Annotated in this window: 39 protein-coding genes, 2 tRNA genes and 2 pseudogenes (2 of these 43 only partly in view); 30 read left to right on the top strand and 13 right to left on the bottom strand. The window is 63.6% G+C overall.

The window, feature by feature from the left end; genetic code table 11:
* Nucleotides 1-66, top strand: the end of a protein-coding gene (locus HDG39_RS02545; protein ID WP_184002957.1) for an ABC transporter substrate-binding protein. 729 nt of this gene lie to the left of the window's left edge; the window shows 66 of its 795 coding nt (coding positions 730-795); its start codon lies beyond the left edge, outside the window; it ends in the stop codon at nt 64-66.
* Between the two features lie 141 nt (nt 67-207).
* A complete protein-coding gene (locus HDG39_RS02540; RefSeq protein ID WP_184002955.1) occupies nt 208-1,074 on the top strand; it encodes an AraC family transcriptional regulator in 867 nt (288 codons plus the stop codon).
* Between the two features lie 46 nt (nt 1,075-1,120).
* On the opposite strand, the gene HDG39_RS02535 is transcribed toward HDG39_RS02540, so the two are convergent.
* Nucleotides 1,121-1,708, bottom strand: coding sequence for a LysE family translocator (locus tag HDG39_RS02535; protein ID WP_184002953.1), 588 nt, complete (start codon nt 1,706-1,708; stop codon nt 1,121-1,123).
* A gap of 719 nt (nt 1,709-2,427) precedes the next feature.
* Between HDG39_RS02535 and HDG39_RS02530 the strand changes: the two genes are divergently transcribed.
* Nucleotides 2,428-3,885, top strand: a complete 1,458-nt coding sequence (locus HDG39_RS02530) for a sensor domain-containing diguanylate cyclase (protein ID WP_260327488.1) — start codon at nt 2,428-2,430, stop codon at nt 3,883-3,885.
* Nucleotides 3,886-4,000: 115 nt separating this feature from the next.
* Here HDG39_RS02530 and HDG39_RS02525 read toward each other — a convergent pair whose 3' ends face one another.
* Nucleotides 4,001-4,747, bottom strand: a complete 747-nt coding sequence (locus HDG39_RS02525; protein WP_311665055.1) for a complement resistance protein TraT — start codon at nt 4,745-4,747, stop codon at nt 4,001-4,003.
* Between HDG39_RS02525 and HDG39_RS02520 the strand changes: the two are divergent.
* From HDG39_RS02520 to HDG39_RS34855, 6 genes and pseudogenes are all read left to right on the top strand, one after another.
* Nucleotides 4,687-4,980, top strand: a pseudogene (locus HDG39_RS02520) (site-specific integrase); the annotation flags it as partial. The gene HDG39_RS02525 and the pseudogene HDG39_RS02520 sit on opposite strands and share 61 nt — an antisense overlap.
* A gap of 628 nt (nt 4,981-5,608) precedes the next feature.
* On the top strand, nt 5,609-7,798 hold the full coding sequence (locus HDG39_RS02510) for a two-partner secretion domain-containing protein (RefSeq protein ID WP_184002945.1): 2,190 nt from the start codon (nt 5,609-5,611) through the stop codon (nt 7,796-7,798).
* A gap of 32 nt (nt 7,799-7,830) precedes the next feature.
* Complete coding sequence (locus HDG39_RS02505; RefSeq protein ID WP_260327486.1) at nt 7,831-9,648, top strand: ShlB/FhaC/HecB family hemolysin secretion/activation protein; 1,818 nt, start codon at nt 7,831-7,833, stop codon at nt 9,646-9,648.
* Nucleotides 9,649-9,658: 10 nt separating this feature from the next.
* The gene (locus HDG39_RS02500) at nt 9,659-10,567 is read left to right on the top strand and encodes a peptidylprolyl isomerase (protein ID WP_184002941.1); all 909 of its coding nucleotides are present in this window, start codon (nt 9,659-9,661) and stop codon (nt 10,565-10,567) included.
* 130 nt (nt 10,568-10,697) lie between these two features.
* The gene (locus tag HDG39_RS02495) at nt 10,698-21,899 is read left to right on the top strand and encodes a two-partner secretion domain-containing protein (protein WP_260327485.1); all 11,202 of its coding nucleotides are present in this window, start codon (nt 10,698-10,700) and stop codon (nt 21,897-21,899) included.
* Nucleotides 21,900-22,209: 310 nt separating this feature from the next.
* On the top strand, nt 22,210-22,893 hold the full coding sequence (locus HDG39_RS34855; RefSeq protein ID WP_409259148.1) for a VENN motif pre-toxin domain-containing protein: 684 nt from the start codon (nt 22,210-22,212) through the stop codon (nt 22,891-22,893).
* A gap of 174 nt (nt 22,894-23,067) precedes the next feature.
* On the opposite strand, the pseudogene HDG39_RS34850 reads toward HDG39_RS34855, so the two are convergent.
* A pseudogene (locus tag HDG39_RS34850) lies at nt 23,068-23,271 on the bottom strand (hypothetical protein); the annotation flags it as partial.
* A 254-nt stretch (nt 23,272-23,525) separates the two neighbouring features.
* Nucleotides 23,526-23,601, bottom strand: a tRNA-Lys gene (locus HDG39_RS02485).
* Between the two features lie 202 nt (nt 23,602-23,803).
* Here HDG39_RS02485 and HDG39_RS02480 point away from each other — a divergent pair.
* Both HDG39_RS02480 and HDG39_RS02475 read left to right on the top strand, forming a co-directional pair.
* Complete coding sequence (locus HDG39_RS02480; RefSeq protein ID WP_184002939.1) at nt 23,804-24,208, top strand: PaaI family thioesterase; 405 nt, start codon at nt 23,804-23,806, stop codon at nt 24,206-24,208.
* Nucleotides 24,209-24,263: 55 nt separating this feature from the next.
* Entirely contained in the window at nt 24,264-25,142 is an 879-nt protein-coding gene (locus HDG39_RS02475; RefSeq protein WP_184002937.1) for a patatin-like phospholipase family protein, read from the top strand.
* A 51-nt stretch (nt 25,143-25,193) separates the two neighbouring features.
* Here HDG39_RS02475 and HDG39_RS02470 read toward each other — a convergent pair whose 3' ends face one another.
* Nucleotides 25,194-26,207: a D-2-hydroxyacid dehydrogenase family protein gene (locus HDG39_RS02470; RefSeq protein WP_018418956.1), complete on the bottom strand. Its 1,014-nt coding sequence runs from the start codon at nt 26,205-26,207 to the stop codon at nt 25,194-25,196.
* Nucleotides 26,208-26,594: 387 nt separating this feature from the next.
* On the opposite strand from HDG39_RS02470, the gene HDG39_RS02465 reads away from it, so the two are divergent.
* Together HDG39_RS02465 and HDG39_RS02460 are read left to right on the top strand one after the other, a co-directional pair.
* The gene (locus HDG39_RS02465) at nt 26,595-28,451 is read left to right on the top strand and encodes a phosphoenolpyruvate carboxykinase (GTP) (protein WP_184002935.1); all 1,857 of its coding nucleotides are present in this window, start codon (nt 26,595-26,597) and stop codon (nt 28,449-28,451) included.
* A 341-nt stretch (nt 28,452-28,792) separates the two neighbouring features.
* Nucleotides 28,793-29,899 carry a LysR family transcriptional regulator gene (locus HDG39_RS02460; RefSeq protein WP_184002933.1) on the top strand — a complete coding sequence of 369 codons (1,107 nt, stop codon included), beginning with the start codon at nt 28,793-28,795 and terminating at the stop codon, nt 29,897-29,899.
* Between the two features lie 188 nt (nt 29,900-30,087).
* Here HDG39_RS02460 and HDG39_RS02455 read toward each other — a convergent pair whose 3' ends face one another.
* From HDG39_RS02455 to dprA, 3 genes are all read right to left on the bottom strand, one after another.
* Nucleotides 30,088-32,754 (bottom strand): DNA topoisomerase III, encoded by a 2,667-nt coding sequence (locus HDG39_RS02455; RefSeq protein WP_184002931.1) that lies wholly within the window; start codon nt 32,752-32,754, stop codon nt 30,088-30,090.
* A 309-nt stretch (nt 32,755-33,063) separates the two neighbouring features.
* Complete coding sequence (locus tag HDG39_RS02450; protein WP_018418960.1) at nt 33,064-33,441, bottom strand: thioredoxin family protein; 378 nt, start codon at nt 33,439-33,441, stop codon at nt 33,064-33,066.
* Between the two features lie 101 nt (nt 33,442-33,542).
* Complete coding sequence (gene dprA / locus HDG39_RS02445) at nt 33,543-34,772, bottom strand: DNA-processing protein DprA (protein WP_184002929.1); 1,230 nt, start codon at nt 34,770-34,772, stop codon at nt 33,543-33,545.
* A gap of 276 nt (nt 34,773-35,048) precedes the next feature.
* Here dprA and def point away from each other — a divergent pair, with 276 nt between their 5' ends.
* The 14 genes from def to HDG39_RS02375 all read left to right on the top strand — a co-directional run bounded on the left by def (nt 35,049) and on the right by HDG39_RS02375 (nt 47,785).
* Nucleotides 35,049-35,552, top strand: a complete 504-nt coding sequence (gene def, locus HDG39_RS02440; protein ID WP_026225536.1) for a peptide deformylase — start codon at nt 35,049-35,051, stop codon at nt 35,550-35,552.
* 30 nt (nt 35,553-35,582) lie between these two features.
* Nucleotides 35,583-36,578 (top strand): methionyl-tRNA formyltransferase, encoded by a 996-nt coding sequence (gene fmt / locus HDG39_RS02435; protein WP_184002927.1) that lies wholly within the window; start codon nt 35,583-35,585, stop codon nt 36,576-36,578.
* Between the two features lie 115 nt (nt 36,579-36,693).
* Nucleotides 36,694-37,335, top strand: a complete 642-nt coding sequence (locus tag HDG39_RS02430; RefSeq protein WP_184002925.1) for a LysE family translocator — start codon at nt 36,694-36,696, stop codon at nt 37,333-37,335.
* Nucleotides 37,336-37,440: 105 nt separating this feature from the next.
* Nucleotides 37,441-38,298 (top strand): zinc metalloprotease HtpX, encoded by an 858-nt coding sequence (gene htpX, locus HDG39_RS02425; protein ID WP_018418965.1) that lies wholly within the window; start codon nt 37,441-37,443, stop codon nt 38,296-38,298.
* Nucleotides 38,299-38,497: 199 nt separating this feature from the next.
* Nucleotides 38,498-39,937 carry a 16S rRNA (cytosine(967)-C(5))-methyltransferase RsmB gene (gene rsmB, locus HDG39_RS02420; protein WP_184002923.1) on the top strand — a complete coding sequence of 480 codons (1,440 nt, stop codon included), beginning with the start codon at nt 38,498-38,500 and terminating at the stop codon, nt 39,935-39,937.
* Nucleotides 39,934-40,533, top strand: coding sequence for a DUF4390 domain-containing protein (locus tag HDG39_RS02415; RefSeq protein ID WP_013088051.1), 600 nt, complete (start codon nt 39,934-39,936; stop codon nt 40,531-40,533). The genes rsmB and HDG39_RS02415 overlap by 4 nt, the downstream gene beginning before the upstream one ends.
* Entirely contained in the window at nt 40,523-42,949 is a 2,427-nt protein-coding gene (locus tag HDG39_RS02410) for a sensor histidine kinase (RefSeq protein WP_184002921.1), read from the top strand. Before HDG39_RS02415 ends, HDG39_RS02410 begins: the two co-directional genes overlap by 11 nt.
* Nucleotides 42,950-43,639, top strand: a complete 690-nt coding sequence (esaR, locus tag HDG39_RS02405; RefSeq protein WP_184002919.1) for a response regulator transcription factor EsaR — start codon at nt 42,950-42,952, stop codon at nt 43,637-43,639.
* Between the two features lie 93 nt (nt 43,640-43,732).
* Nucleotides 43,733-43,808, top strand: a tRNA-Phe gene (locus tag HDG39_RS02400).
* A gap of 387 nt (nt 43,809-44,195) precedes the next feature.
* Complete coding sequence (queC, locus tag HDG39_RS02395; protein WP_184002917.1) at nt 44,196-44,927, top strand: 7-cyano-7-deazaguanine synthase QueC; 732 nt, start codon at nt 44,196-44,198, stop codon at nt 44,925-44,927.
* Nucleotides 44,928-44,982: 55 nt separating this feature from the next.
* Nucleotides 44,983-45,615: a 7-carboxy-7-deazaguanine synthase gene (gene queE / locus HDG39_RS02390; protein ID WP_184002915.1), complete on the top strand. Its 633-nt coding sequence runs from the start codon at nt 44,983-44,985 to the stop codon at nt 45,613-45,615.
* Between the two features lie 9 nt (nt 45,616-45,624).
* A complete protein-coding gene (gene queD / locus HDG39_RS02385) occupies nt 45,625-46,080 on the top strand; it encodes a 6-carboxytetrahydropterin synthase QueD (RefSeq protein ID WP_026225556.1) in 456 nt (151 codons plus the stop codon).
* Between the two features lie 191 nt (nt 46,081-46,271).
* Nucleotides 46,272-47,054, top strand: coding sequence for an HpcH/HpaI aldolase family protein (locus HDG39_RS02380; RefSeq protein WP_184002913.1), 783 nt, complete (start codon nt 46,272-46,274; stop codon nt 47,052-47,054).
* Nucleotides 47,051-47,785 (top strand): tetratricopeptide repeat protein, encoded by a 735-nt coding sequence (locus tag HDG39_RS02375; RefSeq protein ID WP_184002911.1) that lies wholly within the window; start codon nt 47,051-47,053, stop codon nt 47,783-47,785. The genes HDG39_RS02380 and HDG39_RS02375 overlap by 4 nt, the downstream gene beginning before the upstream one ends.
* Before the next feature lie 81 nt (nt 47,786-47,866).
* On the opposite strand, the gene rodA is transcribed toward HDG39_RS02375, so the two are convergent.
* From rodA to HDG39_RS02350, 5 genes are all read right to left on the bottom strand, one after another.
* A complete protein-coding gene (rodA, locus tag HDG39_RS02370) occupies nt 47,867-49,015 on the bottom strand; it encodes a rod shape-determining protein RodA (RefSeq protein ID WP_184002909.1) in 1,149 nt (382 codons plus the stop codon).
* A 10-nt stretch (nt 49,016-49,025) separates the two neighbouring features.
* Nucleotides 49,026-51,401, bottom strand: a complete 2,376-nt coding sequence (mrdA, locus tag HDG39_RS02365) for a penicillin-binding protein 2 (RefSeq protein ID WP_184002907.1) — start codon at nt 51,399-51,401, stop codon at nt 49,026-49,028.
* Nucleotides 51,402-51,480: 79 nt separating this feature from the next.
* Entirely contained in the window at nt 51,481-51,993 is a 513-nt protein-coding gene (gene mreD / locus HDG39_RS02360) for a rod shape-determining protein MreD (RefSeq protein WP_018419085.1), read from the bottom strand.
* A complete protein-coding gene (gene mreC / locus HDG39_RS02355; RefSeq protein WP_184002906.1) occupies nt 51,990-53,126 on the bottom strand; it encodes a rod shape-determining protein MreC in 1,137 nt (378 codons plus the stop codon). Before mreC ends, mreD begins: the two co-directional genes overlap by 4 nt.
* A gap of 154 nt (nt 53,127-53,280) precedes the next feature.
* Nucleotides 53,281-54,324 carry a rod shape-determining protein gene (locus HDG39_RS02350; protein WP_004189550.1) on the bottom strand — a complete coding sequence of 348 codons (1,044 nt, stop codon included), beginning with the start codon at nt 54,322-54,324 and terminating at the stop codon, nt 53,281-53,283.
* Between the two features lie 373 nt (nt 54,325-54,697).
* Between HDG39_RS02350 and gatC the strand changes: the two genes are divergently transcribed.
* From gatC to gatB, 3 genes are all read left to right on the top strand, one after another.
* Nucleotides 54,698-54,997 carry an Asp-tRNA(Asn)/Glu-tRNA(Gln) amidotransferase subunit GatC gene (gatC, locus tag HDG39_RS02345; RefSeq protein ID WP_018419087.1) on the top strand — a complete coding sequence of 100 codons (300 nt, stop codon included), beginning with the start codon at nt 54,698-54,700 and terminating at the stop codon, nt 54,995-54,997.
* A 158-nt stretch (nt 54,998-55,155) separates the two neighbouring features.
* The gene (gene gatA, locus HDG39_RS02340) at nt 55,156-56,643 is read left to right on the top strand and encodes an Asp-tRNA(Asn)/Glu-tRNA(Gln) amidotransferase subunit GatA (RefSeq protein ID WP_184002904.1); all 1,488 of its coding nucleotides are present in this window, start codon (nt 55,156-55,158) and stop codon (nt 56,641-56,643) included.
* 5 nt (nt 56,644-56,648) lie between these two features.
* Nucleotides 56,649-57,671: the 5' portion of an Asp-tRNA(Asn)/Glu-tRNA(Gln) amidotransferase subunit GatB gene (gene gatB / locus HDG39_RS02335; protein ID WP_184002902.1), read on the top strand. Its footprint extends 453 nt past the window's final position; the window shows 1,023 of its 1,476 coding nt (coding positions 1-1,023); the start codon lies at nt 56,649-56,651; its stop codon lies off the right edge, out of view.

The following is a 57,671-nucleotide window of genomic DNA, read 5'->3' as shown; positions in this document are numbered from 1 at the left end:
GCCGACGGCACGGTGAAGACGCTCGCCGCGAAATATCTCGGCAATATCGACGTCAGCGCGAAGTAATCGCGTAGCGTTCGGGCGGCGGCGCCGTTTGCGAGCGGCGCCGCGCGTTCGCTTGTTGGCCATGCGTTTGACGGCTACGATACGTAGGCTTCGCGAAGTCGGAGACAACGGCGAAGTCGGCGGATCAACCGGAGAGCGCGCATGAGCGAGACGATCGAAGCGGCAAGCGCTGCGAACACCGCACGCGCAAAAGGCGCAGACGCGCCGCGCTTCTGGCGCAGCGCGGCGCTGCCGTTCATCGAGGCGCGTTCCATCGACGATGGCCGCAAGGTCTGCTACGCCAAACATTCGCACGAAACGTTTTCGATCGGCGCGGTGACGGGAGGCCACAGCGTGTATCTGAACCGCCACGCGCGGGAATGGGTCGGCGCGGGCGCCGTCGTGATGATGAACCCCGACGATGTGCACGCGTGCAACCCGGTTGCCGGCGAGCGCTGGTCGTATCGGATGCTGCACGTCGACGTTGCGTGGTTCACGAGACTGCAGCACGAGCTGGGCTTCAACGAGAACCATGCGTTCCGCGCGTTTTCGCAGATCATGACGCTCGACGCCGCGCTGTTCGACGGCCTGAACCGGCTGTGCGCCATTCTCGCCAGTAACGACGACGACAACGACACGCTGCGCAAGGAAAGCGCGGCCATCACCTTCTTCTCCAGCGTGCAGCAAACGCTCAATCCGGCGAGCCTGCCCGAGCGTGCCGTGAGCGGCCAACTCGCGCGTGCCGCGGAGTACATCGCCGAAAACTGCACGCGCGCGCTGAAACTCGACGACGTGTGCGAAGCCGCCGGGCTGTCCGCGTCGCACCTGATACGCGCGTTCAAGCTACGCTACGGCATGACGCCCCACGCGTATCTGATCAACCGACGCATCCAGTACAGTCGCGCGCAACTGCGGCGCGGGGCACTGATCGCCGATGTCGCGCTCGACGCCGGCTTCGCCGATCAGGCGCATTTGCAGCGCACCTTCAAGCGGCTGGTGGCGGCGACGCCGGGCCAATATCGCAGCTGAGCGTGACGCGGCATGAAGCCGCGTCAGGAAGCAGGCGCGGCTCGCGTCATTCCACGAGCAGATACATCGCACTGAGCGCGAGCAGCGCCGCCATCACGCGATTGAACACCCGGACCCGCTTCGCTTCACGCAGATGCCTGCGCAAAAACGTGCCAGCATACGCCCAGCTCGCGATCGATAGATAGCAGATCACGAAGTACAGCGCCGCGAATTGCCAGACGAGCCCGCCGTCGCCGCCTGCCGCATACGCGCCCATGCCGGCCAGCGACGCGAGCCACGCCTTTGGATTGAGCCATTGCATGGCCGCGCCGTGCGCGAACGACGGCCCGCGCGCCGGCTTGTCCGCGCCGAGCTGGCCGTTGTCGATGGTGAGCTTGTAGGCCATGTAGAGCAGAAAGCCCACGCCCGCCCATTTGACGATCTCGATGAGATTGGGAAAGCGCGCGAGCAATTCGTGCAGGCCGAGGCCGATCAACAGAAGCAGCAACGTGAAACCGACCGTCGCGCCAGTGACGTGCCGCAGACTCGCGGTGAGCCCGTGCTGCGCGCCGGCGCTCAGTGCGACGACGTTGACCGGGCCGGGAGAAATGGAACTGGCGAGCGCGAACGCGGCCATCGAGAGTAATGCGGTCATCGGATGCCTCGAAACGTGAGTGTGCGAATGGATTGCGACGCTCAACGGTAACGAGACGGCGAGGGCGTGTATTGAAGGAAATTGCCCAGTCGAAAAGCTGGTAAATCCGCATGCGGCTTCAACGGATCACAAAAACATAATGCGACGACGCGATAACTCGATAACAAACGCGCGTTTGAATTTAAAAATAAACACGCGCAAACGTTACCGAGGAAGAACAATTTTTTGAATATCAGGTAAATTCTGCTTATCGAAAACTTATGATGTGCCCCTATGCAGCGGGCAACTATTCGGCCCGATAAATAGTCCGAAGCCTCGAAAAACCGGCGATACAGGGCTTAACGACTTTCGCGCAAAAAATCGATGGATTCGGCGTGCGGTGAATGCTTTGCATCAGTATCGATAGACCGGTCCGTTTCTGCTGGAAACGCGCAGTCGATGGATGAAAGGGAGTGCATGGGGTCTCCATGTGAGCAGGCAGAAAACTGCGGAAGAAATGAGCGAGCTGTGTATCGCGTTATTCGGCGGTTGGTGCGAGAGCAAATGCGTGATTCCACTTGCATATGGATTCGCTATCTGCTGGGTGCTCTGTCCCATCAAACCGTAAGCGTAGTGAGCACTTCGACAAACTGACTCCCGCCGTTGGAAACGCAGAGCACATGATCCACAAAAGAAAGGGCCGGTTTTGCGTGCTGATCGCACGGACGCACAGATGGCGGATGCCACGCGATGGCGTCATCTACGCGGGATGCGGCGTGGTGCTCGCAATGCTCGCGCTGTGTGGCTACGCGCTGTATCAGAGCCGCGAGGATGCGATTGCGCGCGCACTCGATTCGACGCGCGATGTCGCGACGATCACCGAGCGCGACATCGCGCGCAATTTCGAGCTGTACGCGCTGTCGCTGCAGGCCGTCGCCGATGGCCTCGGGCGTCCGGGCGTGCTCGATTCGCCGCGTCTGCGGCGCGAGATCCTGTTCGATCGCGCGGCGACCGGGCAATACGTCGGCGCGATAGTGGTGATCGACGCAGTGGGCAACGTCGTGATCGATTCGGATAGCGACGTGCCGCGCGGGGGAAACCTCTCGGACCGTCCGTACTTCAGGATTCATCGCGAAGATCCGGATCTCGGGCTCGATGTCAGCGCGCCGTACTACTCGAGACTCAGACCCGGTTCGCGCAGCATCGCGCTGAGCCGGCGACTGTCCCGGCCCGACGGATCGTTTGCGGGAATCGTCGCGCTCGGTATCGATCAGGAGTATTTCACGAGCCTGTTCGCGGATCTGCGGATCGGGCAGCATGGCTCGGTGTCGATCGTCAGAACGGACGGCACGGTCATCGTGCGACGGCCCGACGATCGACACGTGACGGGCAGCGACATCAGCACGACGGCGTTCTTCCAGCACCTGCTCGCGAAAGACGAGGGCAGCTTTATCGCGTCTTCGTCGCTCGATGGCGCCGAGCGGCTTTACTCGTTCAGACGGATTCCGCAATTGCCGCTGATCGTGCTGGTCGCCGAGGCGACCGACGATATCTATGCGAGCTGGTGGGGGCGCGCGCTGACGATCGGTTCGCTGATGCTGATCTTCGGGATCGGCGTGATCGTGTTGGCGGCGTGGCTCGGCGCCGAGTTGCGGCGGCGACAGCGGGTGGAGCACGAGCTCGAACGGCTTGCCGGCACGGACGGACTCACCGGCCTGCCCAATCGCCGCGCGCTGTGCGAAACGCTCGACCGCGAATGGCTGCGCGCGCGCCGCACGGGCAGCGTGTTGTCGCTGCTGTTCGTCGATATCGATCACTTCAAAGCCTATAACGATACGTATGGTCACCAGGCCGGCGACGTCGCGCTGACCGCCGTCGCGCGCTGCATCCGCAGGGTGATCCAGCGGCCGGGCGATTGCGTCGGTCGATACGGCGGCGAGGAGTTCGTCGTGGTGCTGCCGGATACCGACGCCGCCGGTGCCGGGGTGGTCGGCGAGAACATCCGCGTGGCGATCGGCGAGTTGGGCATCGCGCACTTGGGCTGCGAGTTCGGTCGCGTGACGGTCAGCATCGGCGCGACCACGTCGCGGTCGGATCGAGTGACGGATGTCAGCGTCGTCGTTCGGGCTGCCGACGAGGCGTTGTATAAGGCCAAGGCCGGCGGCAGGAATAGGGTCGCGCAAATGGGAGTTGCGTGACCGGTCGCTCCTGTTTTTTCTGCGCCGGAAATGAAGAAGGGTTGCGACGCTTTCGCGTGCAACCCTTTCTGTATTTCAGCGATGTGCTACTTCGCGCTGGTTGTCGATGTTTGGCTTAAAACGAACCAGCGATAACGCGCACCAGCCCACTGCGCAGCGGCGGCGCTGCTTCAGCGAACTCGAGATTCACCTTGTTCGCGACGCTCAAGATGCGGGTCTGATACGTACGATAGTTCGTATCTTCGCTGTAGGTCACGGTTGTGCCGCCACTGTTGCCTTGGTGCAGGTTGTGTGTGGAGTTTTCGTGGCTCGCTACGCCACTGTGCTGGCGCTCCTTGATTTGCACGTCGGTAATGGCGGTGTAGTACACATCTTTAACTGCAGCGTTGGCGACCAGTTCAATCAGGCCGCCAGCGAGGGCCGCGCCAGCGATCGGCGCGGCATGCGTGCTACCAAACGATGCCGCGGCGGCCGCGCCAAGAAAGGCACCGCCAAGAGGGGCGCCATATCCGCCGAATGCTTCCTGGGCCGCCGACGGAGCGACCTTGCCTACCTGCAGGATGTTTGCCTGAAGAATATATTGCGCGTGGTCGGGGTCTCCGACGATGCGGTATCCCTTGCCCGAGACGGCCGCTTTCACGTCAGCCGCGATGTCGAAGTCAGGCTTGTCGGAGGTATTGCGAATCTGAACGAAAACAGTCTTTTTCGAATCGGCGACCGGGTCCAGGAAGATCGTGTCCGACATCTTTGTCTGGACATCGAGGTCGTGCTTGCTGATCGCAACCTGGGTCGCCGCACAGCCGCTGGGTGGACGATGCGCCAGCCTACAAGGGCATTGTTCCAACCGATGCTTACAAGGCACGGGATGTTTGCGGCGTTGTCCCACGCGTCAAGGCCAAGGACGGCGACTCGTTGCAGCGGGAGCAACTGACGGTGTGGTTTCGCGAGGTTCGCCAGATTGCCAACCCGGTTCATAGCGCTTACCTGCAAGGCCTGCTGATCACCGGTGCTCGACGCGAGGAATGGGCGGGGCTGCGCTGGACAGACGTCGATTTCCGCTGGCGGAGTCTCGTGCTGGACGATAAGGTGGAGGGAATCCATGTATCAACCTCAGCCGCGATCCAGCGGTTGCTCACGCCACTGCCCTTGGCGGAGACATTGACCGGTAGGGGAAAACTACTGTCATACGCAGGGTCTGCGGGATTCATGCGGGCATACACCGAACTGCGCGACAACCCTGTGCGCTGCTGGATTTCTACGCAACGCAGCAAAACCGCGAACAGCTGCCATCGCGCCGCCTTCGCGGTTGACGGCGGCTTGTTTCAGCGCCTCCAGATCTTTCGGAGCTTCTGCGCCTGACTGTGCGCCACTGGTCTGCAACTGTGCGAGCTTGCTTTGCGCGTCCGTCACTGTTTTTCCCAAAGTTCGGGACCGTGTTGGTCTGCTCGATGCTCTGATCGAGGCCTTGGTAATAGCTCTGGCAGTCGTTCTGGCTATTGCGCTCGCGCGGACTCCAGTCCAGCAATATGCCTTGCCGAGATGTGCTTTTGCCGACTTTCCGTTTCTGAAGGCAAAACGTAATAAAAATATTTCCAGATGTTTCTAAAGTACCTCTCGGCACGGGCCGTTATTCGTCTTACGAATGCTGCGGCCGCGAGGTCGTGTTTGCGTATTGAACGAATCTACCAAAAGAACCCGCAACGAACAGTTGCGTGAAACAGGAATGTCCAGTAGCGCACGGGGAAGCAGCGCCCGCCATGGGAGCGGACGTCTGCGTCAATTTCATTTCAGGCTTATTATCGCCGCACTCGCTGCCGCGCCATGCACTATATATGCGGTTGGCATAACTGTTGACGGAGGAACATTAACCTCGGTTTCAACAGCTGCAAATGGCCATCAGACGGTCAGTATCGCTCCAGCCTTTGCGGGCGTTTCGAGTAATACCTACAGCAGTTTCAATGTAGACGCAGCCGGCGCTTCGCTTAATAACGTCGGTATCAATGCTCGAACGATTGTCAATCAGGTAACGAATACCAATCCTAGTGTTATTAGCGGTCGAATCGATGTGCTCGGCTCGCGTGCGAACGTGGTATTGGCCAATCCGAACGGCATTACGGTTAATGGCGGTTCATTCGTCAATACGGGCCGTGTCGCACTGACTACCGGACACGTCAGTTTCAAGGACACCATTCCGGTGGCGGGCATTCCGGAACGCGACATCGCGCTCGACACCAGCACCGGGACGATCGTCGTCGGACCGCAGGGATTGGCGAGCGCGCTGATCGGACTCGATCTGATCGCGAAGAATGTGCAGATCAACGGGCCGCTCACCAACGGCTTCACGTCGCAGACCGCCTACGTGCGCGCCGTGGCGGGCAACAGCAATGTCACGCTGAACACGGCGGTTTCGCCGAACGACAACAGCAACGATTGGCTCACGCTGAGTCCATCCACCAGTGCGGCCACGGCCAGCTCATTCGCCATCGATATCACCGCCGCCGGCAGTCTGACCAGCGGCCGCGTGCAACTGATCGTCACCGACAAAGGTCCGGGCGTGCGCAGCGCCGGGCCGATGAACGCGTCGCTCGGCGATTTCACGCTGTCGTCGAACGGGTCGGTGCAGTTCTCCAATACTTCTTTGACGGCGCAAAACAATCTCGACTTGCAGATGCAGGACAGCGTGACGTTGTCGGACACGAAGCTGAAGGCGAATAGTGGTTCGGCGACCTTGACCGCGAGCGGCGCCGTCAGCCTGACGGGCAGCAGCGTGCTCGCCAATGCCGGTGTCGATGTGAGCGGCGCGGGCATCGCGCTGGCGCAGGACGCCACGGCGCAGTCGGTGATCGCTTCGACCACCAGCGGCGTGGTGCTGACCAGCACCGGCGATATCACCAACGTCGGTTCGCTGATACAGGGCCAGCAGAAGAACGCGCTCGATACGGCATCGCTCGCCGCGGTCACGTTGAACGCCACCGGCAACATACTGAATCAGTCGACACCCACGGGCCTGCTCGGCGTCGTGTACGGCGCGGCCGGCGATGTGTCCGTGACGGCCGGCGGCTCCGTGACGAATCAGAACGCACGCATTCTGTCGAACCAGAATCTGACGATCACTGCAGGCGGCGACGTCGACAACATCGTCGATCATTCGAGCGGCGTGAACGGCGGCGCGCCGGTCAGTTATTCAGACCGTAGCTGGCGCCTGATTTTCGTCGAACATCGCGACGACGGTTTCAATGTCGACTACGGTGCGCTCGCCGATCCGGACAAACTCTCCTACATGAGCGCCAACGTCGGCAACGTGACCATTGCCGCGCAGAACGTGCACAACATCGGCGGCACGATTCTCGCGCAAATCGACCCGAAGAATCCGGCAGTCGGCGGTTCGATTTCGATCACCGCGCGCGACCAGTTATTGACGCAGGCCATCTTCACTGGCCAGGCGTCGTTTCATCGAACGTGTTTCTTCTTCTGCAGTTCGAGTTCCTCGAGCAATGTGCAGGGCTACGGCGGCGTGATCCAGGCGAACAATGACATCACGATGAAAGCCGGCACGCAGATCACCAACACGGGTGGCATTGTGTCGGCGGAAGGCACGCTCAAGCTCGACGCGCCCAAAACCCTCGCACAAGCCGTACTTGGCTACAGCGCGATCAATCGCACGCACGATCTGAAGGCATGGTTCGGCAATTCGTGGTCGGCGATTTTCGCGGCCGACACGGGCGGACTGTTCAGCGGCGGCACGGGCCAGGTCGAGCTGACCGGCGAGGCCGATATTGAAGGCGGTTCGTTCAATGCGCCCGGCGGCATCAAAGCCGCGGGCGGTGTGAACACGATTAGCGCGCCGTATCGCGCGCCGGTCACGATCGGCAATCACAACCATCTCGGCCTCGTGTCGTGGTTCGGGCTATGAGGCGGGCTATAAAGCGGACGATGACCCGGACCATGAAGCGTCGCACGCCCCGGCTTGCGCGTTGCACGCTGGCGCTACTCGCCGGCGCGGCGGCGGCGCGTGGCTTCGCGCAAACACCGCCGGGTTTGCCGAACGCGGCGGCATTGGGCGGCGTGCCCTTCGGTGCGCCCGTGCGGGCCGAACAGGACCCGGCACAACGGCTGCTGCAGGAGCAACGCGATCGCCGGCGGCGCGATGAAATCCAGCAGCCGCCTCCACAGATCGAAGTGCCGCAGCCGACACTGGTCAATCTGCCTGAAGGCGCGGATGTCGAAACGCTGCCCGACGTCGAGCCGCTGTTCAAGATCGACCACATTGATTTCATCGGCGACACCGCACTCGGCAAAAGTGAGCTCGACAGGATCGCCGCGCCGTTCATCGGCAAGCAGCTCGGCCGCAACCGTATCAACCTGCTGCTGCGCCGTGTGACCGAGGCGTTCATCGCGCGCGGCTACATCACGACGCGTGCGTATCTCGGCGCGCAGAATCTTGCCTCCGGTACGCTGAAAATCAACATCGTCGACGGCAAAGTGTCGGCCTTCACGCTGAATGGCAAACCGCTGCGTCCGCGCGGTCCGAACGAGCCGTGGTACAGGACACACGGCGGCGGCCTGCTGACCGACGCGGGCACCGCGTGGGCCTTCGGCGACAGCACGGGCGACGTGCTGCGCTTGCCGGATCTCGAACAGGGTGTCGACCAGATCAACCGGCTGCGCCGCAACCAGGCCGAAATCCAGATCATGCCAGGCGAGACGCCGGGCGATTCGGTGGTGGCGATCACCAATCACTACGGCGACCGCGTTTTCTACGACCTCGGCATCGACAACTATGGCAGCTCGCAAACCGGCACGCTGCGCTATCGCGCCGGTGTCGAAGCGGACAACCTGATCGGCTTGCAGGAGTCGCTGTCGTTCAGCTACGTCGGCACGCAGGACAGCAACGCGGTGGTGTTTTCCGCGGCGGCGCCGTACGGCTATCAGACGTTCAGCTACACGACGTCGCTATCCGAATACCAGCAGACCATCAGTGATGTCGCGCTGCTCCAGGGCCGCACATTCAGCCAGATTCTCGGCTGGAACGACGTGCTGACGCGCTCGCGCACCGGACGCACCAGCGTCGACGTCACGCTCACCAAAATGCGTACGGAACGCAGCCTGAACGGAATCGACCTGGCGCCGCAGGACCTCACAGTGTTGCGTGTCGGCTTGAACGGCTTACGTCGCTTCGTCGCGCAAGATCAGGCCGCGGCCGCGACGTGGGACGTCGGCGTGTCGCAAGGCTTGCCGTGGCTCTCCGCGAGTCATGACGCCCCCGATATCGACGAAGTCGATGCGCACAGCCAGTTCACCAAAGTCGACGCCACCGCCACGCTGCAGGTCGCGCTCGGGACGCTGGCTGGCACGCAATGGACCTATCGCGGCACGTTGCGCGGTCAGTACAGCCACGTCGCGATGTTCGGCAACGAGCAGATCTTCCTCGGCGGCATGGATTCCGTGCGCGGCTTTACCGAAGGCGGCATCGCCGGCGACAGCGGCTTCTATCTGCGCAACGAGGTCGCGTGGCAGAACGTGCCGGTCTGGCACGACGCACATCTCGAACCGTACGTCTTTCTCGACGGCGGCAAATCGCATCTGGTCGCGCAGGGCGGCTGGCCGACGCTCATGGGCACCGGCATCGGCGCACGCGCGCAATGGCGCTACAAAACACAAACCGTCACTAGCGAGGTGCTGCTTGGTCAGGCATTGCTCCAACCCGCCGCACTCGGCAAAAAAGCCACCGTGCTGCTTGCCACACTCAACTGGTCACTCTGAAGAGGTTCATATGAAACATCGTCCGATCACAGTCAGGATTCGGAACGCCACGTTGATCGCCACGCTCGGTCTTGCCGCCGGTTTGCTGCCTGCAGCGCATGCGGCTAACAAGCCCAAGGCAAAACCCTCGGCCGACAAGGCAGCGGATGCCATCGGTGGTCCGCTGCCCGCAAACGGCGTGGCACGCGTCAACAACGTCGTGATTACGCAGGACCAACTCGACCAGGCCGTGCGTGCGTTGAACGTGCCGGATACGCCCGCGTTGCGCGCGTCGGTGAAAAATCAGCTGATCGCCCGTGAACTGTTCCGCGAGGCTGCCGAGAAGCAGCACTACGAATCGCGTCCGCAAGTCGTGGCCGCGGTCGAACAGGCGAAGACGGCCGCGATGACCGCCGCGTATCTGCGCGATCAGGTCAAGCCCACACCCGTGACCGACACCGATGTGAAGGCGAAATACGACGCGATCGTCGCGACCCTCGGTGACAACGAATACAAGCCGAGCGCGATCGCCGTGAAAGATGCCGACACCGCTCAAACGGTGCTCACGCAACTTAAGAAGGGCACCGACTTCGCGCAACTCGCGAAGCAGTACAGCCAGGGCCCGGGCGCGGCACAGGGCGGCGCGATGAACTGGGTTTCGTTCAAGACGCCGATTCAGCCGGGTAACACACAGAACTGGCCACAGCCGCTCGCCGAAGCGCTCGTCAAGCTGCCGCAAGGCGGCGTGTCGAGCACGCCGGTGCAAATCGGCGACGCGTACTGGATTCTGCGTGTCGACGAAAAGCGTCCGACGCAGATTCCCCAATACGACCAGATTAAGGATGCGCTGCGCAAACAGCTCGAACAGGTCGCACTGGAGAAAGCCACGGCGCAGGTCGTGGTCGATCTGATGAAGAACGCGCGGATTCAGCAGCAGTAAGAAGCCTCGCTTTTGCAGAGGCGCAGCGGACGGGATGAAACCGCTGCAACGCCGTTTCGGGTTGGTCGCCCGGAACGGCGAAGAAGAAGTGCCGGAAGTACAAGAAGAACCAAAAAAAGACGAGAGCACCATGAACGCGTCCACACGCAACGCTTTGCGACAACTCGAGCAAAACCGTCAGGCACACGACGAGCGGCACGATCGCGGCATGCAGTCCGCGCGGCTGCGCTGGTCGGTGCCGATGCCTGCGCGTGCGTATCGCGTGTGGCAGCGCGCGGTCTCGGCGCTGGTCGCGTTGACGCTGTTCGCCGGACCGCTCTCGATCACGTTCGAGCAAAGCCGTGACGCTGCCGGGGTGCTGGCTGCCGGAAGCCATCGTCTGGACGACGAAGCATGGCAACGCATCATTGACCTGAGCGCGGTGCGTATCCGCTTTGCGATGCAAATGGCGCAGGCCGCGCCGATTGTCGATCCGACCGCGCCGATCACGTTTCAACCGAAGATCACGCAGACCACCGGCGCGGGTGGCGGCGTCCCTGTCGTGAACATCACCGCGCCGAACGCGGCGGGGATTTCGCTCAACAAGTATCAGAGCTTCAACATCGATCCGGTCGGGCTGATTCTGAATAACAGCCAGATGGGCGGCACGTCGCTCACCGGCGGCGATCTGCAGGCGAATCCAAATCTCGTGGGCCGCCCAGCGAGCGTGATTGTCAATCAGGTGACGTCGACGGGCGCCGCGTACGCGAGCCTGCTCAACGGGCCGCTCGAAGTGTTCGGTGCGCCAGCCACCGTCATCATCGTGAATCCCAACGGCATTACGACCAACGGCACGGGGTTCACGAATACGATCGGCGTCACGCTGTCGACCGGTACGCCCCAGTTTCTGAGTGATCTCAAGGGCACGGTTACCGACTTCGATAACGCGCAAGCGGTCGGTTATAGCGTGACCGGTGGCCATATTCAGATCGAAGGCAACGCGGGCGTAAATGGCCCGGGTGCCGGTATTGAAGGCACGGTCGGCACGATCGACCTGATCGGCGAAACCATCGGGATCAATGCACCGCTGTATGCAGGCCAACGGATCAACGCGCTTGCCGGGCGCCAGTTCGTGCTGCCGTCGGCGGTGAGCAGCAACGGCACCACGTATGCGACGTCGGCGAATGGCTCGGACAACTCGGCCAGCGCGATCAATAGCGCCAATGGCCATGCCAACAATGGTCTTGCCATCGACGCCACCGCGTTCGGCGCGATGACCGCCGGCCAGATCCAGATGATCGGCACCGCAGCCGGCATGGGGGTGCGCACCGATGCGCAGATGGCCGCGAATACCGGTGATTTGCTGCTGTCGTCGAACGGTGACCTGACGGTGAACGGTTCGGCCGCGCAACAGCAGGCCACGCTGCAGGCGAGCGGCAATCTGTCGATGACCGGCGCGCACGTCGGCATCAGCGGCTACACGATCAATGCGAACGGCGACGTCACGTCGACCGGCACGATTCAGAGCGGCGGCAAGCTCGCCGTCACGGCGGGCGGCAACGTCAACGTGGCGAATGCGCAATCGAACGGCGACACGGCGGTCACGGGCGGCGCGAACGTCACGCTTGGCGACGTGCAGACCGGCGGCGCGCTCGCGGTGACGGCGCAAGGCAACGACGGCACAGGCGATATCAACCTGAACGGCACTTCCGTGATGAGCGGCGCGACGAGCTTGCAGGCCGCGCGCGACATCAACATGAACGGGCAGACCAACGGCAGTACGTTGCAGGCGACAGCGCAGCGCAACGTCAACGTGAACGGCGCGCTGCAGACCTCGAGCGATCTCGGCTTGACCGCGACGCAAGGCAGCGTGACGAACAACGGAACGATCAAAAGCGGCAATAACCTCGCGCTGACGTCCGGTCAGAACACAAGTGTGGTTGGGCAGGCCACCGCGCAGAAAGCCGTCATGGTGACGGCAGGCCAGGACTTCTCAGTGAGCGGATCGCTCGCGAGTGGCACGACGCTCGCCGCCAACGCCGCGCGCGATATCTCGATAGCGGGTTCGCTGCTCGCTGGAACTGACGCGCAGGTGAGCGCAGGCCGCAACCTCGACGTTCCGGGAGTGGTCATCGTGCAGCAGGATGGCGTGTTCAATGCACAGAACAATCTCACCGGCAGCGGGTCGGTGGCGTTCGGCCAGAACGGTACGTTGACGACAGGACAGGACGTCGCGTTCACCGGCAAGCTGCTCGCCAATGGTCTGCAAGTGACGGCGGGCAACAACGCGAGTCTCGCCGACGTACAGGCGGGCGGCGCTTTCAACGTTGCGGCGAATGGTATCACCAGCAACCCGGCGGGTGGTGGCGACGTGACGTTCAACGGCAACGCAGCTTCGGTTGGCGCGGCAAACGTGCAGGCGGCGCGCGATGTGGTCGTCAATGGCACGCTGGCGGGTGGTTCGCAGGTCACGCTGACGGCGCAGCGCAATGTTGCCGTGGCCGCAGCGGGCACCGTGCAGGCGGTTGGCGATCTGTCGGTCGCGGCGATGAATGGCAGCGTGAATTCGAGCGGCACGTTGAACGGCGCGGCGAACCTCGTCGTCAATGGCGCGCATGATGTTGCGCTGACCGGTGCGACGAGCGTAACCGGCGATACCACGCTGACGGCCGGGCTTGACCTGACCATCGGTGGCACGCTGGCGGGGCAGGGGGCGGCGATGCTCAGCGCGGGCCATGACGTGATCGCGGGCGGCAGCAGCGGTTTCGTCCACGATGCGAACGTCACCGCTGCGAACGACTTGTCGGTGACCGGTGCGTTGCAAGGCGCGGGCGTCTCGCTGATGGCGGGTCATTCGGTGACGTTGACCAACGTGCAGGCGAACTCGGCGCTGCAAGTCGCGGCGAACGGCGGCACGCTGGCGGTCAGCGGCCTGGTGGCATCGTTGTCGACGGCGTCGCTGACTTCTAGCGGCGATACGTCGATCAATGGCGCGTTGCAGAGTGCGAACGCACTGAACGTGACGAGCGGCGGCAACACGTCGATCGCCGGCAGCGTCGCGTCGAATGACAACGTCACGCTGACGAATGCAGCGGGCTCGCTGAGGAGTACCGGCAACATTCAGTCGGGCGACAACCTGTTGATCAATGCGGCGCAATCGGTCGACCTCGGTACGCAAGGCACTTCCGCGCTCGGAGACCTGACTGTCAACGCCGGGCAGAACCTGACGATGAACGGCACGGTTGTCGCGCAAGGCAACGGCACGTTGACGGCCGGCGGCACGATTGCGGGCGCGGCAACCAGCGCGTTCGGCCTTGCGGCGAACGTCAGTTCCGGTGGCGACATGAATCTGACCGGTTCGCTGCGCGGCGGCACGGTGCAGACGAATGCGGGCGGCTCTGCAACGTTGCATGACGTGCAGGCGGCATCGAGCCTTGCACTTGCGGCGACTCAGGATCTGAACATCACCGGTGCGGTGACGGGCGGTGCGGCGGTCACGCTGAACGCCGGGCAGAACATCGGCATCAGCGGGTCGATTCAATCGGCTAACGACACCACGCTGACCGCGCAGAACGGCAGCGTCAGTTCGACGGGCACGATTGCAAGCAACGGCGCGTTCAACGCGCAGGCCGGTTCCGACATCAACCTCGGTGGCACGACCACCGCTGCGCTCGATACGACGCTCAACGCAGCGCGCGACGTCAACGTGACCGGCATGCTTGCCGGACAGGGGCAAGGCATCGTGACGGCGAGTCGCGATATCGTCGGCGCGGGCACGATGACCTTCACGCAGGCGGCTACGCTGAACGCGGGCCGCGATGTGGCGCAAGGCGGGCTGATCCAGGGCCAGGCGGTTCAGGTGACGGCGGCGGGCAACATCGGCGTGAACAACGTCGAATCGGCTAGCACCGTCGCGTTGAGCGCGAATGGTACGAACACGGCCAATGGCCCGGGCAATCTCACGGTCAATGGGTCCGTTGCCGCCGCGGGTGCGGTGACGGCGACGGCCCAGAACGATGTGACTGTGGCGACGACAGGCAAGATCGCCAGCGGCACGACCGTCGGCATTAACGCGCAACACGATATCAACGTCGCAGGCGCGGTCGAGTCGGTCGGCGATGCGGTGCTCAACGCGCAGCAGGGCAGTTTGAACGCGACGGGCGGCATCAACAGCGGCGGCAAGCTGAACATCGCGACGGGTCTGGATCTGTCGCTCGGCGCGAGCACGAGCGCAGTCGGCGACGCAACGTTGAATGCGGGCCGTGATGCGCTGTTGAACGGTTTGCTGATCGGCCAGGCGAACGGTTTTGTGACGGCAGGCCGCGATATCGGCGGTGCCGGTACGCAGGCGTTTACGCAAGCGGCGAACTACACGGCGCAACGTGATATCGCGCTGACCGGTGGCGTGCAGGCGAACACGATCAATGCGCTGGGCGGCGACAGCGCCACGCTGCACGACGTCAATTCGGCGACGACCTTGACTCTCACTGCAAACGGCAACGTCGGCGGTGGCGATGCGGCGATCACGGGTACGGCGACGGCGCCCGGTCTGGTCACGCTAAGCGGCGCGCGCGACGTGCTGGTCAGCGGTTCGTTGACCACCGGCGATTCGTTGACGCTTGCTGCGCAACGAAACGTGACGGTGAACGGCACGGTGCAAACCACGGCAGGCGATCTCACCGCTACGGCAGCGACCGGCAGCATTGCGCTGACCGGCACTACGACCACCTCTGGCGCATTGAACCTGACGTCCGCGCTCAATACGCAACTCGGTGGCACGATCAACGCGGCCAAGGATGTGACCGCGCAGGCGGGCCGCGACATCATGCTGACCGGCGCGCTTGCCGGCCAGCTCGGCGGCACGCTGGCGGCATCGCATGACATCAACGGTGCGGGTACGGCGGCGTTTGCTCAGGCAGCGACGCTGAATGCATCGCACGACCTCGCATTGACCGGCGCGCTGCAAGGCGCGAGCGTCACGGTGACGGGTGGCAACAACGCGGGCCTGGGCAGCGTGCAGGCGGTGACCGGTAACCTTGCCGTGACCGCAAACGGTAACGCGGGCGGCGGTGACGTAACACTCGGCGGCACGGCTACGGCGCTCGGTACGCTGGCGCTGCAGGCGACACGCGATGTTGGCGTGAGTGGTGCGATCAACACAGGCGGTACGACGACGATCGATGCCGCGCGCAGTATCGCGCTCGCCGACGTCAACTCGGCAGGCGATCTGACGCTCACTGCGACCAGCGGCAGCGCGAGTGCAGCGAATGTCACGACGCAAGGCAATCTGAATGCGAACGCTGGCCAGCCACTGACTTTCTCCGGTGCGACGACGGTGGGCGGCAATGCGCAACTCACGTCGGCTGGCGACCTGACGCTGACCGGTGGCATCGGCGCACAGAACGTGGGCACCTTGACGGCAGGCGGTTCGATCAACGCGGGTTCCGTCGCGTTTGGCCAGCAGGCTACGCTGAACGCGGGCGGCAGCATCGGTGTGAGCGGCATCGTCGCGACCAACGGCACCTTGAATGCGACAGCGGGCAACGATCTGTCAATGGGCTCGGCGCAAGCCGGCGGCGCGATTGCGTTGCAGGCGCAAGGACACGATGGCGCGGGCGATGTGAGCGTGGGCGGCACGCTTGCCTCCGGGGCGTCGCTCAGCGTGACGGCCATGCGCGATGCGACGATCCGCGGAAATGCTTCGGCTGTCGGCGCGCTCACGGTGACCGCGGGCCGCAATCTCGCGGCAAGCGGCACGGTCGGCGCGAATTCCGATGTCACGTTGAGCGCGAGCGGCGGCATTTTGAGCGTTGGCGGCGCGGTGACGAGTCAAGGCAATCTGAAGGTAACGTCGGGCGGCGCGCTGGCGCTGAATGGTGGACTCGTCAACGGCGACACGACGATTAATTCAGGCGGCAATGCTACGTTGACCGGCGCATTCCTCGGCCTCGGCCTCGCCACTATCAACGCAGGCGGCTCCGTCAACGGCGGTGGCTCGCTGACGTTCGGCAAGGACATCACGGTCGGTGCGGGCGGCGCCATCACGCTTGGGGAGATTCAGGGCGCGGGCCTGTTCACGGCGACCTCGGTTGGTGATATGTCGCTCGGCGCGACGACGGCCGTGGGCAATATGACGGCAAATTCCACGGGCGGCAGTGTTGGCTTTAGCGGCAACGTGCAGTCCGGCGGCAATGTGGCGATTCAGGCGGCCAATAACGCGACCGTGATCGGCGCAGTGTCGTCGATGGGCACGGTCAATGTCACGGGCACGCACGGCAATGTGAACGTGGCGGGCGTCTCGGCGAACGGCGATGCGACGATGAGCGCCGGGCAGACGCTCACGTTGAGCGGGACTAGCACGGTGGCGGGGCAGTTCACGCTGAACGGCGGCAATGTCACGTTGAGTGGCTCGCAAGGCGGCTCGAAGAATGTGAACGTGAGCGCGCAGGGTACGCTCGATGCGAGCCAGACGTCGATGGTGTCGACTGGCAATATGCAGTTCAGCGGCACGAATGTGACCTTGGGTTCGGCGATTGTCGGCGGGACCTTGACGGCCTCGGCGTCGAATCAGCTCTCATTGGTCGGCGCCGCGATAGATGTGGTCGGCGCGGCGACGCTGACCTCCGGCAATGGCTTTTACAACGCGAGCCAGGTGTTGTCCGGCGATGCGTTGTACGTGTCTGCCCCTAGTCTGACGAATGCGGCGAACGCGTCGCTGGCGTCGACGACCACGACGACGATCAACGCGACGAACTTCACTAACGCGGGCCTCGTGAATGGCTCGACGACGAATATCTCCGTTGCAGGTAGCCTGAATAACTCAGGCGGATCATTGATGGCCGTGAACGGCCTATCGATCAACACGGGCACGTTGAATAACCAGAACGGGCTCATCTTCGCGGGAAATCCGAATGCACCCGGTGGCCCGACGACTGGCGACGTCTCGCTGACGATCAACGGCGGGGACGGTTCGTTCTACAACGCCAGTGGTCAGATTCTCGCGCAGCGCAACATGGGCATCAGCGCCGTGAACATGGCGTTTGATCCGTCGCAGGGAACGATTAGCCAGGGCGGTCAGCTCTCGATTACCGCGGGGTCGATCAATAACACCGGAACGTGGAGTTATGGCGGTCAAAGTGTGACGCTGACGGGGCTGAACGGCGTCAACAACTACGGCACGATGACCGGCACGGCGCCGTTGACGATCACGACCAATGGCACGTTCACGAACTTCGGTCAGGTCGCCGGCAACGACGTAACGTTCAACGGCACCTTGAACAACGCGGTCGGCGCGGTGATGCATGCGGACGACGCGCTGACGCTCAACGGCAACGCCACGAATCGTGGCACCGTGGAAGCGGGCAACCTGCTTTCGATCAACGGGGGTAACTACGACAACCAGGGCGCGACGACCCAGTCCAACGGCAACATGCAGTTTTCGCTGGGCGGCACGCTGCAGAATACGACGGGCACGATCTCGGCCGCGGGGAACATCACCATCAATGCGGGCGCGGTCGTCAACGATGGTGTTCAGGGCGGTTTGACATCGTCTACCCAAGTGGTTTCGGCGGCCGACGACCCGTCACTGTATGGCTCGATAGTGGTCGGCACGCAGACGGTTTATGGGTTCACGGGTGGCAACGGCGGATCGTATTACGACGCGACCTATACCTACAACGCGAACTTGTCCGACCTGGGCCCCGACCTGGCGAATGGCGTGCTCGACGTGGCGCACAACGCCGCCTTGACCGGCATGTATGGCGCACAACTCACGGAGCCGACGCAGGTCGGCAGCAATTTGCAGCAAGCCGGCGTTTCGTATCAGACGATCGCTCTGCCGGGTATCGATCGCACTGTCACGGCTCCAGGCGCCGGCACGCCGGGCACCATCATGGCGGGGGGCAACATCACCCTGACCGCAGGCTCGCTGTCGAACGCCGATGGCATCATTTCTGCCGGCGGCAATGTCAACTTCAACCTTCAATCGCTGAATAACGGTTCGCTTGGAGATGTGACGGCGACGGTCGTGGACACGGTCGACCAGACACAACTCAACGCTTTCATGGCGCAACTGCAGGCGCTGGGGAGCGTCGGCCTTTATAACGCGCCGATCCCCTACGAGCTTGGGGGATACGTGGGCGGCGAAAGTACGGCTACGTTCAATTCGACTGCGTCGGTTCCTGCGAGCATCACGACCACGACCACAACGTTTGGCCAGCAAGGATTGATCGTCGCCGGCCAGGATGTGAACCTCTCGGGCGGCAACCTCGTCAACAGCGGGAATATCTATGCGGGCCGCAATTTCAACGCAAGTGGAGCCCAGTCCTTCAGCAACCAGGGTGAGCGCATCACGTCGACGAGCAGTTCGCCTGGGTGCGCGACGGGCGTGTCGGCCAGCGAGTGCGCCGCCGGAATGGGCTATCGGGGAGACAACCCGACGACAACGAGTTTCAGCTACGCGCAGCAGAGCGCGACGATATACGCCGGCAACGACCTCGTTATCGCCGCCGGCCAGGTCAGCAATACGTATGGCAACCTTCTCGCTGGTCACGACATCGTGATCGGCGGTGTCGGTACGACTGCGAGTTCGACAACCCCTGCGCAAGGACTGACCAACACGTCGGGCGAAATCGTGGCGGGCAACAACATCACGCTCAACGTGTCGGGCGCGATAACGAACACACTGCCGCCGCCTGTGCCCGTGCATCAGGACTACGGTTCGAATGAGCAGTATTCGGGTTGTATGACGGCGGGTGGCTACAGGGAGAGCTACTGCGAGGGTTATGTCGACCAGCAGTCGGGCAGTTCCTCGGTGATCAGCGCGGGCAATAACCTGCAGATCAATGCGGGCAGCCTGACTAACATCGGTAGTCTGATTAGTGCCGGAAATGCGGCGACTATCGCCGTGGCGGGTCCGGTGGTGAATGAGGCACAGACGCTCAATGCGTACTGGCACTCGCACTGGGTGCAGGAAACGGGCATGTTCAGCCCGGACAAACGTCATGACGTCTGGGCTTGCGGGTCGCCGGCCGAGTGCACGGCGCTCTATGGCAGTGCCTATACGAACACGGGGGGCACGATTGATCCGCCGCAGCCGGTCGGCAATATCGCGGCTACGATTCAGGCGCCGAATCTGACCATTACGTCCGGCGGACAGATCCAGAACGTCGGCAACGTGATCGGCACGTCGGTGACGCTGACCGGCCAGAAGCTGATCAATGGCATCACGACGGCCAACACCTATACGCCGCGTGTTAATGGGCCGTCGCAGGTTATTTCGCTCAGCCCGGTGAATATGCCTGGCATCAGCATCACGATGCAGCGTCAGGTGGGCGGCGCCTTACCGGCTGCAGTGGCTGGGAAGGCTTCATACGTGGATGGCTCGTTGGGTACGTCTACGCTCGGCAACCTCGGTCCGCAGGATCTGATCGATGCGCTTCCGGCCAACCTTCAGCCTACCTCCACGCTGTTCTATTACAACCCGCAGGAGGAAGACCTGGTTCTGCAGCAGGCGGCGTTGCAGCAAACCGGCAAGGCGAGTTTTATTGATGGCTTGACGTACGACAGCAAGACCAACACGTCGGTGACGGAGCAGGAAAAAGCAGATCTGTATCAGAACGCGCTCGACTACGCGACGGCGAACAACCTGCAACTGGGCGACGCGCTGACGCAGGCGCAGGTCAATACGCTCGACAAGCCGATGCTCTGGTATGTGGAGCAAACCGTCCCGGATCCGTCGTGTACGGCGACGGGGCCGGCGTTGAATACGTGTCCGACGAGCACAGCGCTAATGCCGCAGGTTTATCTGCCGACCAACAGCAATGCAATGTCGGCGGGCGGCAATATCTCGGGCCAGGACGTCACGCTGAATTTCGGCAAAGGCGACGGCGGCAGCATTCTGAACACCGGGAGCATTTCTGCTTCCGGCACGCTGACGGTCAATACGGACTCGTTGACCAACCAGGCAAACCAGGTCGATGTTGGGCAGATCTGGCAGAAGGTGAAGGGCGGGTACGTCGATACCACGGGCACGACAGTTCAGCCGGGCGGTTTCATGAGCGCGGCGGACATGGATCTGAGCGTGCAGACGCTGAACCAGATCGGCGGCGCGTTGCAGCAGCTTAATGCGGACGGCACGGTCAATCAGGCGGGCACGCAGCAGTTGCTGGCGCAGTTGCAGCAGCAACTGGGTGGCGACTTCACGCAGCAGACGCTAAGCGATAACCTGCATACAAGCTTTGTTGCATCGGGCGGGCTTGGGTTGGGAGCGTTCGACGAGGTCATTGAAATGGCTGCGGCCATTGCGCTCTCGTACGTGATGGGTCCGCTAGCCGGTGCGATGCTGTCAGCGGCGCTCGATGACGTTGTGAATTCAGGCACCCTGAACCTGATGGATGTTGTGCAGGCCGGAGCTGTCGCCACGCTTACCTACGGAATTGATGACGGGCTGGGGCTGAATGACTTGTCGCTCCCGAATGTCGGTAATGACATTGCGAACGGGACGGCCTCCGCAGGGGAAATCCTGCAGGGTGGTGTGGAGGTCGTTGGAAGAGGTGTGGTGAGCGCTGGCGTTGATACGGCAGTGTACGGTGGCAGCTTTGGAAAGGCGCTGGAGACGAGCGTCGCCAGCGACGTGGCTGCGGTGGGGGCTGGCGCGATTGGCCAGGCGGACGCCAACGGAGCCTTTGGGAGTGGACTGTCCGGCGAACTGACGTATGCCGCGGCGCACGCGGCATTGGGCTGCGCGGCCAGTGCAGCGGATGGCACGGGATGCGCCGGTGGTGCCATTGGTGCAGGGTTAGGTGCTGCGATTAACCCAATTATCGATAGCAATGGGAATATCCCGCCTGCGTTGGAAACCGCCATCACGACCGCGGTCGGAGGGAGTATCGCAGGTGCGCTGGGATACAACGTCCAAGGTGCCGTTACTGCCGCAGCAAACGAAACGCTCAATAATTGGGCCGCCCACGCTGGGTTGTCTGGTAGCGTCACGTTGGGTGGAGTTACCTACACAGGAGGCGTGGGCCTCGCAGCAGACGGCAATGGGAACGTCGGGTGGTATACGGCGTTCAATCAAAACGCCATACCCGGTGTTGGATTTGGAGGAATCGGCTCAGTTGGGATCAGCGTGGGGTCATATCCCGGCGCAAATACGATCATGGACTTGGGCGGCCCGTTCAATGCGGGAAGCTTGGGAATCGGTCTGGGGCCGTATGGGGCCATCGACGTTTATCAAGATCCAAGTAAATCGCCGTTGAATCCATTTAGCTATGGCGGTGGGTTCACGATCGGGGTCGGGGTGGGCGGGGGCGGCTCTGTAACTCGCCCGAGTACCACAGTTCATCCGTTTTGAAACGTGAGGGGCAATGGGTTCGCAAAAAATAAAGCCATTGGTGTATTGGCTGACGGTTATTCTTGGGATTGCTTGTTTAATTTTTAGTGTCGAAACGTATAACCGGGATATTTTGACGGCGCCGCGTTCGCCGAATCCAGCCACTGGAAATGTCGTTCCGTACAACAATCACGGGACGATTGTGTATCTGACAACGAGACAGGCGCTGGTGGAACGATGGGGTCCATTCTGGTGGATAGCATCGTGGGCATCGCGCTCCGGTGACGCGGATCATCGATGAGCTTCGTCGAGCAAGAGTGTAGACGGAGCCATTGGTGGGGCCGCCAGTGCGGCCTTCTCGCCTGACTTCATCAGCGCCATTGATGCGACTGGCGCGCCGCTTGATCCGGGCCAACAGGCGGCGCTGGCCGCGTTTGCGACGCTGGCCGGTGGTGGCCTCGCCGGACTTGCGGGCCAAAACATGCAAGGCGCAGCAACAGCGGCGCAGAACGAGGCGCTGAATAACTCGGGTGCGGATTCACACGTGGCCGCGACAGCTCAAAACGGCGGTCTGCTTAACGCGTTCGGCACGTTGTTGCAGAACACCTATGGTGACCCGCTCGGCTCGTTTCAGAACTGGGGTAGTCAATTTGCGGGGCTGGTGACGGGTAACAACGGACAGACGCCGCCGTCCGATCCGAATAATCAGTTGTCGGGCGGGAGCAACGGCAATCCGCCGAATACCGGTGCGGCTCCCGTGACGCCTCCGACGGTGGCCTGTGTGCCCGGTGCGGGATGCGTTGTGACGCCGCCCCTGGTTTCGCCGGGATCACCGAACAACGCACCGGGCAACGCGACTCTGTCGAGCGGCAACAGTGGGGGCAGCAGCGGGACGGGTTCCGGAGCGGACGGCGGCGCACCCACCTACACGAATAGCGATGGCACTTCACAGAACGCCGAGCAACAGAAGCTGATAACGGTCGCTTGTTGGAAGCCGTACTGCATCAAGCTCTGACCACCCCAGCACTAGCAACGGCGGCGTGAGCGACGCAAACGGTCGACAACGGTGAGACAGATTGCAAGGATTTTGCTCCGTCGCTGATGCTTCTCGGCAAGCGAATCCGAGCGGTCAACGCGCACATGACAACGGGGCCACGCGGCCCCGTTTCTGTGTTGCTCTAAACGTTCGTTAGCCCGGCGAGCCACCGTCGTATCCGAACCCGCTCGACGGTACGGCTCGGGCAGTCCCATGGCCTTCCGAAGCCGCAACAGGTTGGCGGCGACCGCCGCTTTGCTGCTACCGACCGTCGGCGTTTTGTGCAGCTCATGCCATTGTTCGATCACCTGGTCGGGCGGCAGGTCGAAGCGACTTCAGCCAGCTGCGAGACTCTATGCAAGCGATGGAGGGGGGCAGGCAACCGCGAAAAGCGACGGGACGCATGGCCTCGGTAAAGACCTGCCCAGCCTCCACGGTGCGCGACCGGAGCAATGCGGACGACGGCTCCAGTGTCCAGATTGGACCGCTGCCTGACCCGTGGATGTGGATCGACGTTGACTGATGTGGTCCCAAAATGCCTACACCGTGCCTACACGAAACCCAGAAAGCAAAGCCCAGCCGTGTAGGCTGGGCTAAGTGCTTGAATTGATTGGTGGGGCGTGAGTGACTCGAACACTCGACCTACGGATTAAGAGTCCGCTGCTCTACCAACTGAGCTAACGCCCCAACAGAAGCGAAATTATGCAGGATCTTTTCGAGATTGCCAAGCCCTCTTCGCAGTGTTATTAAAAAGATCGCATCGCCCGAACTTGAGCGTTCCCTCGACAAAGCCGCCATCCCGAAAACATCGACGCGTCCGACGCTGCCGGTATCATGTCGCGGAGACACCTCCTGCACGCAGCATCGCGGCTTTCGCCCGGGGATTCCCATGGATGACAAAGAGATTACCGAGCTGCTCGACCGAGTTCTCGCCCCATGGGTCCGGGCGCTCACGTTGACGCCGATCAAGGTCGACGAGCAAAGCGCCACGCTGCGTCTGCCGTTCTCTGGCGAGTGGCGACACTCGGGCGGCATGATCAGCGGCCAGGTATTCATGGCGGCCGCGGATACGGCGATGGTCGTCGCCATTACCGCCGCGCTCGGCGGCTTCAAGCCGATGAGCACGGTGTCGCTGAACATCAACTTCATGCGCGCGGTCCGCAAGGGCGATGTTCTGGTCAAGGCGCGCGTGCTGCGCATGGGCCGCAATCTCGTGTTTGGCGAAGTCGAACTGTTCGACGAAGGCGGCAACATGGCGGTTCAAGCCACTACCACTTACGCGCTGCTCGAGTGAATGCGCGTCGGACCCGAGCGGGCCGCCAACACAATCCGCGCGAAGGAAAAGCAGCATGTTCGATCAGGTCGTATTCGCCGGCGGCGGCAACCGCTGCTGGTGGCAGGCGGGTTTCTGGGACGTCGTGCAGCCGCAGCTCGACATCCGTCCGCGCGTGATCACCGGCATTTCGGCCGGCGCCGCAACCGCGTGCATGATTTACACGCGCGGCGACTCCGACTGGGTTATGCGCTATTACGAAGACGCACTGCGCCACAACACGCGCAACGCCTACTGGGGCAATCTGCTGCGCGGCGAGTCGGTGTTCCCGCATTACCGGATCTACCGTCAGGCGCTGCTCGATATCTATGGCGACAAGTTTTCCAGGCTCGCGCAGGCGCCGGAAATCCGCATCGGCGTGTCGCATCTGCCGCGCTGGCTCGGCGCGAGAAGCGCGGTCGCGGCAGGGTTGGTCGCGTACAACATCGAAAAATACGTGCGCAAGACGCTGCATCCGACGCTCGGTCGGACGCTCGGTTTTCATCCGGAATTCGTGCGCGCGCAGGATTGCGCGAGCGTCGACGAGTTGGCCGACCTGATCCTGCAATCGTCGAGTACACCGCCGTTCACGCCGGTTCTGCGGCGCAACGGCCGGCCGGTGCTGGACGGCGGCATGGTCGACAACGTGCCGGTCGGCGCGCTAGATGCCGACGCGCCGGGCAACGTGCTCGTGATGGTCACGCGTCTTTATCCGCGGCCGCAGATGTTCGTCGTGCCACACGGCGTGCAGCAGCGGCTTTACGTGCAACCGTCGCGCAAGGTGCCGATTTCGAGTTGGGATTACACGAGTCCGTCGCAGATGGTGCACGCCTATAACCTTGGCCGCGCCGACGGCGAGGTCTTCCTCGAACGCATCCCTGCATTGATCGAGGCGGGAGCGCACGAAGCGCGATGAGCGACGCGGCGGGGCGGGCACACAGCTGATCCCGGCCGCCTCGCTCACCAATCACCGCCGACGCCCGCCCTGCAACGCCTCCGGATTCGCGACACTGGCGGTATCGCCGGCGTCGAACGCGAGGATGTTGTTGAACGCCGCCGAAAAATACAGCTCGTAGCTCTCGCGCTCGACGTAGCCGATGTGCGGCGTGCAGATCACGTTCTCCATGCGCAGCAGGCTGTAGCCTTGCAGGATCGGCTCGCTTTCGTAGACGTCGATCGCGACCATCCCCGGACGGTTGTGCGACAGCGCGTTCACCAGCGCACTCTCTTCGAGCAGCTCGGCGCGGCTCGTGTTCACGAGCAGCGCGGTCGGTTTCATGCGCATCAAATCGTCCTGCTTGACGATGCCACGCGTGTCGTCGTGCAGACGCAGATGCAGGGACAGCACATCGCTGGTCTCGAACAGTTCCTCACGACTCGCCGCGACGCTGTAGCCATCGGCGCGAGCGGCTTCGCGCGAGTGCTCGCGGCCCCAGATCAGCACGTTCATGCCGAACGCCTTGCCGTAGCCGGCGAGCAGTCGGCCGATCTTGCCGTAGCCCCAGATCCCTAGCGTCTGTCCGCGCAGCACTTGCCCCAAACCGAAGTTCGGCGGCAGCGCCGACGTCTTCAGCCCCGACTGCTGCCAGGCGCCCTGTTTAAGGTTTGCCACGTATTGCGGAATACGCCGTTGGGCGGCCATGATGAGTGCCCACGTCAGTTCGGCCGGCGCGACCGGCGAACCGCTGCCCTCGAGCACGGCAATGCCGCGCTCGGTACAGGCCGCTAGATCGATGTGGCTCGACACTTTGCCAGTCTGACTGATCATGCGCAAACGCGGCAGCTTGTCTAGTAGTTGCGACGTGATGCGGGTACGTTCGCGAATCAGGACGAGGGCGTCGACTTCCGCAAGACGGCTCGCAAGTTGTCCGAGACCGCGCACGGTATTGTTGAATACTTTGACTTCCTGGTCGGCTAGCAAGTGAAAGCAGTCGAGCTTGCGAACGGCGTCCTGATAATCGTCGAGGATGGCAATCTTCATGGTATGTAATTTGCGGCGCACCTCGTTGGTGCGAACGGAATGTTATGCTGACTGTCCCACCATGTGACTTAGGTCACACGTTAGTCTGGCTAGATGCCCTACCGTAGAAGCTGTCGCACACAGAAGAACGGCAACGCTACGTGAAGGCGAATTGAGAACGTTTTTAGCAGTTTGTTGCGTGTTGAGGCAAGCCGCTTTACACAAGGTTGCAGAAGCCTTGTAGGAAGCGCGCCTCCGCCTGGCAAGCTGTGTGGCCCAGGACGATCTGCGCAATCATGCGCCGCCAGTGGAAAATTGACACGTCGGCGCGATGAATTCAATGCCTCTCGCATGCAGCGTCCCGCGGGCTTGTACCGTTTTTCTATTGCTTCAAACGGAGACAAGTCGATGAATCATCCCTCGTTCGAAGGGCAGCCAACTATCGAGGCGCCCACATGGGTCAAACACCGCAAGCTGATCGACTGGGTCCAGCGCATCGCCGCGCTGACCAAGCCTGAAAAAGTGGTCTGGTGCGACGGCTCGCAGGAAGAATATGACCGCCTGTGCGCGCAGATGGTCGAAGCCGGAACCCTGAAGAAACTCAACCCCGCCAAGCGTCCCAATTCCTATCTCGCCTGGTCCGATCCGTCCGACGTCGCGCGCGTCGAGGATCGCACCTTCATCTGCTCGCAGCGCGCCGAGGACGCCGGCCCTACCAACAACTGGATCGCCCCGGCCGAAATGCGCTCGACGCTCGACGGCCTGTTCGATGGCGCGATGCGCGGCCGCACGATGTACGTGGTGCCGTTCTCGATGGGCCCCCTCGGCTCGCCGATCGCGCATATCGGCGTCGAGTTGAGCGACAGCCCGTACGTCGCGACCAATATGCGCATCATGACGCGCATGGGCCGCAAGGTGTATGACGTGCTCGGCGAGGACGGTCAGTTCGTGCCGTGCGTGCATTCGGTCGGCGCGCCGCTCGCGGCGGGCGAGCAGGACGTGTCGTGGCCTTGCAACAAGACCAAGTACATCGTGCATTTCCCCGAATCGCGCGAAATCTGGAGCTTTGGCTCGGGCTATGGCGGCAATGCGCTGCTCGGCAAGAAGTGCTTCGCGCTGCGCATCGCATCGACGATGGGCCGCGACGAGGGCTGGCTCGCCGAACACATGCTGATTCTCGGCGTCACCTCGCCGGAAGGGCGCAAGCATCACGTGGCGGCGGCGTTCCCATCGGCGTGCGGCAAGACCAACTTTGCGATGCTGATCCCGCCGGCGGGCCTGAACGGCTGGAAAATCTCGACGATCGGCGACGACATCGCGTGGATCAAGCCGGGCAAGGACGGCCGCCTGTACGCGATCAATCCGGAAGCCGGCTACTTCGGCGTTGCGCCGGGCACGAGCGAAAAGACCAACTACAACGCGCTCGCCACGTTGAAGGAAAACGTGATCTTCACAAACGTCGCGCTGAGCGACGACGGCGACGTCTGGTGGGAAGGCATGACCGACGAGCCGCCGGCGCATCTGATCGACTGGCAGGGCAAGGACTGGACGCCGGCCGAGGCAAAGGAAACCGGCCGCAAGGCGGCGCATCCGAACGCGCGCTTCACGGCGCCGGCTTCGCAGTGCCCATCGATCGACGCGGACTGGGAAAACCCGGCCGGTGTCGCAATCGACGCATTCATCTTCGGTGGCCGCCGCTCGACCACCGTGCCGCTCGTCACCGAAGCGCGCAACTGGGTCGAGGGCGTCTACATGGCGGCGACGATGGGCTCTGAAACCACCGCCGCGGCGGCTGGACAGCAGGGCGTGGTGCGCCGCGATCCGTTCGCGATGCTGCCGTTCTGCGGCTACAACATGAGCGACTATTTCAGCCATTGGCTGAAGACCGGCGAGCGCCTGCAGCAGTTGAGCGCGAAGCTGCCGAAAATCTTCTGCGTGAACTGGTTCCGCAAGGGCGTGGACGGCAAGTTCGTATGGCCGGGCTTCGGCGAGAACATGCGCGTGCTGAGCTGGATGGTCGGCCGCATCGAAGGCACCGCGCAGGGCGAAGAGCATGCGTTCGGCATTTCGCCGCATTATGAGGACATCGACTGGAGCGGGCTGAACTTTAGCCGCGAGCAGTTCGAGCAGGTGATTTCCGTCGATGACACTGCATGGCGCGACGAGCTCGTGTTGCACACGAAGCTGTTTGACACGCTGCAACACGGTCTGCCGCCGGCACTGACTGAGGCGAAGCGCGCGCTCGAGAAAAAACTCACAGCTTGATTATGTGAGTGCCCACTCAGCATAAAAAGCCGCCCTCGGGCGGTTTTTCGTTGGGCGCCCGGTTTATTTCCGTCTTTTCGAATTCCGCAACGGCCGAACGGCCGTTGCGTCTGTTCGAACAAAAAAGACAGAGCAAGCTGCAGCGCAGCAGATTGTTTTTGATTTGGGAATAATCGTTGGTCAGACCCCGATTTTATCGACACAGTCGTACCAAAATTGACAATATTTCCTATTTTGCGGGCAACTTCTGCACGATTTTGCGAGTCGTAGGAGAATTCCAAGTTCGCTTCACTGGTTTTCACCAATTGTCAGGAAGCAGTAACAAGGCAGGGAGTTGTCCTATGGATCATTTGCAGTCGATGCGAGTTTTCGTCAAGGTGGCGGATCTCGGCAGTTTTGCCCGCGCCGCGAGCGCGATGGATATTTCCAACGCGGTCGCCACCCGTCACGTCGCCGACCTCGAGGGCCGTCTTGGTACGCGGCTGCTCAATCGCACGACCCGCAGCTTGTCGCTGACCGAATCCGGTCAGGTCTACCTCGAACGCGCCCGTCAGATTCTCGACGAACTGGAAGACGTCGAACAGATGGTGGTCGCTCGCAATCACGAACCCGTCGGCACGCTACGCATCGTCGCGCCCGTCGTGTTCGGGCTGCATAACCTCGCGCCCGTGCTGCAAACGTACGCGGAGCGCTATCCGAAAGTCATTCCCGACGTCACGCTGGTCGATCGTCAGGTGGACCTCGTCGAGGAGGGCTTCGACGTCGGCGTCGTGATCGCGCGGCAAATGCGCAGCGCGAGCATCGTTACGCGGCGTCTGACCACGGGCTGCATGACCGTCTGCGCGACGCCGGCTTATCTGGAAAAGCATGGCATGCCGACGCGTCCCGAACATCTGCTCGAGCACCCGTGCCTGAGCCTGCCATCCGAATACTGGGGCGATGAACGCGTGTTCACGGGGCCGGAAGGCGAAGTGCGCGTGCGGCCGTCGAACGTGATCGTCGCGAACAACACGGAGATGCTGAGACAGTTTGCGCTGCTCGGCATGGGCACCGCGATTCTGCCGAGCTATCTGATCGGTCGCGACATGACGCGCGGCCGGCTCGTGCGTTTGCTCGGCGATTACCGTTTGCCGCAGGTCGAGATCAATATTGCGTACCCAAGCCGCCGTCACCTGCCGGCCAAGGTGCGCACGTTCATCGACCATCTGGTCGAGCACTTCAACCAGACGCCGAACAGCGTGCTCGGCGAGCAGTGGATCAAGGACGGTCTGGAGCGTCCCGCGACGTCGGACGCGCTCGAGACTGCCCAGTCGCGCGCACCGGAAGCGTTCGATGGCGCCGAGCCGCTGTCGCGGCTTCTCGATAGCGAGCTGTCGCCGGCCGTGCCGAAGCCGATGACGAAGTCGTCCAATCGCAGCCCACGCCCGACGGCATTGTCGCCGCTGTAAATCTCTGAATGTCGAAGCCCGCAGCGATGCGGGCGGGCATTAAAAAGGCGCAGTCACCTCAAGTGACTGCGCCTTTTTTCATGAACAGATGCAGACTACACCGCGGGCTGTGCACGGATCGCCGACTGCGGTGGCTAATGTAGCTATTCCTGCTACCGCCGCGAGCCGCCGATCCCAATCTCGCCTTACTAGCCGGTTTTTCGCGCCGCGGTCTTTTTCGCGGGTGCCTTCTTGGCCGCCGCGGTCTTGGCGGTGGGCGCCTTCTTCGCCGCCACCTTCCTTTCCGGCGGCTCGGCCTTCACGGCCACCGCGGTATCACCTTCGTCCGCTTCCGGCATCGCCTTGGCCGCAGAACGAGCACCCGAAGTCTTCGCCGCTGCGGTCTTCGCCGCCGCCGGCTCCTTCTTCTCGAATTCGAAGCCGATCTTGCCGTCGTTCTGCTTGACGAGGAAAGCTTTGAAGTTACGGCCGGTACGCGACGACTTGAAGTTCGTCAGCAGATCGGTGCGACCCTCCTCGAGCAGTTTGGCCATCTGCTCGCGGGCGATTTCCTGCTGCAGGATTACCTTGCCGGAACGGAAGTCGCACGACTTCGGACTCGCCACCGAGTTTTCGCAGACGTAGCTCATGCCGTGCTCGAAAACGCGGCCTTGGCACTTCGGACACGCGCCGACCGGCTGCTGATCGGAGAAGTCGGGCGGCTCGCCGTCTTCGCCGGCTGCGTCCTGGCCGAAGTCGAACTCGAGCTTGTAATTCTTGATCTCGTCGTCGAGCGACAGTTTCAGAATCGCCGAGAACGGCCGACCCATCTTGCTGCGGAAGCCCGACAGCGGCCCGATCGTCTTGTTCTGCAACAGTTCTTCGACTTCGGCGATCTCGAACTGACGGCCGCCCGGAATCTTCGAGATCGAGAACTCGCACTTCGAGCACGCGAAACGCCGGTAGTTTTCCTTAATCTGGCCACCGCAATTCGGGCAAGGTGTCTGCAATGTCGCGTAATCGCCCGGGATCGTGTCGGAATCGTATTCCTTCGCGCGCTTGACGATGGTCTGCGTCATGCGCGCGATTTCCTGCATGAACGCGTCGCGCGGCAGGTTGCCGCGCTCCATCTGCGACAGCTTATATTCCCACTCGCCGGTCAGTTCCGGCGCGGTCAGCTCTTTCACGCCGAGGCCGCGCAGCAGCGTCATCAACTGGAAGGCCTTGGCTGTCGGAATCAGATCGCGGCCTTCGCGGATCAGATACTTTTCGGTGAGCAGACCTTCGATGATCGCCGCGCGCGTCGCCGGCGTACCGAGCCCCTTGGCCGCCATCGCTTCGCGCAGCTCGTCGTCTTCGACCAGCTTGCCCGCACCTTCCATCGCCGACAGCAGCGTCGCTTCGTTGTAGCGTGCGGGCGGCTTCGTGATCAGTTGCTGCGCGGCGATCTTGTCGGTCTTGACCTTTTCGTCCTTCTGCACCGGCACGAGGTTCGCGTCGTCGCCGCTGGTTTCACGGCCGTAGATCTGCAGCCAACCCGGCTCGACGAGCACCTTGCCCTCGGTCTTGAAGTGGTGGCCGACCACCTCGGTGATACGCGTCGTCACTCGGGATTCGGCGGCAGGGAAGAACACGGCGAGGAAGCGCTTCACGACGAGGTCGTAGAGCTTCTGCTCCGGCTCGGACAGATTCTTCGGCGCCTGCAGCGTCGGGATGATTGCGAAGTGGTCGCTGATCTTCGAGTTGTCGAAGATGCGCTTGTTCGGCTTCACCCAGCCCTTGTCGAGCACCTGCTTCGCGAACGGCAGGTAGTTGTTGCTCTCCTTGAGCATGCCGAGCGTCTGCTTGACCGTGTCCAGATAGTCTTCCGGCAACGCGCGCGCGTCGGTTCGCGGATAGGTCAGCACTTTGTGCTTTTCGTACAGCGCCTGAGCGAGACCCAGTGTGTTCTTCGCCGAAAAGCCGAAGCGGCCGTTGGCTTCGCGCTGCAGGCTGGTCAGGTCGAAGAGGGCGGGCGACAGCTGCGTCGACGGTTTCGACTCCTCGGTCACCGTGCCGAGCTGCCCGCGGCAAGCCGCGACGATTGTCTCTGCCGTGGGCAGCGCCCAGAGGCGCGAATCGCGCTTCTCCGGGTCGAACTCGTCGCGCTTGAATTTCGGGTCGAACCAGCGGCCTTCGTAGAAGCCGGCCGCGCAGACGAACTCCGCCTTCACTTCCCAGTAGTCGCGCGGCACGAAGCGTCGAATCTTTTCTTCGCGCTCGACGACGATCGATAGCGTCGGCGTCTGCACGCGCCCGACCGTGGTCAGGAAAAAGCCGCCGCCCTTGCTGTTGAACGCGGTCATCGCGCGCGTGCCGTTGATGCCGACGAGCCAGTCCGCCTCCGAGCGGCAGCGCGCCGCGTCGGCGAGCGGCTGCATCTCTTCGTCGCTGCGCAGACGCGCGAAACCGTCGCGGATCGAGCCGGCCGTCATCGACTGCAGCCACAGCCGTTGCACCGGCTGTTTGGCTTTCGCGTGCTGCGCGATCAGGCGGAAAATCAGTTCGCCCTCGCGCCCCGCGTCGCATGCGTTGATCAGACGGTCGATGTCCTTGCGCTTCATCAGCTTGGTCAGCACCTTCAGGCGCGACTCGCTCTTCGCGATCGGATTCAAATCGAAATGCGGAGGAATGACGGGCAGATTGGCAAAGCTCCACTTGCCACGCTTGACTTCGTAGTCGTCGGGCGCGGCGATTTCCAGCAGGTGGCCCACTGCCGACGAAATGACATAGTCGTCGCTTTCGTAGTACTCGTCATGCTTGGTAAAGCCGCCCAAAGCGCGCGCGATGTCGTTCGCGACAGAAGGCTTTTCGGCGATGATCAGTGCTTTGGACATGACTCGATGTGAGGTTGGTAGATCCGGGTTGGTGGCCTTGAGCGCCAACATGGTGGGCGGCGCTCGCTTTGAGACCTCTTTCGACCCAATAACGACCGCTTTATAGCACAAGGTGCGAACCCAACGGGCCAAGTGCCATAAAAGCGCGTCATCATAATTGCGCGTCCGGCGGTTGATCAACTGCGGCAAACGCCGCGTGCGGACAGCGATGCCAGCCGCGATGCTGTCCCAGGTGATCGGCGGGGGCCCGTGCCGCAAGCCGCGCGCCGCGAGGTTTTCCGTTTGATCGGGCGGTGCGCGAGGCCGCCTTCAGGCGACCGCCAGTGCCGGCCGAAGCTTTGGCGCACCGGTTACGCCGGGCAGCGCGGTCAGATCCGACAGCATTCGCTCGACGATCGACACCTGTGGCAAAACCGTACCGAAAAACCGTGTCGTCACCGAGTCTTCGATCAGGACGGTCGGGAAATTCTCGACGTCCAGATCGTCGAACCGATCCGCATGAGTTTCGATGTCGATCCATGCGAAACAGACTTCCGGGTGCCGCTCGGCCAGTTGGTTGAAGGAGTCCCGGTACTCGCGACACGTTCCGCACCACTCCGCGCACAGGCATGCAACGAACAGCGTGTCGGGTTCGTTGACGCGCTCGGCGATCCGGTCCTGGTCGGTGTCGAGGTTCAGCGCGGGCATGAAGTGATTTCCTTGTGTGCTTTGTCGGGTGCTTTGGCGCGAATGTAGCATGGCCGGTCGCGAAAAGTTGCCAATCTGCATTGACGCCGGTCAGTCTCGGCTCAGTCATGATGGGCTCGCATGAAGCGGCCGCCAGGCAGCAGCGTGACCTCGCCGGCGAGTTCGAGCCGGAGCAAGGCGGCGTGCAGGGCGGCGTTCTCCATCTCGGTACGGGCGGCGAGAATTTCAAGCGTGGTCGGCGAATGGCCGAGCGCGGCGAGCAGACGCTGTACGTCAGGGGCGAGCGCCGGCTGCGAGGCCGGCCCGGACGACGGTGAGTCGGCGAAGGCTGAGGTCGGAGCGGGCAAAGCGGTCCCACCCGACGAAACGTACAAACCCGCATGCTCCAGCGGCACGGCCCGCTTCGCCGAGCGTCTCGCATCGCCCGCCGGTCGCCGGGCAAAACCGAGTTCCTCCAGCACCTCGTCAGGCGTTTCCACGAGCCGCGCTCCCTGCTTGATCATCCGATGACAGCCGCGCGACAACGGCGCGTAAATCGATCCGGGCAACGCGAACACGTCGCGCCCCATCTCATTGGCAAGCCGCGCGGTAATGAGCGAACCGGAACGCATAGCCGCCTCGACGATCACAACTCCGCTGACTAGCCCAGCAATGAGCCGGTTGCGCTGTGGGAAGTTGGCGGCGCGTGCCGGCGTGCCGAGCGGCCACTCCGAGAGAATCGCACCCTGCGCCGCGATCTGCCGCGCGAGTGCTTGATGCGCGGCGGGATATACGAGGTCCGCGCCGGTGCCGACCACCGCGACCGTTCCGCCGACACCTTCCAACCCGCCCCGATGCGCGGCGCCGTCGATGCCGAGTGCGAGCCCCGATACGACCGTCACGCCCGCCGCCGACAGCTCTCGCGCGAACCGCCGCGCATCCTCGATGCCCTGCGGCGTCGCGCTGCGGCTGCCTACCAGCGCGACCGCGTGCGTATGCAGCAGATCGAGCCGGCCCTTTATATATAGGAGCGGTGGCGGATCGGGCATGGTCAGCAGCGCGGGCGGATAGGCGGGATCGTCGAGCGTGACGATCTGGTTGCCCGGCTGCTCGCGCCATGCGAGCACCGCATCGAGCTGGCCGTCGAGCGCTGGACCCGGCGGCGCCAGCACCGCGCGCGCCGCGGCATCACCGGCGACCTCCGCGAGCGTCTCCGGCGACTGCGCCAACAGCGCCTGCGGCAGCCCGAATGCGCCCAGCAACAGGCGCAACGCCGCGGGGTTGAGGCCCGGCGCAAGTGACAACCGCAGCCAGGCGGCAAGTTCGATACGGGTTGCGGGCAAGGTCTGCATGCGGTCGCTCCTCTGGCGGGGCCTGCGGGCAGGCGGGCGCCATGCTAAAATTTTCATCATCCGAAATAAAAACGCGGAAATAAAACGGCAATGAGCCGCGAATAATCGCGGCGCCGCGCTTACCGGCGCGGGTTCGTCGTCGGGCGCACGAGGCGCGTTGAATCGAACCGGTTCGACATCATCTATCCTCTGCGTATTACGACGGGCTCACAACCTGGCCAAATGGCCAACGCGAGCCTCCAACGGTTGGCGGCGTCTCAAATCACACTCGAAATCATGGCTTTACTGAGCATCCTCAATTACCCGGACAAACGGCTGCACAAGGTGGCGAAGCCCGTCCCGGAAGTCAACGACCGTATCCGCCGTCTCGTCGCGGACATGGCCGAAACGATGTACGCGGCGCCCGGCGTCGGCCTCGCCGCCACCCAGGTGGACGTGCACGAACGCGTGATCGTGATCGACGTGTCGGAAACGCACGACGAACTGCTCGCGTTCATCAACCCGGAAATCGTCTGGTCGAGCGATGAGAGGAAGTTGTCGGAAGAGGGCTGCCTGTCGGTGCCCGGGATCTACGACAACGTGGAGCGTGCCGAGAAAGTGCGCGTGCGTGCGCTCAACGCGAAGGGCGAAACGTTCGAGCTCGATTGCGAGGGGCTGCTCGCCGTGTGCATCCAGCACGAAATGGATCACCTGATGGGCCGCGTGTTCGTCGAATATCTGTCGCCGCTGAAGCAAACGCGCATCAAGAGCAAGATGAAGAAGCTCGCCCACGCGATGTAACGCGCTTTCAACTTGCCTACCGCCCCATTCATGAGTCATTCGTTGCGCGTCATCTTTGCCGGCACACCGGAATTCGCCGCGGCCGCGCTGGCCGCGATCCATGGCGCCGGGTTTGCCGTGCCGCTCGTCTTGACGCAGCCGGACCGGCCGGCGGGTCGCGGCATGAAGCTGCAGACGAGTCCGGTCAAGCGCTACGCACAGGAGCACGGCCTCGCGGTTGCGCAGCCCACGTCGCTGCGCCGCGCTGGCAAATATCCACAGGAAGCCGCCGCCGGCATCGAGCAACTGCGCGCGACGCCGCACGATGTGATGGTTGTCGCCGCCTACGGACTGATCCTGCCGCAGGAAGTGCTCGACATTCCGCGCTTCGGCTGCATCAACATCCACGCGTCGCTGCTGCCACGCTGGCGCGGCGCGGCGCCGATTCATCGCGCGATCGAGGCGGGCGACGCGCAAACCGGCATCACGCTGATGCAGATGGACGCTGGACTCGACACCGGCGCGATGATTTCCGAAGTACGCACCCCCATCTCCGCCGACGACACCACCGCCACCCTGCACGACCGCCTCGCCGGGGACGGCGCGCAACTGATCGTCGACGCACTGATCGAGCTCGAGCGCAGCGGCAAGCTGACGTCGATCCCGCAACCGGCCGACGGCGTGACCTACGCCGAGAAAATCGCCAAGCACGAAGCGGCGCTCGACTGGCGCCGGCCGGCCGAGGCGCTTGCGCGTCAGGTGCGCGCGTTCGACCCGTTCCCCGGCGGCGCCGGCACGCTCGACGACGGCAGCACCGTCAAGATCTGGGCCGCCACCGCCGTGGCCTCGCCGGCGTCGGGCAGCAACAAGGCGCCAGGCACCATCGTCGAGGTTGCGCCCGACGGCGTGCTGGTCGCTTGCGGCGAAGGTGCGCTGCGTCTGACGCAATTGCAGAAGCCCGGCGGCAAGCGCCTGCCGGTGCGCGAATTCCTTGCTGGCTCGCCGCTCGCCGCGGGCCAGCGCTTCCAGCTTCCCGAGGCGCAATAAGCGCGTCTCGCACGCCGGAGCATCGTCCATTCGGCCGGTGTCTCCGCGCCCGCCGCGAGCGCGACGCGCGTTAGAATCCTCCATGCAGCAGACTAGGTTTTCGAGGGTTCATCACATGTTCGGCATCGTCCATTTCGAGTTTTTCATCGTCGCGGTTTTTCTCCTGAACATCACCCCGGGGCCGGATACCGCTTATATCGTCGGGCGCAGCGTCGCCCAGGGCCGCGGCGCGGGGCTGATGTCGGCGCTCGGCATTTCGGCGGGCTGCTGCATTCACTCGCTTGCCTGCGCGTTTGGGCTGACCGCGCTGCTGGCCGCGTCGGCCACGGCGTTCACCATAGTCAAATTCGTCGGCGCGATTTATCTGATCTATCTGGGGGTGCGCCTGATTTTTGCGAAGCCGGCCGCGGATGCGCCGGTCGGCGACGCGCGCGCGCCGTCCACGCCGAAGTCGCTGCGGCAGCTGTTCCTGCAGGGCTTCTGGACCAACGTGCTGAATCCGAAGGTCGTGCTGTTCTTCGTGTCGTTCTTCCCGCAATTCGTCGCGACGGGCAGCGAACACAAAACCTTCGCGTTTCTCACGCTCGGCGCGGTCTTCGTGCTGATGAGCATGGTCTGGAACAGTTTCGTCGCGTGGATCGCGGGAAGCGTCACGCAGCGTTTCTCGGGCAAAGCTGCAGTCAAGCGCTGGCTCGATCGCGGCGTCGGCAGCGCGTTCGTCGGCCTCGGCATCAAACTCGCGACCGCCTCGCGATGATTGAATTTTCCCGCATCGCCCATATCTAACATTTCGCTTACAATCTGACGCCGCAATCGCGCGGCACGGAGATGAAGGCCACGCTCGGGGCAAGGAGTTGCAGACATGTTTAACTGGGTGAAAACCGCGATGTTGATGGCCGCGATTACGGCCCTTTTCATCGTGATCGGCGGGATGATCGGCGGGTCGCGCGGCATGATGGTCGCGCTCGTGATCGCCCTTGGGATGAATTTCTTCTCGTACTGGTTCTCCGACAAGATGGTCCTGCGCATGTACAACGCGCAGGAAGTCGACGAAAACAGCGCGCCGCAGTTCTATCGGATGGTGCGCGATCTTGCCACGCGCGCGAACCTGCCGATGCCGCGCGTCTACCTGATCAACGAAGACGCGCCGAACGCGTTCGCCACCGGCCGCAACCCGGAGCACGCGGCAGTCGCGGCGACCACCGGCATTCTGCGCGTACTGTCCGAGCGCGAAATGCGCGGCGTAATGGCGCACGAACTCGCGCACGTGAAGCATCGCGACATTCTGATCTCGACGATTTCGGCGACCATGGCCGGCGCGATTTCCGCGTTGGCGAACTTCGCGATGTTCTTCGGCGGCCGCGACGAAAACGGCCGTCCCGCGAACCCGATCGCGAGCATCGCGGTTGCGCTGCTCGCGCCGATTGCGGGCGCGTTGATCCAGATGGCGATTTCGCGTGCGCGCGAATTCGAAGCCGACCGGGGCGGCGCGCAGATTTCGGGCGACCCGCAGGCACTGGCGTCGGCGCTCGACAAGATCCATCGCTATGCGAGCGGCATTCCGTTCCCGACGGCCGAGGCGCATCCGGCCACCGCGCAGATGATGATCATGAATCCGCTGTCGGGCGGCGGTATCGCGAGTCTGTTCTCGACGCACCCTGCGACCGAGGAACGCATCGCGCGTTTGATGGAAATGGCGCGCACCGGGCGCTTCGACTGAGGCGCCGCGTCGCTCGGCGCGTCGAGCCTCAATTACTGAAGAGCGGGCCCGCGAGGCCCGCTTTTTTTCGCACCGTTCGTCGCCACTGCGCGACAGCGTCTACGGCGAACACCCACGCATGGCGGCGCCCCACCGGCGCCACGCTACAATGTGCGCTGATTGCGCCGCGCGCACCGTGCGGCGTGCCCTTGCTCCCTTCATGACTTCAAAGCCTTCTTCGCGTTCTGCTTCCTCGTCGGCGCGTTCGCGCGAATCCCGTTTGTCGCCGCTGCATCTGTCGCCCGAATCGCTCGGGTTCGCACTCGATTGCGCGGCCCAGGCCGTCGGCGCCGTGCGTCTCGGCGCAGCCTTGCCCGCGGCGCTGCAAAGCGTTCTCGTGGCGGTGCCCGAGGGCAACGCCGCAGCGGCGCGCGGCGCGGTGCAGGATATCGCCTATCGCACGATGCGCCGTCTCGCGACCGCCGAGTGGCTGATCGCGAAGCTGGTGAAGAAGGCGCCTCCGCCGCATGTTGCGCATATGCTCGCGTGCGCGCTCGCGCTGCTCGTCGACGACGAAGCGAGCGCCGCCTATACGCCGTTCACGGTCGTCGACCAGGCGGTCAAGGTGATCGGCGCGCGTCGCGAGTTCGCGTTCGCGAAGGGGCTCGTCAACGCGGTGCTGCGCAACTTCTTGCGCGAGCGCGACACGTTGCTCGCCTCCGTGCAAGCCGATGAAGTAGCGCGCTGGAACTATCCTGCCTGGTGGATCGACGCGGTGAAGCGCACATGGCCCGAGGCGTGGCAATCGGTGCTGGCCGCCGGCAACACGCAAGGTCCGCTGACGTTGCGCGTGAACGCGCGCCATTCGACGGTCGACGCCTATCTGCAAGTGCTGCAACGCCAGCAGATCGCCGCAAGCAAGGCTGGCGAGCACGCGGTCACGCTCGCGACGCCAATGCCGGTCGAGCGCATTCCGGGCTTCAGCGAAGGTGTCGTGTCCGTACAGGACGCAGGGGCGCAACTGGCCGCGCAATTGCTCGGCGTGCGTGACGGCATGCGCGTGCTCGACGCATGCGCGGCCCCAGGCGGCAAGACCGGCCATCTGCTCGAACTCGCCAACATTCAACTCATCGCGCTCGAAAGCGATGCGTCTCGCGCGCGCCGCATCGGCGAAAACCTGCGGCGTCTGAAGCTCGAAGCGGAAGTGCGCATCGGCGACGCGGGCAACCCCGCGCAATGGCACGACGACCTCGACCAGCCGTTCGACCGCATCCTCGCCGACGTGCCGTGCTCGGCGTCGGGCATCGTGCGGCGTCATCCGGATATTCGCTGGCTGCGTCGCCAGTCCGATATCGCCGCGCTCGTCGCCGAACAGCGCCGCATTCTCGGCGCGCTGTGGCCGCTCGTGAAACCAGGCGGCGAGTTGCTTTACGTTACCTGTTCGATCTTCCCCGAAGAGGGCGAGTTGCAGGCACAGTGGTTTGGAAACCAGCATCAGGATGCGGTACGATTGGACGCGCCGGGGCAGCTTTTACCCTCAGTTGCCCGCGCGCCCGCCGACCCATCGGCCGGTTCTCATGCTGGACGACCCGCTGAATTCAGCGCCGGCACGAACTCAGACCACGACGGATTTTTCTACGCGCGCTTTCAGAAACGGTGACCATAAAACGCTTCTTCCCGCTTCGGCTCGCTGCCGTGCTCTGGATCGCGCTGGCCGTCTGGCTTGCAGCGCCGGGCGCGGCGCACGCTGACTCGATCGCGGTGCAGCGGGCGTCGCTGCAGGCCGACAACGGCGGCTGGAGTCTCGACGCGCATTTCGAATTCGAGCTGAACAGCAATCTCGAAGACGCGGTCAACAAAGGCATTCCGCTTTATTTCACGACCGATTTCGAACTGAGCCGGCCGCGCTGGTACTGGTTCGACGAGCAGCCGGTCAGCGTGTCGCAAAGTTTGCGGCTGTCGTTCCAGCCGCTCACGCGCGAATATCGCGTGTCGAGCGTGCAGTCGGGCGGCTTGCAGCTCGGCTTTTCCACGCTCAAAGATGCGCTCGCGGTGATCAAGCACGTGACGTCGTGGCACGTGATCGACCGCAATCAGGTGCGGGTCGGCGAAACCTATAACGCGTCGGTGCGCATGCAACTCGACATCGGGCTGATGCCCAAGCCGTTCCAGATCGACGCGGTGAACAACCGCGACTGGAACCTCGCCTCCGATTGGAAGCGCTTCACTTTCACGGCCGCCGATCGTGCTAAATAAAGTGCGCTCATCTTCCACCAGTGTCAGCAGCATCGTCGTGCGCGTGCTCGTGTCGACGGTCGCGGTGACGGCCGTGTTGCTGCTCGTGTTGCTGGCCGCCGCCAGCGCGAACACCGAATTCTTCGACCGCTATTACCAGTGGCTGTATGCGGCCAACGTCGCGGTCGCGTTGATCTTTCTGCTGGTGGTGGTGACGCTCGTCGTCATCATCATCGTGCGATTACGCACGGGTAAATTCGGCACACGGCTGCTCGCGAAGCTCGCGTTCTTCATGGCGCTGGTCGGTGTGGTGCCGGGCGGCATCATCTACATCGTGTCGTATCAGTTCGTGTCGCGCAGCATCGAGTCGTGGTTCGACGTGAACGTCGAAACCGCGCTCGCGTCCGGCCTCAATCTCGGGCGCGGCATGCTCGACGCGTCGCTGTCCGATCTGCAGACGAAGGCGCGTCTGATGTCCGAGCAGCTCGCGAGCGCCGATGCGGCCGGCACCACGTTGACGCTGCTGCGTCTGCGCGACCAGTTCGGCGTGCAGGACGCGACGATCGTCGAGCCGACCCGCAGCATGTCTGGCGCGACGCCGGACATGCACGTGGTCGCGCAGGCGTCCGGCAACTACGCGATGCTGCTGCCGAACGATCTGCCGACACCGCTGATGATCGAGCAGGCGCGTGGCCACGGCTATGCGGCGATCGAAGGCGAAGTGGACGGCGATCCGAATGCGCAGGGCGGCAAGGGCGCACTGCGTCTGCGCGTGGTGCAGCGTATTCCCGATGCCAACGCGTCGCTATTGCAGCCCGCCGAGCGCTTCCTGCAATTGACGCAGCCGGTCTCGACGACACTCGCGCGCAATGCCGACTCGGTGCAGCGCGCGTATCGCGAGTATCAGGAGAAGGCGCTCGGCCGCACCGGCCTGCGCAAGATGTACATCGGTACGCTGACGCTGTCGCTGTTTCTCGCGACCTTCATCGCGATGATGCTCGCGTTGGCGCTCGGCAATCAGCTCGCGCGGCCGCTATTCCTGCTCGCGCAGGGCACGAAGGAAATCACCGAGGGCGACTACACGCCAAAGCGCGAGATCAAGTCGCGCGACGAACTCGGTTTCCTCACACAGTCGTTCAACGCGATGACGCGGCAGTTGTCGGAAGCGCGCGGGGCGGTCGAGAAAAATCGTATCGCGCTCGAGCATTCGAAGGCGTATCTCGAGAGCATCCTCGCGAACCTGACCGCGGGTGTGTTCGTGTTCGACCGGCAATTCCGGCTGACCACCGCGAATCGAGGCGCTGAGCGGATTTTCCGTCAGCCGTTCCAGACGGTGCTCGGTTCCTCGCTCGATCAGATCGGCGTGCTCGATGAATTCGGCGCGATGGTGCGCAAGGCATTCGCCGATCGCGAAGCGGCGAGTGAAGACGGCCATGACCACAACGGCCATTGGCAGCAACAGTTCTCGGTGCCGGTGCCGGGCGAAACCGAGCCGCTCACGCTGCTCGTGCGCGGCGCGCGCCTCGTCGCGGCGAACGAGCGCGACGCTGAAGACATGCAGACCGCGGGCTACGTGATCGTGTTCGACGACATCTCCGACGTGATCTCCGCGCAGCGTTCGATCGCATGGGGCGAAGTCGCGCGGCGCCTCGCGCACGAGATCAAGAATCCGCTCACGCCGATTCAACTGTCGGCAGAGCGATTGCAGATGAAGCTCGCCGACAAGCTCGCGCCGTCGGATGCGGACGTGCTGAAGCGCGGCGCGACGACGATCGTCAATCAGGTCGCCGCGATGAAGCAGATGGTCGACGATTTCCGCGACTACGCACGCACCCCGCCCGCGGTACTCGCGCATCTGCAATTGAATGAACTGGTCAGCGAGGTGCTCACGCTGTACGGTATCGAAGAAGGCAAGGGCGCGATCCAGGTCGAGCTCGCGGCCTTGCCCGCGATACGCGGCGACGCGACGCAGTTGCGTCAGGTGATCCACAACCTTCTGCAGAACGCGCAGGACGCGGTCGCCGAAGTCGCGCATCCGCGTGTTTTGCTCGAGACGAGGACAGTAGAATACGGAGACCCCGACGCGCAAGGCAAGGCACGCGTCGCGGTCCGTCTGACAGTGTCGGATAACGGAGCAGGCTTCCCCGCGCGTATCCTCACGCGCGCGTTCGAGCCGTACGTGACGACCAAGGCCAAGGGTACGGGTCTGGGACTTGCGATGGTCAAGAAGATCGTCGACGAACATGGCGCGCGCATCGACATTCGCAATCGCATGAAGGCCGGCGACGTGATCGAAGGCGCGCAGATTTCGATTCTCTTCCTTCAACTGGCGGACGACTCCGCGCAGCCGGGTGCACCTGGTTCGGGTGCGCATCCGGCGCACGGCGGCGCGTCGCAGGGAACGACAAAAGCAACAGTGCAGACAAGGGCAGCTTAAATGGCAACCATCCTGGTGGTAGATGATGAAATGGGCATCCGGGAACTGCTCTCGGAGATCCTCAGCGACGAGGGACACGTCGTGGAGGCCGCTGAAAACGCGCAGGAGGCGCGCGAGTTCCGTCTGCGTCAGGCGCCGGACCTCGTGCTGCTCGACATCTGGATGCCGGACACCGACGGCGTGACGCTGCTCAAGGAATGGGCCGCGCAAGGTCAATTGACGATGCCCGTCATCATGATGTCCGGTCACGCGACGATCGACACCGCGGTCGAGGCCACGAAGATCGGCGCGCTCAACTTCCTCGAAAAGCCGATCGCGTTGCAGAAGCTGTTAAAGGCGGTCGAGCAGGGACTCGCGCGTGGTAACGCGGCGGCCGTGCCTGGCGGCGTGGCTGCGAAGCCGGCGTTGCCGGTCAGCGCATCGTCAGTCGCGTCGGCGGCCGCGTTGCCGATACTGTCGTCCGACGGCGTCGGCGGCGGCGCGCTCGTCGCGCAAACCGCGTCGATCTCGTTCGACATTCCGCTGCGCGATGCGCGCGATGCGTTCGAGCGCGCGTACTTCGAATATCACCTCGCGCGCGAGAACGGCAGCATGACGCGTGTCGCGGAGAAGACCGGTCTCGAGCGCACGCATCTTTATCGCAAGCTGAAGCAACTCGGCGTCGATCTCGGCAAGAACAAAGGGGAGTGAGCGCCACGTGTTGCATGCGAACGCGGCCCAGCAGATTATTTATGAAAGGGCTTGCTGAACTGCGGATCGCTTGATATAGTTTCGTTCTTCGTTGGCCCGGTAGCTCAGTTGGTAGAGCAGCGGATTGAAAATCCGCGTGTCGGTGGTTCGATTCCGCCCCAGGCCACCAGGATTCAGCCCCAGGAAATCGCAAGATTCCTGGGGCTTTTCCGTTTGGCGGACAAGTCGTCACTTCGGCTTGCCATGCAGTTGAAGCCGCGCGCGTGGAACAGCTGGCGTCGGCGACATTCGGTGTCGCGTGATAAAATCGCGCCAGTTCAAAGACTTGCATGCAGGCGTCGCACGGTCGTGCACCGCGCGAATGCGGTACCGATGGAGTCGCACCGAAGCACCCAATCCTTCGCCCGACAATCGGCGGTATAAGCGCCCAGCCACGTTCCCGCGCAACGCGCGACCTATACTGCTTTGGGCCGGCACAGTGTCGGCACACGTCGCGCCGCTTGCATGGCGCACCTCGCGCAGCGCGACGTGGCACTCTCATTCACGGAGTATCACGGTGATCCGCAAAGACGCTAAGCGTAGCGCGCTCGTGCTGTTTTCCGGCGGCCAGGATTCCGCCACGTGTCTCGCGTGGGCGCTCGACCGTTACGACACAGTCGAAACGGTCGGCTTCGATTATGGTCAGCGTCATCGTGTCGAACTCGAATGCCGCGAAGGATTCCGTCAGGCCGTCGTGCGTGCGTTTCCGGCGTGGGCCGACCGTCTCGGCGACGATCACACGATCGACCTGTCGCTGCTCGGCGAGATCAGCGACACCGCGATGACGCGCGAGATCGAAATCGAAGCCACGGCCAATGGGTTGCCGAACACGTTCGTGCCGGGCCGCAATCTGATGTTCATGACGATCGCCGCGGCCATCGCGTATCGGCGTGGTTTACAGGTGCTGGTCGGCGGGATGTGCGAGACGGACTTCTCGGGCTACCCCGATTGCCGCGACGACACGATGAAGGCGCTGCAGGTCGCGCTGAATCTCGGCATGGACAAGCGCTTCGCGCTGGAGACGCCGCTGATGTGGCTCGACAAGGCCGACACGTGGCGGCTCGCGCGCGAACTCGGCGGCGACGCATTGGTGGAACTGGTGCGCGTCGAGACGCATACCTGCTACGTCGGCGAACGGGCCGAGTTGCACTCATGGGGTTTCGGCTGCGGCGAATGCCCAGCATGCCGGTTGCGCAAACGTGGCTATGAGGCCTACCTCGCCGGCGAAAAAGTCACCGAGCCGGTCTGACGGGCTCGCGCGAGAGCGCCCATCATTGATTCAGGAACACAGGACAGAAGGCAGCATGACGTACGCGGTAAAGGAAATCTTCTACACGTTGCAGGGCGAGGGCGCGAATGCCGGGCGGCCGGCCGTGTTCTGCCGTTTCGCGGGCTGCAATCTGTGGTCGGGCCGCGAAGAGGATCGTGCGGAAGCCGTCTGCCGTTTCTGCGACACCGATTTCGTCGGCACCGACGGCGAGAACGGCGGCAAGTACCGCACACCTGACGAACTGGTCGCGATGATCGCGTCGCAATGGCCGCAAGGCGAGGGCGAACGCTTCGTCGTGTGCACCGGCGGCGAGCCGATGCTGCAGATCGATCAGCCGCTCGTCGACGCGCTGCACGCGGCCGGCTTCGAGATCGCGATCGAGACCAACGGCTCGCTGCCGGTGCTCGACACGATCGACTGGATCTGCGTGAGCCCGAAGGCCGACGCGCCGCTCGTCGTGACGAAGGGCAACGAACTGAAGGTCGTGATCCCGCAGGAGAACCAGCGCCTCGACGATTACGCCAAACTCGACTTCGAGTATTTCCTCGTCCAACCGATGGACGGCCCGTCGCGCGACATCAACACTAAGCTCGCGATCGACTGGTGCAAACGTCATCCGCAGTGGCGCCTGTCGATGCAGACTCACAAGTATCTGAACATTCCCTGATTTGCCGTGCTGACGATTACCCGAAAACTCGAATTCGACGCGGGCCACCGCATTCCCGATCACCGCAGCCAGTGCCGTAATCTGCATGGCCATCGCTACGTGCTCGAAATCACGCTGCAAGGCGATCTGGTCGACACCGAAGGCGCGCCCGATCGCGGCATGGTGATGGACTTCGCCGACGTGAAGTCGCTCGCAAACGAGCACCTCGTCGACAAGTGGGACCACGCGTTTCTCGTCTACGAAGGCGACACGCAGGTGCGTGGCTTCCTCGACAGCATGGCGGGTCACAAGACGGTCGTGCTCGATCGCATTCCGACCGTCGAAAACCTCGCCGCGATTGCGTTCGATATTCTCGCGAACGTCTACGACGCGCACTACGGCGTGAACCTGCGCCTGCACAAAGTGCGTCTGTACGAGACGCCGAATTGCTGGGCCGACGTGGTCCGCGACTCGCTTCCCACCTGAACCCACGCCCCGCCGCGCGAGCGAACTCTCGCGTTATTGTCACGGTATGATCGTTCCGACCAACACACGGAGCGAGACATGCCGGTCACCGCATCGCGTCGCAGCAGGCAACGAGGCCGTCAGCGCCCCAGTGCCTGCCCGATTCGCTATCTGGCCCCGCTTCGCATTGCAAACCTGCGCGAGGCCAGCCGATGAGCACCTTCACCAACTCCCTCAAACAACGTCTGAAGGACAACGCGCCGCTGTTCGGGCTGTGGTTGTCGCTCGGCAGCGAGGCCGCCGCCGAAGCACTCGCACACGCCGGCTTCGACTGGCTGCTGATCGACATGGAGCACGCGCCCAACGATAGCGGCGGCGTCGAGTCGCAATTGCGCGCGATCGCCGCCGCCCATCTGCCGAGCGAGCCGGTGGTGCGCGTGCCCGCGAGCGAGCCGTGGCTCGTCAAGCGCGTGCTCGACGCCGGCGCGCGCACGCTGATGTTCCCGAACATCGAATCCGCCGAAGACGCGGCACGCGCCGTGCGGCTCACCCAATATCCGACCGCCGAGGCGCTCGACGGCCTGCGCGGCGTCGCGGGCGTCGTGCGCGCGGCCGGTTACGGCATGCGGCGTGATTACGTGCAGACGGCCAACGCCCAGATCGCGACGATTTTGCAGATCGAATCGGCGCGCGGTTTGCGGGAGGTCGAGCAGATCGCGGCGACGCCGGGCGTCGATTGCCTGTTCGTAGGTCCGGCCGATCTGGCCGCGAGCCTTGGTCATCTTGGCGACGCGAAACACGCGGACGTGCTGGCGGCGATGGCGCGTATCGTTAGCGCGGCGGACAAAGCCGGCATTGCCGCCGGCATCTTCGCGATGGACGTGGCCAGCGCGCGGCAGCATCGCGACGCGGGGTTTCGCTTCGTGGCGCTGGCCGCCGACGTGATCTGGATGTTGCGCGCGACGCGCCAGGCATTACAGGAGGTGAGGTCATGAACGGCAGAGTGCAGGGCGGTGCCGGGCGGATAATTGCGCGGGTGAGCGCGCAAGTGACCATCGCGGCGGCGTTGCTCGCTAGTGGCGCGTGGAATGCCGCGTATGCACAGGATCACGTCGCCAAGGCGAACGATCCGCAGACGCAATCCGCGGTGGCCGACTACAACGCCGGCAACCTTGGCGCGGCGCTGACCGAATTCCGCCAGGCCGCCGAGCGCGGCAGCCGGCTTGCGCAGTTCAACTACGCGATGATGCTGCTCAACGGCGAAGGCACGCCGGTCAACGTCGACGAAGGCAAGAAGTGGCTGCGCAAGGCCGCCGACGCGAACATGTCGCACGCGCAATACGTGTACGGCAAGATGTACGACGATGGCGAGTTCGTCGAGCGCGATCCGGTGGAGGCGCATCGCTGGTTCATGAAGGCGGCCGCGCAGGGCCATGTGCAGGCGGAGCTCGCGCTCGCGAATCAGTTTCTCGACGGACGCGGTACCGAGCGTGACAACAAGCAGGCGTTCGTCTGGTACAAGAAAGCGGCGCAGGGCGGCGACATGACCGCGCAGTACGTGACCGGCTCGTTCTACGAGCGTGGTGGCGATGGAGTCGATCGGAATCTGAATGTGGCGCGCGCGTATTACGCGGCCGCGGCGGCGCAGGGCGATCCGGCCGCGCGCCTGAAGTATCAGCAGTTGAGCGCGCAGCTGCGCGATCAGAAGGAAGTGAAGCCGCAGTAATGAAGCAGCAATAAAGCGAAAGGGCGCTCCCAACGAGCGCCCTTTTTTGCATTGTCGTTTGCTGCGTGCCGCTAGCTGCGGTTAGCTCTGCATCAACCGCTTCTGTCGCGCGACGCTCATGATCAGCCCGATCGCGACGCCTAATGTAGTCAGTGCGGTGCCGCCGTAACTCATGAACGGCAACGGCACGCCGACCACCGGCAGAATCCCGCTCACCATGCCGATATTGACGAACGCGTACGTGAAGAACGCCATCGTCAACGAGCCGGCCAATAATCGCCCGAACAATGTCGCGCCGTTGGCCGCGATGTAGAGCCCGCGCGCGATCAATAGCATGTACAGCGTGAGCAGCACGATTCCGCCTGCCAAACCGAACTCTTCCGAAAACACCGCGAAGATGAAGTCGGTGTGCTTCTCGGGGATGAACTCCAGATGCGCCTGCGTACCCTTCAGCCAACCCTTGCCGAGCGGGCCGCCCGAGCCGATCGCGATCACCGCTTGAATCGTGTGGAAGCCTTTGCCGAGCGGGTCCGAGGTCGGATCGAGCAGCGTGCAGATGCGGTGCTTCTGGTAGTCGTGCATCAGCGGCCACTGCACTTCGGGCTGACAGATCTTGTCCTGGAACGCCGCGATCGACCCAACCCCAATCACTGCCGCGATCAGCACCGGCACGATCAGCTTGAAGCTCAGCCCCGCGAAATAAATCACGAACAGGCCGGCCGCGAACACGAGCACGGCCGTGCCGAGGTCGGGCTGCTTCGCGATCAGGCCGACCGGCACGATGAGGATCACGAAGCCGACCAGGTAGTCGTACCAGCGCATCACGCCTTCGCGGCGCTGGTAGTACCAGGCGAGCATCAGCGGTGTTGCGATCTTCAGGATTTCCGATGGCTGGATCACCACGCCGACGTTGATCCAGCGCTTCGCGCCCTTGCGCGTAAGGCCGAACATCGCGACCGCGACCAGTAGCGCGATCCCGAACGCGTAGAGCGGGACCGCGAAGCGCATCAGCGTATTGGGCGGCACATTGGCGAGCCCCCACATCAGCACGAAGGTGAGCAGGATGTTGCGCAACTGGTCTTCGACGCGGCCCGGCATGTCGAGTGTCGCGCTGTACAGCGTGACGATGCCGACGCACAGCAGCAGAAACACGATCAGTGCGAGCGGACGGTCGAAGCCTACGAACATCCGCTTGATGCGCTCGAGCCAGGCGCGCTTGTCGAATTGCATGCCTTTCTCCTTATTCGTCGATGCCGCCGGCGGCCGGCTGGCGCGGCGACGCGCCCTGGAAGCTGTCCTCGCGCGATGGTGCCGCGACGCTCGGCGCCGGCTCGCTTGCCGGACGGGGTTGGTGCGGGGCGCCGGACGTACGCGACGCGGATTTCTTTGCCGTGGCCGAAGCCGATGCCGGCTTCGCCGCCGAGGCCGCGCGCGCCGCGGTGGCCGAAGCCGCTGCCGGCGCGCTGGCCGGCACCGTTGCCGCCGCGCCAGCCGACGCCGCCACCGGCGCAGACGCGCCATTCGCGCCCGAAGCCGCAACAGCCGCCGACGCACCCGAGGCCACCGCGGCAGCCGCCGCCCCCGGCATCGGCAGTGCCGTAAAGCCCGCGGCAATCTTGAGCGAGTGAGCGTCCTCATGCGAGGCCGGCGTATCGCCGACCTGCGGCGCGGATGCTTCGAGCGTGGTCGATGCCGCTACCGCGACGGCCGCTTCTTCCGCGCCGGGCTTGTTCTTGCCGACCAGGTAATAGTCGAGCACCCTGCGCGCGATCGGACCGGCCGCCTCCGCGCCCCAGCCGCCGTTTTCGACGACAAGCGCGAGTGCGATCTTCGGTTGATCGGCCGGCGCGAAGGCGATGAACAGCGCGTGATCGCGCAAATTCTCGGCAACCGCGTGACCTTTGTAGTTCGCGCCTTGCAGCGAGTACACCTGCGCGGTACCGGTCTTGCCGGCCGCCTGATATGGCGCGCCCGCGAACACTTTGGCCGCCGTGCCGTTCGTGACCACGCCTTCCATCGCGCGCTTGATGAAGTCGATGTCCTGCTGCTTGACCGCGATCTTGTCGCTCGGATCGCGCACCACCGGCCGCGTGTCCTTCGTGATCGGATTCTCGATGTCGCGCACGAGGTGCGGTTTCATCACGACGCCGTTGTTCGCGAGCGTCGCGGTGGCATGGGCGAGCTGCAGGATCGTGAACGAGTTGTAGCCCTGGCCGATGCCGAGGCTGACCGTTTCGCCTTCGTACCACTTCTGCTGCTCGGGGCGGCGGTACGCGTGGCGCTTCCAGTCGGTCGACGGCAGGATGCCCTTCGCTTCGCCGGCGATGTCGATGCCGGTGATCTGCCCGAAGCCCCACGGCTTCATGAAGTTCGCGATGTTGTTGACGCCGAGATCGTGCGCGAGCATGTAGAAGTACGTGTCGTTCGACACGACGATCGCGCGGTTCATGTCGATCCAGCCTTGGCCCGAGCGCACGTCGTTGCGGAACGTGTGGCCGCCGAACGTGTAGTAACCGGGGTCCTGGAAGCCCCAGCTCGGCGTGCGCTTGTGCAGCGTCAGCGCGGCGAGCGCCATGAACGGCTTGTAGGTCGAGCCTGGCGGATAGGTGCCGTGCAGCGGCCGGTTCAGGAGCGGATGGTCGGGCGAGTTGTTCAGCTCGTCCCAGGTCTGCTGGTCGATGCCGTCGACGAAGGAATTCGGATCGAAGCTCGGCGCCGACACGAACGCGAGCACGTCGCCGGTGGACGGCTCGATCGCGACGAGCGCGCCGCGGTGTCCGGCGAACGCCTGCTCGGCGACCTGCTGAAGGCCGATGTCGAGCGACAGCACGAGGTTGTTGCCCGGCGTCGCCTGGGTACGCGACAGCGTACGCACCGGGCGGCCGCCCGCCGTCACCTCGACTTCCTCGAAACCGGTCTGGCCGTGCAGCTCGGTCTCGTAGCTCTGCTCGACGCCGATCTTGCCGATGTAATCGGTGCCCTTGTAGTTGTTCGCGTCAAGACGCGGATCGTAGTGGTCCGGATCGCTGTCGTTCTGATCGCTGGCATCGTCGATGCGGTCCTGGTCGCGTTGCGAAATCCGTCCGATGTAGCCGATCACGTGCGCGGCGGTGGGCCCGAGCGGGTACTGGCGGAACAGCCGTGCGCGCACTTCGACGCCAGGAAAGCGGAAGCGCTGCGCGGTAAAGCGCGCGACTTCGTCGTCGGTCAGGCGCGTGCGGATCGGCAGACTTTCGAAGTTCTTCGAGTCTTCCTGCAGCTTCTTGAAGCGGCGACGGTCGCGCGCATCGATCGACACGACGGTGGCGAGGTTGTCGATCACGTTATCGAGCGTGTCGTTCAGCTTCGACGGGGTGACTTCGAGCGTATAGGCCGAGTAGTTCTTCGCGAGCACGACGCCGTTCCGGTCGGTGATGATGCCGCGGTTCGGCACGATCGGCGCGACGGAGATGCGGTTTTCATCGGCTTGCAGCGAGTACTTGCTGTAGTGCCAGACCTGCAGGAACAGGAAGCGGAAGCCGATCAGCCCGAAGCAGACAAACACGAACAGGCCCGCCGCCGCGACGCGCAGGCGGAATTTCGTGAGCTGCTGTTGAGTGTCCTTGAATTCGGTCATGCGATTCTGCAAAAGGCCGGCATGCGGCCATCAAGAGTGTGCGCCCAAACTGGCTGCGGCCGGTGGGCCCGATGCGAGATCAAATGGGGCGAGTATCGTCCGGGTCGGCGGGGCGGCGCTGCGGCATCAGCAGCAAGATGCTGGCGACCGGCCACAGCGCAGCTTCGACGAAACCGTCGATCAGATAACTCCAGCCCGGAAACGCCGCGCCGGTCAACAACCGGATCACGAACGGCACCAGTTGCGCGACGACGAGCAGCGGCATCACCGCGAACGTTTGCACGCCGAGCGACATCCACAGCACGCGGCGGTGAATCGTGATCGCGCCGTACGACAGCAGCGTGTAGGCGAGCGCGTGCTCGCCGAGCAGGCTCGCGTTGTGCACGTCCATCAGCAGACCGAGCAGAAACGCGATGCCCATGCCCACCTTGCGCGGCTGATGGACATTCCAGAACAGCAACACGAGTGCGACGAAATCGGGCACGCCGGCGAGACGCCCCCACGGCATCAGGTTCAGCAGGAACGCGGAAGCGAGGCTGAACGCGATGAAGTACGGGTTGACCGGCTGCAGGATGTATTGCGGGCGATTCATGGCTGAGCCCCCGGCTCGGCTTGCGGCTTCACATTCTTCGCGGCGGCCGGCTTTTCGGCTTTCCTTTCGGTTGCGGGCTTTTCGGACTTCTTGTCGGCCGCAGCTTTGCTCGGCGCCATTTCCACGGATTTGGCTGCGGGCTTTTCGGTCGCCGCTTTGTCGGCGGCGTTCCTGTCGGCTGGCTTGGCGGCGGATTTGTCCGCCGCACCCTTGCTGTCCCCTGTTTTGGCGCCCTTCTTCGCTTTCGCTTCCTTTGCGACGGTTGCCGCGTCGGGCTCGTCCGCCGGGCGCGGCGGCGCGTTGTTCTGGACGTGCAGCACGAGCACCTGACGCGCACCGCGCACCGCGGCGACCGGCAGACTGACCACGCGCGCAAACGCGGTGTCGGCCTGCTTGTCGACGCGCACGACCTTCGCGACCGGCAGCCCCGGCGGATACACGCCGTCGAGGCCGCTCGTGACGAGCTCGTCGCCGGTCTGCACGTCGGCGCTGATCGGCACGAAGCGCAGATCGAGCGTGTCGCCCTTTGGCGTACCGTAGATCACGCTGCGCAAGCCGGTGCGCAGAATTTCGACCGGCACCGCCTGGTCCTTGTCCGTCAGCAGCGTGACTTCGGCCTGCAGCGGGAACACCCGTGTGACCTGGCCGATCACGCCATCTTCGTCGACGACCGGCGAGCCGTTCTGGATGCCTTGCTGCGCGCCGCGTCCGATCACGACCTTCTGCGTGAACGGATCGCGCGTGTCGTACTGGATTTCGGCGGGCAGCGATTGCGTGGTGAGGCTCTGCGACAGTTGCATCAGCGCGCGCAGATGGGCATTTTCGGCGGCGAGCGACGCGGCCAGATTGGCTTGCTGCGACAGCCGCAGATCCTTCGCGCGCAGCTTCGCGTTCTCGTCGCGTAGCGTGGCGCTCGTCACGGCGAGGTCTGCGGCGCCCATGAAGATGTCGCGCGGCACGAGCGCTGCGCGCTGCAAAGGATAAAGACCCGCGCCGAGCACGCCGCGGACGATTTCGAGCGTCTGGAAGCGGGCATCGGAGATCAGCAGGGCGAGCGCCAGCACGACGAAGAACACCAGTCGGGCCAGAGCGGAGGGGCCTTGCTTGAACAGGGGCGGCGGACTGTATTCCATGGTCGGCGCCGGGGGCGTGAGCGGTTGGGTGAGACGGCGACGCGCAAGACGCGCGCGGTCAGCGCGCGGAGGCTGGTCGGCCCAGCCAACGACAAAGCGGCCCGCAAGGGGCCGTGTGCCAGATCCGCGCTACTGACATGGGAAGAAGGCTCGCTTACTCGTACGAGAAGATGCTGCCAAGCTTGTCCATGCGTTCGAGCGCCATGCCCGAGCCGCGCACGACGCAGGTCAGCGGGTCTTCGGCGACGAGCACCGGCAGGCCGGTTTCTTCGGCGAGCAGGCGATCGAGGTCGCGCAGCAGCGCGCCACCGCCGGTCAGCATCATGCCGCGCTCGGCGATGTCCGCGCCGAGTTCCGGCGGCGTCTGCTCCAGTGCGATCTTCACCGACGACACGATCTGGTTCAGCGGATCGGTCAGCGCTTCGAGGATTTCGTTGCTGGAGATCGTGAAGCTGCGCGGAATGCCTTCCGACAGATTGCGGCCCTTCACTTCCATTTCCTTGACTTCGGAGCCCGGGAACGCGGAGCCGATTTCCTTCTTGATAGCTTCGGCGGTCTGTTCGCCGATCAGCATGCCGTAGTTGCGGCGGATGTAGTTGACGATCGCTTCGTCGAACTTGTCGCCGCCGACGCGCACCGAGCCCTTGTACACGATGCCGCCGAGCGAGATCACGCCGACTTCTGTCGTGCCGCCGCCGATGTCGACGACCATCGAACCCGTTGCTTCCGACACCGGCAGGCCCGCGCCAATCGCGGCAGCCATCGGCTCTTCGATCAGATACACCTGCGAGGCGCCCGCGCCGTGCGCGGCTTCCTTGATCGCGCGACGCTCGACCTGGGTCGAACCGCACGGCACGCAGATGATGATACGAGGCGACGGCGAGAACATGCGCGATTCGTGAGCAGTCTTGATGAACTGCTTGATCATCTGCTCGGTGACGGTGAAGTCGGCGATCACGCCGTCTTTCATCGGGCGGATCGCCTCGATGTTGCCCGGCACCTTGCCGAGCATCTGCTTGGCTTCCTTGCCGACTGCCTGAATGGTCTTCTTGCCGTTGGGGCCGCCTTCCTGGCGGATCGACACGACCGACGGTTCGTCGAGAACGATGCCCTTGCCGCGCATGTAGATAAGGGTGTTGGCGGTGCCGAGGTCAATCGCCAGATCGTTGGAGAAGTAGCTGCGCAAAAAACCGAACATTCAAAATCCTGTCTCGCTGGGGGCCGGGCCTCGCACCGTATGCGTAGGGCGGCAGCGGAAAAATAACAGCTTCAACCGGGCGGTAGCGACGCCACATGAACTTGAAGCCGCGGGGGAGTCTACCGGAGGCCGTTGCAAAGCCAGGGCGGAAAGCGCCGGACGTTCTTGGAATTGTCCGTAAGGCCTTGGTAAGTCGGTCCGGGTTTGGGTCGAACGCGTAATCATACCTTATAATTTTGGATGTTTTGAAGGAAACGGAGCGCACATTTTGTCGTTGCCGCTCCTTTTTCTGGATTGTCCTATCTTGTCGTAACCCGCTGTTAAAACGCGACTTTTTTAACTGTTGCGACATTCCACCCTTTCCGGTGACTGCATGGCTCTGACCCTGACCGATGTAAAACGCATCGCGCATCTCGCGCGGCTTGAACTGGCCGATGCCGACGCCGAGCACACGCGTGCCCAGCTCAATGATTTTTTCGGCCTGGTCGAGCAGATGCAGGCGGTCGATACCACCGGCATCGCGCCGCTTGCCCACCCGATCGAGCAGATCGAAGACGTCGCGCTGCGTCTGCGTGACGACGCCGTCACGGAGACGGTCGAGCGCGAGGCTTTCCAGCGCCCCGCGCCGGCCGTTCAGGACGGCCTGTACCTCGTGCCGAAGGTGATCGAATAAGACCCGCCGGGCAGACCCCGGGTCTGGCGTCGGCGCGACCCTCCGCCGTCCAGACGCGCGTCCTCGCCGCGAACCTTGCCGGGCCGGTCTGCCGACGGGCAACCGAACGCCTCCACGGCGGCGTGACCACGCTGCCGCGCTTTCCAGGATGAAACGCAATGCATGAAAAAAGTTTGAGCGAACTGCGCGCCGCGCTCGCGGCCAAGGAATGCTCCGCAGTCGAACTGGCGCAGCTGTACCTGAAGCGGATCGACGCGGCCAATAGCCTGAACGCGTTCATTCAGGTCGATCCGGAACTGACGCTCGCGCAGGCGAAAGCCGCCGACGCGCTGCTGCACACCGGCCACGCGGGCCCGCTGGTCGGCCTGCCGATCGCGCACAAGGACGTGTTCGTGACGAAGGGCTGGCGCTCCACGGCCGGCTCGAAGATGCTCGCGAACTACGAAAGCCCGTTCGACGCGACCGTGGTCGCGCGTCTGCAGAACGCCGGCATGGTGTGCGTGGGCAAGACCAACATGGACGAGTTCGCGATGGGTTCGTCCAACGAGAATTCGTACTTCGGCGCCGTGCAGAATCCGTGGGACCGCAAGGCCGTGCCGGGCGGTTCGTCGGGCGGCTCGGCTGCCGCCGTGGCCGCGCGTCTCGCGCCCGCCGCGACCGGCACCGACACCGGCGGCTCGATCCGCCAGCCGGCGTCGTTCTCGGGCATCACCGGCATTAAGCCGACGTACGGCCGTGTGTCGCGCTACGGCATGATCGCGTTCGCGTCGTCGCTCGACCAGGGCGGCCCGATGGCGCAAAGCGCCGCGGACTGCGCGACGCTGCTCAACGCGATGGCCGGCTTCGACGAGCGCGACTCGACGAGCCTCTCGCACGAGCGCGAGGACTACACGCGCTATCTCGGCAAGTCGTGGCAGGACGAGGGCACGGACAAGCCGCTCGCCGGTTTGCGCATCGGTCTGCCGAAGGAGTACTTCGGCGCCGGTCTCGCCGACGACGTGCGCGCGTCGATCGACGCCGCGTTGAAGCAGTACGAAGCGCTCGGCGCGACGCTCGTCGAGGTGTCGCTGCCCAAAACCGAACTGTCGATCCCGGTCTATTACGTGATCGCGCCGGCCGAAGCATCGTCGAACCTGTCGCGTTTCGACGGCGTGCGGTTTGGCCATCGCGCGGCCGAGTACCGCGATCTGCTCGACATGTACAAGAAGTCGCGCGCCGAAGGCTTCGGCCCGGAGGTGAAGCGCCGCATTCTGGTCGGCACCTACGTGCTGTCGCACGGCTACTACGACGCGTACTACCTGCAGGCGCAGAAGATCCGCCGCATCATCGCGCAGGACTTCCAGCAAGCGTTCAAGCAGTGCGACGTGATCATGGGACCGGTCGCGCCGTCGGTGGCGTGGGACATCGGCGCGAAGGGCGACGATCCGGTGCAGATGTATCTGGCCGACATCTACACGCTGTCGGTGAGCCTCGCCGGCCTGCCTGGTATGAGCGTGCCGTGCGGTTTCGGCGCGGGCGCGAATGCACAGCGTCCGGTCGGTCTGCAGATCATCGGCAACTATTTCAATGAAGCCCGGATGCTGCAGGTGGCCGACGCGTTCCAGCGCGCGACCGACTGGCACCGCCAGGCACCGGCAGGAGTGTGAGCACCATGACCAAACAATGGGAAGTCGTGATCGGTCTGGAGACCCACACGCAGTTGTCGACGCATTCGAAAATCTTCTCGGGCACCGCGACGCAATTCGGCGCCGCGCCGAACACGCAGGCGAGCCCCGTCGATCTGGCCTTGCCCGGCACGCTGCCGGTGATGAACCGCGGCGCGGTCGAACGCGCCATTCAATTCGGCCTCGCGATCGGCGCAACGGTGGCGCCGCGCAGCATCTTCGCGCGCAAGAATTATTTCTACCCCGACCTGCCGAAGGGCTACCAGATCAGCCAGTATGAAATTCCCGTCGTGCAGGGCGGTCAGGTGACGATCCAGGTGCCGGCCAATGAAAAGGCGGGCAAGGAAGCGTACGAGAAAACCATCAACCTGACGCGCGCCCACCTCGAGGAAGACGCGGGCAAGTCGCTGCACGAAGACTTCGCGGGCATGACTGGCATCGACCTGAATCGCGCCGGCACGCCGCTGCTCGAAATCGTCACCGAGCCGGAAATGCGCAGCGCGGCCGAGGCCGTTGCCTACGCGAAGTCGCTGCACACGCTCGTCGTGTGGCTTGGCATCTGCGACGGCAACATGCAGGAAGGCTCGTTCCGCTGCGACGCGAACGTGTCGGTGCGTCCTCTCGGCCAGAAGGAATTCGGCACGCGCACCGAGACCAAGAACCTGAACTCGTTCCGCTTCCTCGAAGAAGCGATCCAGTACGAAGTGCGTCGCCAGATCGAGCTGATCGAAGACGGCGGCACGGTGGTGCAGGAAACGCGTCTGTACGATCCGGACAAGCGCGAGACGCGTTCGATGCGCAGCAAGGAAGACGCGCACGACTACCGCTATTTCCCCGACCCCGACCTGATGCCGCTCGTGATCGACGCCGCGTGGGTCGAGCGCGTGAAGAGCGAGATGCCGGAACTGCCGGAAGCGATCCAGCGGCGCTTCGTGTCGCAGTACGGACTCACGCCGTACGACGCGAACGTGCTGACTTCGAGCAAGGCGACGGCCGCTTACTACGAAGCG

Origin of the sequence: Paraburkholderia lebeckiae, from assembly GCF_014201005.1 — a bacterium.
Classification (GTDB): Bacteria; Pseudomonadota; Gammaproteobacteria; order Burkholderiales; family Burkholderiaceae; genus Paraburkholderia; species Paraburkholderia tuberum.
This window is presented reverse-complemented; position numbering and strand designations above follow the sequence as displayed.

What these genes read in the sequence shown, in the direction of transcription:
- HDG39_RS02540 (WP_184002955.1), top strand. Translation starts at nt 208, where the DNA reads ATGAGCGAGACGATCGAAGCGGCAAGCGCTGCGAACACCGCACGCGCA.
- HDG39_RS02535 (WP_184002953.1), bottom strand. Translation starts at nt 1,708, where the DNA reads ATGACCGCATTACTCTCGATGGCCGCGTTCGCGCTCGCCAGTTCCATT.
- HDG39_RS02530 (WP_260327488.1), top strand. Translation starts at nt 2,428, where the DNA reads ATGCCACGCGATGGCGTCATCTACGCGGGATGCGGCGTGGTGCTCGCA.
- HDG39_RS02510 (WP_184002945.1), top strand. Translation starts at nt 5,609, where the DNA reads ATGTCCAGTAGCGCACGGGGAAGCAGCGCCCGCCATGGGAGCGGACGT.
- HDG39_RS02505 (WP_260327486.1), top strand. Translation starts at nt 7,831, where the DNA reads ATGAAGCGTCGCACGCCCCGGCTTGCGCGTTGCACGCTGGCGCTACTC.
- HDG39_RS02500 (WP_184002941.1), top strand. Translation starts at nt 9,659, where the DNA reads ATGAAACATCGTCCGATCACAGTCAGGATTCGGAACGCCACGTTGATC.
- HDG39_RS02495 (WP_260327485.1), top strand. Translation starts at nt 10,698, where the DNA reads ATGAACGCGTCCACACGCAACGCTTTGCGACAACTCGAGCAAAACCGT.
- HDG39_RS02480 (WP_184002939.1), top strand. Translation starts at nt 23,804, where the DNA reads ATGGATGACAAAGAGATTACCGAGCTGCTCGACCGAGTTCTCGCCCCA.
- HDG39_RS02475 (WP_184002937.1), top strand. Translation starts at nt 24,264, where the DNA reads ATGTTCGATCAGGTCGTATTCGCCGGCGGCGGCAACCGCTGCTGGTGG.
- HDG39_RS02470 (WP_018418956.1), bottom strand. Translation starts at nt 26,207, where the DNA reads ATGAAGATTGCCATCCTCGACGATTATCAGGACGCCGTTCGCAAGCTC.
- HDG39_RS02465 (WP_184002935.1), top strand. Translation starts at nt 26,595, where the DNA reads ATGAATCATCCCTCGTTCGAAGGGCAGCCAACTATCGAGGCGCCCACA.
- HDG39_RS02460 (WP_184002933.1), top strand. Translation starts at nt 28,793, where the DNA reads ATGGATCATTTGCAGTCGATGCGAGTTTTCGTCAAGGTGGCGGATCTC.
- HDG39_RS02455 (WP_184002931.1), bottom strand. Translation starts at nt 32,754, where the DNA reads ATGTCCAAAGCACTGATCATCGCCGAAAAGCCTTCTGTCGCGAACGAC.
- HDG39_RS02450 (WP_018418960.1), bottom strand. Translation starts at nt 33,441, where the DNA reads ATGCCCGCGCTGAACCTCGACACCGACCAGGACCGGATCGCCGAGCGC.
- dprA (WP_184002929.1), bottom strand. Translation starts at nt 34,772, where the DNA reads ATGCAGACCTTGCCCGCAACCCGTATCGAACTTGCCGCCTGGCTGCGG.
- def (WP_026225536.1), top strand. Translation starts at nt 35,049, where the DNA reads ATGGCTTTACTGAGCATCCTCAATTACCCGGACAAACGGCTGCACAAG.
- fmt (WP_184002927.1), top strand. Translation starts at nt 35,583, where the DNA reads ATGAGTCATTCGTTGCGCGTCATCTTTGCCGGCACACCGGAATTCGCC.
- HDG39_RS02430 (WP_184002925.1), top strand. Translation starts at nt 36,694, where the DNA reads ATGTTCGGCATCGTCCATTTCGAGTTTTTCATCGTCGCGGTTTTTCTC.
- htpX (WP_018418965.1), top strand. Translation starts at nt 37,441, where the DNA reads ATGTTTAACTGGGTGAAAACCGCGATGTTGATGGCCGCGATTACGGCC.
- rsmB (WP_184002923.1), top strand. Translation starts at nt 38,498, where the DNA reads ATGACTTCAAAGCCTTCTTCGCGTTCTGCTTCCTCGTCGGCGCGTTCG.
- esaR (WP_184002919.1), top strand. Translation starts at nt 42,950, where the DNA reads ATGGCAACCATCCTGGTGGTAGATGATGAAATGGGCATCCGGGAACTG.
- queE (WP_184002915.1), top strand. Translation starts at nt 44,983, where the DNA reads ATGACGTACGCGGTAAAGGAAATCTTCTACACGTTGCAGGGCGAGGGC.
- HDG39_RS02380 (WP_184002913.1), top strand. Translation starts at nt 46,272, where the DNA reads ATGAGCACCTTCACCAACTCCCTCAAACAACGTCTGAAGGACAACGCG.
- HDG39_RS02375 (WP_184002911.1), top strand. Translation starts at nt 47,051, where the DNA reads ATGAACGGCAGAGTGCAGGGCGGTGCCGGGCGGATAATTGCGCGGGTG.
- rodA (WP_184002909.1), bottom strand. Translation starts at nt 49,015, where the DNA reads ATGCAATTCGACAAGCGCGCCTGGCTCGAGCGCATCAAGCGGATGTTC.
- mrdA (WP_184002907.1), bottom strand. Translation starts at nt 51,401, where the DNA reads ATGACCGAATTCAAGGACACTCAACAGCAGCTCACGAAATTCCGCCTG.
- mreD (WP_018419085.1), bottom strand. Translation starts at nt 51,993, where the DNA reads ATGAATCGCCCGCAATACATCCTGCAGCCGGTCAACCCGTACTTCATC.
- mreC (WP_184002906.1), bottom strand. Translation starts at nt 53,126, where the DNA reads ATGGAATACAGTCCGCCGCCCCTGTTCAAGCAAGGCCCCTCCGCTCTG.
- HDG39_RS02350 (WP_004189550.1), bottom strand. Translation starts at nt 54,324, where the DNA reads ATGTTCGGTTTTTTGCGCAGCTACTTCTCCAACGATCTGGCGATTGAC.
- gatC (WP_018419087.1), top strand. Translation starts at nt 54,698, where the DNA reads ATGGCTCTGACCCTGACCGATGTAAAACGCATCGCGCATCTCGCGCGG.
- gatA (WP_184002904.1), top strand. Translation starts at nt 55,156, where the DNA reads ATGCATGAAAAAAGTTTGAGCGAACTGCGCGCCGCGCTCGCGGCCAAG.